General features: G+C 67.2%; 47 protein-coding genes and 2 pseudogenes (2 of these 49 cut by a window edge). 23 read left to right on the top strand and 26 right to left on the bottom strand.

All coding sequences use genetic code 11. The features are described from left to right. A protein-coding gene (locus tag AC3RCC_RS26870; RefSeq protein WP_492257180.1) for a hypothetical protein crosses the window boundary here: on the top strand, positions 1 to 138 show its 3' portion. 132 nt of this gene lie to the left of the window's left edge; the window shows 138 of its 270 coding nt (coding positions 133-270); the start codon falls outside the window, past its left edge; it ends in the stop codon at positions 136 to 138. A 161-nt stretch (positions 139 to 299) separates the two neighbouring features. On the opposite strand, the pseudogene AC3RCC_RS26875 reads toward AC3RCC_RS26870, so the two are convergent. Beyond that, a pseudogene (locus tag AC3RCC_RS26875) lies at positions 300 to 449 on the bottom strand (IS21-like element helper ATPase IstB); the annotation flags it as partial. Next, a pseudogene (gene istA, locus AC3RCC_RS26880) lies at positions 449 to 1948 on the bottom strand (IS21 family transposase). The pseudogenes AC3RCC_RS26875 and istA, both read right to left, overlap by 1 nt. Positions 1949 to 2362: 414 nt before the next feature. Between istA and AC3RCC_RS26885 the strand changes: the two are divergent. The 8 genes from AC3RCC_RS26885 to AC3RCC_RS26920 all read left to right on the top strand — a co-directional run bounded on the left by AC3RCC_RS26885 (position 2363) and on the right by AC3RCC_RS26920 (position 12278). Continuing rightward, positions 2363 to 3334: an ABC transporter substrate-binding protein gene (locus AC3RCC_RS26885; RefSeq protein ID WP_492257181.1), complete on the top strand. Its 972-nt coding sequence runs from the start codon at positions 2363 to 2365 to the stop codon at positions 3332 to 3334. Positions 3335 to 3338: 4 nt separating this feature from the next. Continuing rightward, a complete protein-coding gene (locus AC3RCC_RS26890) occupies positions 3339 to 5003 on the top strand; it encodes an ABC transporter permease (protein WP_492257182.1) in 1665 nt (554 codons plus the stop codon). Between the two features lie 72 nt (positions 5004 to 5075). After that, complete coding sequence (locus tag AC3RCC_RS26895; RefSeq protein ID WP_291642638.1) at positions 5076 to 6173, top strand: ABC transporter ATP-binding protein; 1098 nt, start codon at positions 5076 to 5078, stop codon at positions 6171 to 6173. Positions 6174 to 6197: 24 nt separating this feature from the next. Beyond that, positions 6198 to 7430, top strand: coding sequence for a phosphopentomutase (locus AC3RCC_RS26900; RefSeq protein WP_291642640.1), 1233 nt, complete (start codon positions 6198 to 6200; stop codon positions 7428 to 7430). A gap of 158 nt (positions 7431 to 7588) precedes the next feature. Further along, positions 7589 to 8914 carry an NAD(P)H-dependent oxidoreductase gene (locus tag AC3RCC_RS26905; RefSeq protein WP_492257183.1) on the top strand — a complete coding sequence of 442 codons (1326 nt, stop codon included), beginning with the start codon at positions 7589 to 7591 and terminating at the stop codon, positions 8912 to 8914. Positions 8915 to 8917: 3 nt separating this feature from the next. Continuing rightward, positions 8918 to 9949 (top strand): thiamine pyrophosphate-dependent dehydrogenase E1 component subunit alpha, encoded by a 1032-nt coding sequence (locus AC3RCC_RS26910; protein ID WP_492257184.1) that lies wholly within the window; start codon positions 8918 to 8920, stop codon positions 9947 to 9949. Beyond that, the gene (locus AC3RCC_RS26915; protein WP_291642647.1) at positions 9949 to 10947 is read left to right on the top strand and encodes an alpha-ketoacid dehydrogenase subunit beta; all 999 of its coding nucleotides are present in this window, start codon (positions 9949 to 9951) and stop codon (positions 10945 to 10947) included. The genes AC3RCC_RS26910 and AC3RCC_RS26915 overlap by 1 nt, the downstream gene beginning before the upstream one ends. Positions 10948 to 10949: 2 nt before the next feature. After that, a complete protein-coding gene (locus tag AC3RCC_RS26920; protein WP_492257185.1) occupies positions 10950 to 12278 on the top strand; it encodes a pyruvate dehydrogenase complex dihydrolipoamide acetyltransferase in 1329 nt (442 codons plus the stop codon). A 75-nt stretch (positions 12279 to 12353) separates the two neighbouring features. Here the strand turns inward: AC3RCC_RS26920 and AC3RCC_RS26925 are convergent, their stop codons facing one another. Next, on the bottom strand, positions 12354 to 13334 hold the full coding sequence (locus AC3RCC_RS26925) for a sugar-binding transcriptional regulator (RefSeq protein ID WP_492257186.1): 981 nt from the start codon (positions 13332 to 13334) through the stop codon (positions 12354 to 12356). Positions 13335 to 13738: 404 nt separating this feature from the next. On the opposite strand from AC3RCC_RS26925, the gene AC3RCC_RS26930 reads away from it, so the two are divergent. Further along, positions 13739 to 14683: a carbohydrate kinase family protein gene (locus AC3RCC_RS26930; protein ID WP_492257187.1), complete on the top strand. Its 945-nt coding sequence runs from the start codon at positions 13739 to 13741 to the stop codon at positions 14681 to 14683. Between the two features lie 84 nt (positions 14684 to 14767). On the opposite strand, the gene AC3RCC_RS26935 is transcribed toward AC3RCC_RS26930, so the two are convergent. From AC3RCC_RS26935 to AC3RCC_RS26985, 11 genes are all read right to left on the bottom strand, one after another. Then, positions 14768 to 16294, bottom strand: a complete 1527-nt coding sequence (locus tag AC3RCC_RS26935) for an MBL fold metallo-hydrolase (protein WP_492257188.1) — start codon at positions 16292 to 16294, stop codon at positions 14768 to 14770. Beyond that, positions 16287 to 19928 (bottom strand): S8 family serine peptidase, encoded by a 3642-nt coding sequence (locus tag AC3RCC_RS26940; RefSeq protein ID WP_492257189.1) that lies wholly within the window; start codon positions 19926 to 19928, stop codon positions 16287 to 16289. Before AC3RCC_RS26940 ends, AC3RCC_RS26935 begins: the two co-directional genes overlap by 8 nt. A gap of 398 nt (positions 19929 to 20326) precedes the next feature. Further along, positions 20327 to 21118, bottom strand: a complete 792-nt coding sequence (locus AC3RCC_RS26945) for a putative hydro-lyase (RefSeq protein WP_291639691.1) — start codon at positions 21116 to 21118, stop codon at positions 20327 to 20329. Positions 21119 to 21141: 23 nt separating this feature from the next. Continuing rightward, positions 21142 to 22497 carry an amidase gene (locus AC3RCC_RS26950; protein WP_492257190.1) on the bottom strand — a complete coding sequence of 452 codons (1356 nt, stop codon included), beginning with the start codon at positions 22495 to 22497 and terminating at the stop codon, positions 21142 to 21144. A 4-nt stretch (positions 22498 to 22501) separates the two neighbouring features. Beyond that, positions 22502 to 23188, bottom strand: a complete 687-nt coding sequence (locus AC3RCC_RS26955) for a DUF2848 domain-containing protein (RefSeq protein ID WP_291639694.1) — start codon at positions 23186 to 23188, stop codon at positions 22502 to 22504. 40 nt (positions 23189 to 23228) lie between these two features. Beyond that, on the bottom strand, positions 23229 to 24512 hold the full coding sequence (locus tag AC3RCC_RS26960) for a TRAP transporter large permease (protein ID WP_291639696.1): 1284 nt from the start codon (positions 24510 to 24512) through the stop codon (positions 23229 to 23231). Next, a complete protein-coding gene (locus AC3RCC_RS26965; RefSeq protein ID WP_492257191.1) occupies positions 24509 to 25129 on the bottom strand; it encodes a TRAP transporter small permease subunit in 621 nt (206 codons plus the stop codon). The genes AC3RCC_RS26960 and AC3RCC_RS26965 overlap by 4 nt, the downstream gene beginning before the upstream one ends. Positions 25130 to 25195: 66 nt before the next feature. Continuing rightward, positions 25196 to 26236, bottom strand: coding sequence for a TRAP transporter substrate-binding protein (locus AC3RCC_RS26970; protein ID WP_291639700.1), 1041 nt, complete (start codon positions 26234 to 26236; stop codon positions 25196 to 25198). Positions 26237 to 26282: 46 nt separating this feature from the next. After that, positions 26283 to 27479 carry a M24 family metallopeptidase gene (locus tag AC3RCC_RS26975; RefSeq protein WP_492257192.1) on the bottom strand — a complete coding sequence of 399 codons (1197 nt, stop codon included), beginning with the start codon at positions 27477 to 27479 and terminating at the stop codon, positions 26283 to 26285. Positions 27480 to 27669: 190 nt separating this feature from the next. Continuing rightward, positions 27670 to 28578 (bottom strand): LysR family transcriptional regulator, encoded by a 909-nt coding sequence (locus AC3RCC_RS26980; RefSeq protein ID WP_291639702.1) that lies wholly within the window; start codon positions 28576 to 28578, stop codon positions 27670 to 27672. Between the two features lie 125 nt (positions 28579 to 28703). Continuing rightward, a complete protein-coding gene (locus AC3RCC_RS26985; RefSeq protein WP_492258843.1) occupies positions 28704 to 30053 on the bottom strand; it encodes a sugar porter family MFS transporter in 1350 nt (449 codons plus the stop codon). A gap of 135 nt (positions 30054 to 30188) precedes the next feature. On the opposite strand from AC3RCC_RS26985, the gene AC3RCC_RS26990 reads away from it, so the two are divergent. Genes AC3RCC_RS26990 through AC3RCC_RS27010 form a run of 5 tightly spaced genes read left to right on the top strand, consistent with a single transcriptional unit; the run spans position 30189 to position 36149 of the window. Beyond that, positions 30189 to 31526, top strand: coding sequence for a DegT/DnrJ/EryC1/StrS family aminotransferase (locus tag AC3RCC_RS26990; RefSeq protein WP_492257193.1), 1338 nt, complete (start codon positions 30189 to 30191; stop codon positions 31524 to 31526). Then, entirely contained in the window at positions 31471 to 32934 is a 1464-nt protein-coding gene (locus tag AC3RCC_RS26995) for a sugar porter family MFS transporter (protein ID WP_492257194.1), read from the top strand. The genes AC3RCC_RS26990 and AC3RCC_RS26995 overlap by 56 nt, the downstream gene beginning before the upstream one ends. Then, positions 32931 to 33299 (top strand): hypothetical protein, encoded by a 369-nt coding sequence (locus tag AC3RCC_RS27000; RefSeq protein WP_291646053.1) that lies wholly within the window; start codon positions 32931 to 32933, stop codon positions 33297 to 33299. The genes AC3RCC_RS26995 and AC3RCC_RS27000 overlap by 4 nt, the downstream gene beginning before the upstream one ends. Further along, entirely contained in the window at positions 33286 to 34914 is a 1629-nt protein-coding gene (locus tag AC3RCC_RS27005; protein WP_492257195.1) for a GMC oxidoreductase, read from the top strand. The genes AC3RCC_RS27000 and AC3RCC_RS27005 overlap by 14 nt, the downstream gene beginning before the upstream one ends. Before the next feature lie 50 nt (positions 34915 to 34964). Then, positions 34965 to 36149, top strand: a complete 1185-nt coding sequence (locus AC3RCC_RS27010) for a M23 family metallopeptidase (RefSeq protein WP_492257196.1) — start codon at positions 34965 to 34967, stop codon at positions 36147 to 36149. Between the two features lie 115 nt (positions 36150 to 36264). On the opposite strand, the gene AC3RCC_RS27015 is transcribed toward AC3RCC_RS27010, so the two are convergent. After that, on the bottom strand, positions 36265 to 37332 hold the full coding sequence (locus AC3RCC_RS27015; protein ID WP_492257197.1) for a hypothetical protein: 1068 nt from the start codon (positions 37330 to 37332) through the stop codon (positions 36265 to 36267). 473 nt (positions 37333 to 37805) lie between these two features. On the opposite strand from AC3RCC_RS27015, the gene phnD reads away from it, so the two are divergent. After that, positions 37806 to 38849: a phosphate/phosphite/phosphonate ABC transporter substrate-binding protein gene (gene phnD / locus AC3RCC_RS27020; protein WP_291639710.1), complete on the top strand. Its 1044-nt coding sequence runs from the start codon at positions 37806 to 37808 to the stop codon at positions 38847 to 38849. Between the two features lie 94 nt (positions 38850 to 38943). Here the strand turns inward: phnD and AC3RCC_RS27025 are convergent, their stop codons facing one another. From AC3RCC_RS27025 to AC3RCC_RS27055, 7 genes are all read right to left on the bottom strand, one after another. Beyond that, positions 38944 to 39657, bottom strand: a complete 714-nt coding sequence (locus AC3RCC_RS27025; RefSeq protein ID WP_291639711.1) for a cytochrome c3 family protein — start codon at positions 39655 to 39657, stop codon at positions 38944 to 38946. Positions 39658 to 39669: 12 nt separating this feature from the next. Continuing rightward, positions 39670 to 40173, bottom strand: coding sequence for a nitrate reductase cytochrome c-type subunit (locus AC3RCC_RS27030; RefSeq protein WP_452117391.1), 504 nt, complete (start codon positions 40171 to 40173; stop codon positions 39670 to 39672). Beyond that, positions 40140 to 42641: a periplasmic nitrate reductase subunit alpha gene (gene napA, locus AC3RCC_RS27035; RefSeq protein WP_492257198.1), complete on the bottom strand. Its 2502-nt coding sequence runs from the start codon at positions 42639 to 42641 to the stop codon at positions 40140 to 40142. The genes AC3RCC_RS27030 and napA overlap by 34 nt, the downstream gene beginning before the upstream one ends. Next, positions 42638 to 42916, bottom strand: coding sequence for a chaperone NapD (locus AC3RCC_RS27040; protein ID WP_492257199.1), 279 nt, complete (start codon positions 42914 to 42916; stop codon positions 42638 to 42640). Before AC3RCC_RS27040 ends, napA begins: the two co-directional genes overlap by 4 nt. Continuing rightward, the gene (gene napF / locus AC3RCC_RS27045; protein ID WP_492257200.1) at positions 42909 to 43418 is read right to left on the bottom strand and encodes a ferredoxin-type protein NapF; all 510 of its coding nucleotides are present in this window, start codon (positions 43416 to 43418) and stop codon (positions 42909 to 42911) included. Before napF ends, AC3RCC_RS27040 begins: the two co-directional genes overlap by 8 nt. A gap of 10 nt (positions 43419 to 43428) precedes the next feature. Beyond that, positions 43429 to 43608 (bottom strand): periplasmic nitrate reductase, NapE protein, encoded by a 180-nt coding sequence (gene napE / locus AC3RCC_RS27050; protein ID WP_291639715.1) that lies wholly within the window; start codon positions 43606 to 43608, stop codon positions 43429 to 43431. 297 nt (positions 43609 to 43905) lie between these two features. Continuing rightward, positions 43906 to 44199 carry a hypothetical protein gene (locus AC3RCC_RS27055; RefSeq protein WP_291639716.1) on the bottom strand — a complete coding sequence of 98 codons (294 nt, stop codon included), beginning with the start codon at positions 44197 to 44199 and terminating at the stop codon, positions 43906 to 43908. A gap of 361 nt (positions 44200 to 44560) precedes the next feature. Between AC3RCC_RS27055 and AC3RCC_RS27060 the strand changes: the two genes are divergently transcribed. The 4 genes from AC3RCC_RS27060 to AC3RCC_RS27075 are packed head-to-tail and all read left to right on the top strand — an operon-like array spanning position 44561 to position 48821. After that, positions 44561 to 45565 (top strand): phosphotransferase, encoded by a 1005-nt coding sequence (locus tag AC3RCC_RS27060; protein WP_492257201.1) that lies wholly within the window; start codon positions 44561 to 44563, stop codon positions 45563 to 45565. After that, on the top strand, positions 45562 to 46857 hold the full coding sequence (eno, locus tag AC3RCC_RS27065; protein WP_492257202.1) for a phosphopyruvate hydratase: 1296 nt from the start codon (positions 45562 to 45564) through the stop codon (positions 46855 to 46857). The genes AC3RCC_RS27060 and eno overlap by 4 nt, the downstream gene beginning before the upstream one ends. Before the next feature lie 4 nt (positions 46858 to 46861). Then, the gene (locus AC3RCC_RS27070; RefSeq protein ID WP_492257203.1) at positions 46862 to 47815 is read left to right on the top strand and encodes an NAD(P)-dependent oxidoreductase; all 954 of its coding nucleotides are present in this window, start codon (positions 46862 to 46864) and stop codon (positions 47813 to 47815) included. A 4-nt stretch (positions 47816 to 47819) separates the two neighbouring features. Continuing rightward, on the top strand, positions 47820 to 48821 hold the full coding sequence (locus AC3RCC_RS27075; RefSeq protein WP_492257204.1) for a LacI family DNA-binding transcriptional regulator: 1002 nt from the start codon (positions 47820 to 47822) through the stop codon (positions 48819 to 48821). Positions 48822 to 48922: 101 nt separating this feature from the next. Here AC3RCC_RS27075 and AC3RCC_RS27080 read toward each other — a convergent pair whose 3' ends face one another. The 3 genes from AC3RCC_RS27080 to AC3RCC_RS27090 form a co-directional block, all read right to left on the bottom strand. After that, a complete protein-coding gene (locus tag AC3RCC_RS27080) occupies positions 48923 to 50197 on the bottom strand; it encodes a TRAP transporter large permease (RefSeq protein ID WP_492257205.1) in 1275 nt (424 codons plus the stop codon). Positions 50198 to 50248: 51 nt separating this feature from the next. Next, positions 50249 to 50818 carry a TRAP transporter small permease gene (locus AC3RCC_RS27085; RefSeq protein WP_492257206.1) on the bottom strand — a complete coding sequence of 190 codons (570 nt, stop codon included), beginning with the start codon at positions 50816 to 50818 and terminating at the stop codon, positions 50249 to 50251. Positions 50819 to 50879: 61 nt separating this feature from the next. Further along, entirely contained in the window at positions 50880 to 51860 is a 981-nt protein-coding gene (locus tag AC3RCC_RS27090; protein ID WP_492257207.1) for a TRAP transporter substrate-binding protein, read from the bottom strand. Between the two features lie 326 nt (positions 51861 to 52186). On the opposite strand from AC3RCC_RS27090, the gene AC3RCC_RS27095 reads away from it, so the two are divergent. After that, complete coding sequence (locus AC3RCC_RS27095) at positions 52187 to 52891, top strand: GntR family transcriptional regulator (RefSeq protein WP_492257208.1); 705 nt, start codon at positions 52187 to 52189, stop codon at positions 52889 to 52891. 8 nt (positions 52892 to 52899) lie between these two features. Here AC3RCC_RS27095 and AC3RCC_RS27100 read toward each other — a convergent pair whose 3' ends face one another. Beyond that, positions 52900 to 53781 carry an NAD(P)-dependent oxidoreductase gene (locus AC3RCC_RS27100; protein ID WP_291646072.1) on the bottom strand — a complete coding sequence of 294 codons (882 nt, stop codon included), beginning with the start codon at positions 53779 to 53781 and terminating at the stop codon, positions 52900 to 52902. A 245-nt stretch (positions 53782 to 54026) separates the two neighbouring features. On the opposite strand from AC3RCC_RS27100, the gene AC3RCC_RS27105 reads away from it, so the two are divergent. Beyond that, positions 54027 to 55550, top strand: a complete 1524-nt coding sequence (locus AC3RCC_RS27105) for a serine hydrolase domain-containing protein (RefSeq protein WP_291646073.1) — start codon at positions 54027 to 54029, stop codon at positions 55548 to 55550. Continuing rightward, on the top strand, positions 55547 to 56751 hold the 5' portion of the coding sequence (locus AC3RCC_RS27110) for an ABC transporter substrate-binding protein (RefSeq protein WP_492257209.1). Its footprint extends 376 nt past the window's final position; the window shows 1205 of its 1581 coding nt (coding positions 1-1205); the start codon lies at positions 55547 to 55549; its stop codon lies off the right edge, out of view. The genes AC3RCC_RS27105 and AC3RCC_RS27110 overlap by 4 nt, the downstream gene beginning before the upstream one ends.

The following is a 56751-nucleotide window of genomic DNA, read 5'->3' on the forward strand; positions in this document are numbered from 1 at the left end:
CGACTCAGGGCGAACTTCTGGACCATGCTCGACTTGTCGACCGGCCATCTCCGCAAGGGTGACTGCGATTTGCTCAAGGGCGCGGACTCGGTGCCGACGGCGAACGGGACCGCGATCCCGAACAGTCCCTTTACGTGACGCCCTGTGTCGGTGGCTGGGTCATCAGCACGGGTGGTTGCATCGAACCCGCTCCGGAAGCTGCGCTCTCATCTGAAGACAAGGCGCTCCTGGACGAGGAACACAGCACGGTCATCGGGGACATGAGGGCCGAGGGCTTTTCGGACGAATTCGTCGCGCTATTCATGTATGCCTGTGAGAACCGTGTCGCCGACGACGCGCTGCGGCTCGTGCTGGCGCTTCACCGCCGAGGCGATGATCTCGTCGAAGGCGGCCTTCATGCCATAGAGCTTGAGCTCGCCCATGGTGGCGAGAATCTCGGAGCGTTCCATCACACGGCTCTCCTGAGGCTGTCGTAGCGGGCACAATCGGCGGCGGGCTCATGGCGCAGGCGCAAGGCATCAGGCGTCATGATCGTGATCGCTGCCGCCGGCTCGCGGCGCCGGGCCAGGATGTTGATGATCACGTCGGCGGAGTGGACGCCTTGCCGCAGAGCGTCCGCGCAGGCGGCTTCGACGGCGGACAATCCGTCACTGAGCACCGCCGTGAGGATCTCGACCATCTGCCTGTCGCCGTCTTGAACGGCCGCGAGCTTGCGCCGGACCCGGTCGATCGCACCGGGCAAGACCCAGTCCTTGAAGGGCGCTCCGTTCCGCAGGGCGCCCGGCTTGCGAGCCAGTGCCGGGACATAGTGCCATGGGTCGTAGATGGTCTGGTCGCGGCCATAGCAGCGGGGATGCTCGCCGACGATACGCCCGCCCTGGCGCGGCTCGATCCGATCGGCATAGGCGCGGATCTCGACGGGGCGCCCGACCGCACGCGCGATGACCGAGTACTTGTTGTTGTCGAAGCGCACGAGACAGGTCTTCGACACCGAGGCTGGCAGTGAGTGGAAGCCGTCGAACCGCCCCGCGTAAGGCACCAGGCTCGGGCGCTCGGCTTCGAACATCTCCCAGATCGTGCGGTCACGTTGCTCCGGATGGCGGTGGGCCTTGGCGTAGCGAAGCACCTGATCCAGCAGCCAGGCGTTCAACTCGTCGTAGTTCTTGACCCGCAGGCGCGGGGCGAAGAAGCGCTCGCGCACGAGCCCGGCCTGGTTCTCGACCTGCCCCTTCTCCCAGCCCGAGGCCGGCGTGCAGGCGACGGGATCGACCAGGTAATGGCTGCACATCTGCTGGAAGCGGCGATTATAGGCCCGCTCCTTGCCGACGAAAATCGTCTCTACCGCCGTCTTCATGTTGTCTTAGATGCCTCGCGTGCAAGCGCCCTTGAAGAAGGCGAAGGCCCGGTCATGGGCGTCGAAGACCATCTCCTGGCTCTCGCGCGGATAGGCCCGCACGAACAGCATGCGCGAGTGACAAAGCCGGACATGCGCCACCTTCACCTGGGTCGTCGCGCCATTGATGACGACGATCTCGTGGCTCCAGCCGAACTGATAGGCTTCGCCGGGCGCGAAGCTCAAAGGCACATAGGCGTCGGCCGTGACGGCGGATTGCTCGCGGCGCCAGCCTCGCGCATAGCGGCGAACGGCATCGTATTTGCCCTCGTAGCCGAGATCCCGCAGGTCTTCGAAGAGCCGGATCAGCGTCAGGCGCTCGCGCGCCGGCCTGCCGTCGTTCGCCATCAGCAACCGATCCAGCTCAGGGCGCCAGGTCCCGATCTTCGGCTGCGGCTGAACCTTCCGCGCATACTCGAACGACGTCGCGCCCGAGCGCAGCACCTTCCGAACCGTGTTCCGAGAGACGTGCAGCTCGCGGGCGATCTCCTTGATCGTCTTCGCCCGGATCGAGAACTCGCGCCGGATCCGCGCAATCGTATCCACGCCCTTCATCCCCCGCCAGCCCAGCCGAAACCAGGACGGGCAGTCTCACCGAAACCGGCTCAAGGGGGTCAAAGTTGGACGCCGATCCCCCGCCTCACGGGGTCAAACTTGCACGCCGAAACACATCGATTGGCCCTCACGGGGATATCGACACCGCCCGCAAACTTCGGCTTCACAGCGTTGTAAATCGCTGTCGCTTGCGCCTCGATTGCTCTCGCACGCGCGCATTCCGATACCCCCCAGGCAGGCTCCAAAACGCGCGATCAACGCCGAACCGAGACGCGCCACGCCGCGCCGCCACACATTGCTTGACAAGGCGAGGTTTGAACAAATATGCATTTAAAAATAAAAATGTTCATGGGAGGAGCTACGATGAATCTGAATCGCCGACAGTTTGCGAGCGGCCTGCTGGGCGCGTCGCTCATGCCTTCCTTGTCCGCACAGGCGCAGGGCAAGAAGCTGACGGCCTATATGGGGCCCCCTGAGCCGACCTGTGCCGCGCTGGTGAAGGATTTCGAGCAGAAATCGGGGGTCGCGACGACCTTTCTGCGCCTCTCCGCCGGCGAGGCGGTGAACCGGATCCGGGCCGAGCGCGCCCGCCCGCAGGCCAGCGTGCTCTACGGCATCGGCCTGCCCTCGATGATGACCCTGAAGAGCGAAGGGCTGCTGCAGCCCTACAAGCCCAAGGGCATCGAGAACATCCCGGCCAAATATGTCGATCCCGAGGGTTACTGGACCGGCATCGACGTCGACTTCATCGGCATCGCCTCGAACAAGACCTTCCTCAAGGAGAAGGGCCTGAAGGCGCCGACGAGCTGGGAGGACCTGACCAAGCCGGAATTCGCCGGCCAGATCTGCATCGGCAGCCCCGCCACCTCCGGAACCGGCTATGTTTTCCTCGCCACCATCCTGCAGGTGATGGGCGAGGAGAAGGGCTGGGACTGGCTCAAGCGCTTCAACGCCAATGTCTCGCAATACACCCGCTCCGGCATCGGTCCGACGCAGCTCGTCGGGCGCGGCGAAGTCGGCGTCGGCATCCTCTTCGCCCATGACATCCTCGGCAGCATGCACAAGGGCTTCCCGCTCGAAATGACGCTGCCTTCCGAGGGCACGGGCTACGACCTGTTCTGCGCCGTCATGCTCAAGGACGCACCGGAGCCGGAAGCCGCCAAGGCCTTCCTCGACTGGGCGGTGACCCCGGCCTCGCAGGAGACGCTCGCCGCATCGGACTATTTCGACGTGCCGACCAACAAGAACGCCAAGGTCCACGACCTCGTGAAGCCGTTCGCGAACGCGAAGCTGATCGATTTCGACTTCGCCTGGGCCGGTGCTTCCGCCACCCGCCAGAAGATCATCACGCGCTTCCAGAACGAAATTCTGGCCGGAAGAAAGTGAGTCTATGAGCTCCGTTGCGCCCGCGGGCCTGACGGAGGGCAAGCAGGGCCGGGACTGGACCATCTATCTGGTCTATCCCGGCGTTGCCGCCTTCGTCCTGATCTTCACCGCCTATCCGATGCTCGACCTGCTCGCCCGCGCGTTCTCGGTCGATGGTCGGCTCTCGTTCGCGGCGCTGGCCGGCACGGTCGCCGACCCCTACAACCGCGCCGTCTTCTGGAACACATTGCTGCTCGGCGCCACCGTCGCGGTGCTCGGCACCGTGCTCGCGACGCTCTATGCCTATGCGATCGCCCGCGTCGCCATCCCCGGCAAGCGGTTCTGGCACTTCTTCGCCCTGCTGCCGACGATCTCGCCGCCGATCCTGATGGCGCTCGGTCTGATCATGCTCTATGGCCGCCGCGGCCTGATCACGCATGAGCTGCTCGGCCTGCAGAGCACCGGTCTCTACGGCTTCACCGGCCTCGTGGTCGCACAGCTGATCTCCTATTTCCCCTTCGCCTATCTCCTGATGCTGAACCTGTTCCGCGGGCTCGACGCCTCGCTGGAGGAGGCGGCCTCGACCATGGGCGCCAATGGCTGGAACGTGCTGCGCACGATCAGCCTGCCGCTGCTCGTGCCGGGCCTCGCCGGCTCGATGCTGCTGATGTTCAGCTATTCCTTCGCCGATCTCGGCAATCCGCTGCTGCTCGGCGGCGACTTCCCGGTGCTCTCTTCGCAGATCTACCAGACGATCATCGGCATGTACGACATCCCGAAGGGCGCGGCCCTGGCGGTGCTGCTGCTGATCCCGGCGCTCTTGATGTTCTTCGCCCACAAGGCGCTGAGCGCCCGCATGTCCTTCGCCTCGGTCGGCGCCAAGGGTTCGAGCCGGCATCGCGAGGTGCGCCATCGCGGCGTGCAGATCGCGGCGCTGAGCTTCGTCGGCGCGATCACCCTGGTGATCTGCCTGCAATATGCGACGATCCTGGCCGGTGCCTCGACGCAGCTCTTCGGCATCAATTACGGCTTCACCACCAAGCATTTCGTCGCGGCCCTGACCAAGTCGCGCGGCGCGCTGCTCGACACGCTGATCCTCGGCGTCGTCGCCTCCTTCCTCTCGGTGATGCTCGGCGTGCTGATCGCCTGGGTCGTGGCCCGCACAAGGGTGCGCGGCGGCTCGCTGCTCGATTTCACCGCCAACCTGCCGCTCGCCATTCCCGGCACGGTGATCGGCCTCGCCTTCGGCCTCGCCTTCAACAGCCCGCCGCTGCTGCTGACCGGCACGGCTGCGATCATCGTCGCCGCCTTCGTCGTCCGCTCGCTGCCCTACGGCATCCGCTCGGGCGTCGCGGCACTCAACCAGATCAACCGGACGCTCGACGAAGCCTCGACCACCATGGGGGCGACCTCCGGGCAGACGCTCTGGCGCGTGCTGCTGCCGATCATCCAGCCCGCCCTGCTCGCCGGCATGATCTTCTCGTTCACGCGCAGCGTCACGACGCTCAGCGCCGTCATCTTCGTGGTCTCGCCGCACTGGTCCCTCGTCACCCCGACCATCCTTTCGCAGATGGACCGCGGCGATGTCGGCGAGGCGGCGGCCCTCAGCGTCATCGTCGTGGTGATGGTTCTGGCCGTCATCCATGGCGTGCCGCGGCTGCTCGGCGGCGACTGGCGCGAGACCCGCTAGAGCATGTTCGAGCGAAGTGGTCACCGGTTCGCGTCAAGAAAATGCGATAAAGCAAACAAGTAGAGCATCGACATGCAGAAGACATCCGCGAAGGCTCTCGCCATCCGCAATCTCGACAAGTCCTACTCGCTCGGCGGCGGACGCCGCCTGCCGGTGGTGACCGATTTCAACCTCGACCTCGCGCCCGGCGAATTCGTCACCCTGCTCGGCCCCTCCGGCTGCGGCAAGACGACGGTGCTGCGCACCCTCGCCGGCCTCGAGGATTTCGAGACCGGCGAGATCCTGCTCGACCAGCGCTCGATCGCCCGGCTGCCGGCGCATCATCGCCGCATCGGCCTGGTCTTCCAGAACTACGCGCTCTTCCCGCACATGACCGTCTTCGAGAACGTCGCCTATTCGCTGCGGCTGCGGCGGGTGGCGCAGGAGACGGTGCGCAGCGAGGTCGCGACCGCGCTCGCGGCGGTCGGGCTCGAGGATTACGGCCCGCGCCTGCCGGGCCAGCTCTCCGGCGGCCAGCAGCAGCGCGTCGCGGTCGCCCGCGCGCTGGTGATGCATCCGGACCTGCTGCTCTTCGACGAGCCGCTCTCCAATCTCGACGCCAAGCTCAGAGTCCAGGTCCGCTCGGAATTGCGGCGCCTGCAGCGGCGGCTCGGCACCACCGCGCTGTTCGTCACCCATGATCAGGACGAGGCGATGAGCCTCTCCGACCGGATCGCCGTGATGAAGAGCGGCCGGATCGAGCAGATCGGCCCGCCGGAGGAGATTTATGCCCGCCCGGCGACGCTGTTCGTGGCGCAGTTCGTCGGCCGGGTGAACGCCCTGCCGGCGACGATCACCAGCGCTGCGAACGGGCAGGCACAGATCGAGACGCTCGGCATGGCGGCGCGCGTACCCCTGCCCGCGCCCGACCTTCCGAAGGAGGTGCTGGCGCTGGTGCGGCCGGAGGCAGTGACGCTCCAGCAGCCGGGACAGGGCCTCGCCGGCAAGGTCGAGGAGGTCGAATATCTCGGCGACCAGACCGAGTACCGGGTGCGCGTCGGCGATACGCTGGTCACCGCGACGCGCTCCGCCCTCGGCGAGCCCTGGAAGATCCGCGAGGGCGACGCGGTCGGCATCGGCTTCAAGCAAGACACCATCCACCTGCTCGCGCGCAGCGCCGAAGCCGCCTGAACGAAAGCCGGAAAGACAACCGCCATGACGAACAGCCAGGCGCCCTTCGACAGGGTCATCATCCTCGTCCTCGACGCGCTCGGCCTCGGCGCGCTGCCGGACGTGCATCTCGTGCGTCCGAACGATGTCGGCTCGAACACGCTGAAGCATGTCGTGCAGGCGGCGGGCGGGCTCTCCCTCCCCAATCTCGAGCGCCTCGGCCTCGGCACGGTCGCGCCCGATTCGGGGCTGCGCATCGAGCCGAACCCGATCGCCGTCCATGGCGTCTGCAATCTCGGCTACAAGGGCGCAGACACCTATCTCGGCCATCAGGTCATCATGGGCTCGCGCGTGCCGGATGTGCCGGAGGAGCTGTTCGAGGTGGTGCGCGACGACGTCGCCGCTGCCCTGCGCCGGGCCGGACACCATGTCGAGCCGGCGGGCGAAGGCCTCGCCGCGCTGTTCGTCGACGGCAAGATGATCTGCGGCGACAATCTCGAAAGCGATCCGCTGCAGACCTATCACTGCGTCGGCTCGATCGACGACATGCCCTATGAGGAGATCGTCAAGGTCGGCGAGATCCTGCGCTCGGTCGCCCGGGTGCGTCGCATCGTGGCGATGGGCGGCTACGGCTTCGGGGCCGCCGATATCCGGCGCTGCACCGAGCGGCGGTCGACCGGCCAGTGCGGCGTCAACAATGTCGCGCTCGGGCTCTACACCAGCAATTACGTGGTGCGGCATCTGACACGCGGCACCAAGCCCGATGTCCAGGTGCCGACGATCCTGAAGAAAGCCGGCTACGAGGTCGAGCTGCTCGGCAAGGTCGCCGACGTCATCACCTGCGAGGGCGCCCATAAGGAGCCGCATGTCCTGACCCGGCCGGTGCTGGACGCGACCTATGCATCGATGGCGCGCGTCCATTCCGGGCTGATCGCAATCAACATCCAGGAGACCGATCTCGCCGGCCATGACGAGAGCGCCGAGCGCTATGCCGCCTGCCTACGCCTCGCCGACGAGGGCATCGGCAAGATGATGGCGATGATGGGCTCAAGGGACCTGCTGATCGTCACTGGCGATCATGGCAACGACCCGACCATCGGCCATGACAAGCACACGCGCGAGTTCACGCCGCTGCTGGTCTGGACGCCGGGCATCAAGCCGAAGGGCATCTTCATGCGCGACAGCCTGTCCGACATCGCCGCGACGGTGGCCGAGATCTTCTCGGTCGAGCCGACGGAGATCGGGACGAGCTTCCTGGACGACATCGCCGTCGCCTGAGCGGCGGCTGGCGCTGGCAAGCGCGACGCCCGGCCCCGACCGGACCGGCGGGCAAGGCCGGCCCGCTGAACTATGAACATATCGCCTTTAATTTCAACAAATGTGCATTGACCGTTTTGGCCGTTGACCGGCCGGACGCTCGCAACGGGAGAAACTGGATGGGCATCAACGTCGCACCGACCGGCTTGGCACGCGATCTCCTGGCCCGCGCCGATAGCGGCCGCCCGGTCCGCATCGGGCTCATCGGTTCTGGGGAGATGGGCACCGACATCGTCACCCGCGTCGCCCATATGTCGGGCGTGACGGTCGGCGCGATCTGCGACCTCAACTTGCCGGCGGCGCGCAAGGCCGTCGACATCGCCTATCAGGAGGAGGGTCACTATCGCGACGCCTCCGGCCAGTCCGAGCTCAATGCGGCGATGGAAGCCGGCAAGGTCGCGGTCACCGGTGATTCCGGGCTGATCCTCAACAGCGGCCTGATCGACGTCGTGATCGACGCCACCGGCGTGCCGTCCGTCGGCGCCGAGATCGGTCTCGCCGCGATGGAGCACGGCAAGCATCTGGTGATGATGAATGTCGAGGCCGACGTCACCATCGGCGCCTATCTGAAGAGCGAGGCCGATCGCCTCGGCGTGACCTATTCGCTCGGCGCCGGCGACGAGCCCTCCTCCTGCATGGAGCTGATCGAGTTCGTCACCGCGATGGGCCACCCGATCGTCGCGGCCGGCAAGGGCAAGAACAACCCGCTCAATTTCGACGCCGTGCCCGACGACTATGCCGAGGAGGCCGCGCGCCGGAACATGAATGTGCGCATGCTCGTCGAGTTCGTCGACGGCTCGAAGACCATGGTCGAGATGGCGGCGATCGCCAACGCGACCGGCCTCGTTCCGGACAAGCCCGGCATGCACGGCCCTGCGGCGACGCTCGACCAGCTCTCCTCGACCCTGATCCCGCAGAAGGATGGCGGCGTGCTCTCGCGCGTCGGCGTCGTCGATTATTCGATCGGCAAAGGTGTGGCGCCCGGCGTCTTCGTCGTCGCCGACATGTCGCATCCCAGAATCTCGGAGCGCATGGAAGATCTGAAGATGGGCAAGGGCCCGTACTTCACCTTCCACCGGCCCTATCACCTGACCTCGCTGGAAGTGCCGCTGACCTGCGCCCGCGTCGTGCTCTATGGCAAGCCGGACATGGTGCCGCTCGCCCGGCCGGTTGCCGAGGTCTGCGCCGTCGCCAAGAAGGACCTGAAGCCCGGCGACCGGCTCGATGCCATCGGCGAATATTGCTACCGCGCCTGGATCATGACGGCCGAAGAGGCACGCACCGCGCGCGCCATTCCCTGCGGCATGCTGCAGGGCGGCACGGTCACCGCCCCGATCCGCAAGGGCGAGATGCTGACCTATGCGAACGCCGCCGTCGCGCCCGGCTCGAAGCTCGCCATCCTGCGCGCCCGGCAGGACGCCCTCATCCACGGCAAGGAAGCCTGATCCATGACCGCTCCGGCAACCGCCTCCGCGACGGCAGACTCGACCAACCTGCCCTTCCTCTACCGGCATTATCCGCGCGAGGAACTGCTCGGCGCGCTCAAGCGCATGCACCTGATCCGCCGCTTCGAGGAAGCGGCCGAGGAAAGCTATATGCGCGGGCTGATCCACGGCACCATGCATCTCTCGATCGGCCAGGAAGCAAGCGCCGTCGGCATCTGCCTGCCGCTGACGCGCGAAGACCAGATCACCTCGACCCATCGCGGCCATGGCCACTGCATCGCCAAGGGCGCCGATGTCAGCCGGATGTTCGCCGAGTTCTTCGGCAAGACCACCGGCTATTGCGGCGGTCGCGGCGGCTCGATGCATATCGCCGACGTCTCGACCGGCAATCTCGGCGCCAACGGCATCGTCGGCGGCGGCATCCCGATCGCAGTCGGCGCGGCACTGACCGCCAAGCGCCTGCGGACCGGCAAGGTCGCGGTTTCGTTCTTCGGAGACGGCGCCAACAACGAGGGCGCCTTCCACGAGGCGCTGAACATGGCCTCGGTCTGGAAGCTGCCGGTCGTCTTCGTCTGCGAGAACAATGGCTACGGCATGTCGACCTCGACCGAGCGCTCGACCGCGGTTCCGAACATCGCCGACCGTGCCGCCGCCTATGCGATGCCCGGCGTCATCGTCGACGGCAACGATCTCTCCGCCGTGGCCGAGGCTTCGCACGCAGCCGTGGAGCGGGCCCGCCGCGGCGAGGGGCCGAGCCTGATCGAGTGCAAGACCTACCGCCATCGCGGCCACTCGAAGAGCGACCGCAACCGCTATCGCACCAAGGACGAGATCGACGACTGGATGGCCAATCGCGACCCGATCGCACGCTTTGAGGTGCAGCTGACCGATCTCGGCATCGCCGGCCCCGCCGAGATCGAGGCGGTGCGCCAGGCCGTGCGCGCCGAGATCGAGGCGGGAATCGAATTCGCCAAGGCCAGCCCGGCACCCGCAACCGCCGACCTCGCCGACTACGTCTACACGGAACAGCAGTGATGAGCACCGAGGTCAGGGAACTCAGCTATTCGCAGGCGATCCAGGAAGCGATGGCCATCGCGCTGGAAGCCGATGAGCGCGTCGTCCTGATGGGCGAGGATATCGGCGTCTATGGCGGCGCCTTCCAGGTCACCGGCGACCTGATCGAGCGCTTCGGGCCCGAGCGCGTGATGGACACGCCGATCTCGGAGCTCGGCGGCGCCGGTGTCGCGGTCGGCGCAGCCGTCACCGGCCTGCGGCCGATCTTCGAATTCCAGTTCTCGGATTTCGCCACGCTCGCCATGGAGCAGATCGTCAACCAGGCGGCGAAGATGCGCTACATGCTCGGCGGCGCCGTTTCGGTGCCGGTCGTGATGCGCTTCCCGGCCGGTTCGGGGACCGGGGCTGCCGCGCAGCACAGCCAGAGCCTCGAAGCCTGGCTCGGCCATGTGCCGGGGCTCAAGGTCATCCAGCCGGCGACACCGCATGACGCCAAGGGCATGCTGCTCGCGGCCGTCGCCGACCCCGACCCGGTGATGATCTTCGAGCACAAGCTGCTCTACAAGATGAAGGGGCCGGTTCCGGAGGGGCACTACACCGTGCCGATCGGCAAGGCAGCGATCCGCCGCAGCGGCACGGACCTGACCATCGTCGCCACCTCGATCATGGTCCACAAGGCTCTGGAAGCGGCCGAGACCCTGGCCGCCGAGGGCATCGATGTCGAGGTCGTCGATCTGCGCAGCATCCGGCCGATGGACAATGCGACGATCATCGCCAGCGTCATCAAGACCCACCGGCTGCTCTGCGTCTATGAGGGCGTGAAGACCCTCGGCATCGGCGCCGAGATCAGCGCGATGATCGCCGAGAGCGAGGCCTTCGACCGGCTCGACGCGCCGATTGTGCGGCTCGGCGGCGCGGAGACGCCGATCCCCTACAACCCCGAGCTCGAGAAGGCCGCGGTGCCGCAGGTGCCGGGCATTGTCGCCGCGGCGCGCGACCTCGTGCGCGGAGTGCGCTGATCATGCCGGTCGAGGTCATCCTCCCCAAGGTCGACATGGACATGGCGACCGGGCGCATCTCGAAATGGTTCTTCGCGGAGGGGGCGAAGGTCGAGAAGGGCGACGTGCTCTTCGAGATCGAGACCGACAAGGCGGCGATGGAGATCGATGCGCCGGCGAGCGGCGTGCTGCGCGACATCACCGGCAAGGAAGGCGTCGACATTGCGGTCGGCGCCGCCGTCGCCTGGATCTATCGGGAGGGCGAAGCCCATGACGCGGCGGGGGCGCCGGCCTTGGCCGAGATCGCCCAGCCGGCTCAGCCAGCACCGGCGGAGGCGGAGCCTGCGGACGCCTTACCTGGCGCGCCACCGGCGCCGGCTGCGACCCGCCCGGCCTGTTGCGGCGATGTGCGCGCGACCCCGCTCGCGCGCCGTGTCGCGCGCGAAGCCGGTGTCGACCTGGCCTCGATCGCGGGCTCCGGCCCGCATGGCCGCATCCTCGAAAAGGACGTCACGGCAGCGAAGCTCGCCAGTGCACTTGTCCCCCAGACAAGTGTCCCAACGCCGGCCGCGCCCGCTGCGGCGAAGCCCGCTTCCGCGCCGCTCGCCGCCGGCCCCTCGGACGAGCAGGTCAAGAAACTGTTCGCGCCGGGTTCCTATGAGGAGATCCCGCATGACGGCATGCGCAAGACGATCGCGCGCCGTCTGACCGAGGCCAAGCAGACCATCCCGCATTTCTACGTGACCCTCGACTGCGAGCTCGACGCGCTCCTGAAGCTGCGGGCCGAGCTCAATGCGGCGGCGCCGGAGAAGGACGGCAAGCCGGCCTACAAGCTCTCGGTCAACGACCTGGTGATCAAGGCGCTCGCCTTGGCGCTCAGGGCGGTGCCCGATGCCAACGTCTCCTGGACCGATGGCGCGATGCTGAAGCACAAGCATGCCGATGTCGGCGTCGCGGTTTCGATCCCGGGCGGTCTGATCACGCCGATCATCCGAGACGCCTGCCACAAGACGCTCTCCCAGATCTCGAACGAGATGAAGGACATGGCGGCACGGGCCAAGGCACGCAAGCTGAAGCCGGAGGAGTATCAGGGCGGCACGACGGCGGTCTCCAATCTCGGCATGTTCGGCGTCAAGGACTTCGCCGCGGTGGTGAACCCGCCGCATGCGACGATCCTGGCGGTCGGCGCCGGCGAACAGCGCGCCGTGGTCAAGGGCGGCCAGCTCGCGGTCGCGACGATCATGTCGGTGACGCTCTCGACCGATCACCGCGCCGTCGACGGCGCGCTCGGCGCCGAGCTGCTCCAGGCCTTTAAGGGCTATATCGAGAAGCCGATGGCGATGCTGGTGTGAACTCGGAGGGCTCGCGGCCCCTGGCGAGCCGCCGATGCCCGGAGCGATCGGCCCCGGTGAGGCGAGAAGCGCCCGCTACAGGGGCTCGAGATCGAGCAGTGCTGCTGCCGCCGAGGTGTCGGTGATCAGGACCGACGCTTTGGTCGCCGCGATGCCGGCCCGGATCGCCTGCGCCTTGCGCTCCCCTCCGGAGGAGATCACGACGGTGCCGACGCCGTGCAGGTCAGCCGGGCTGACGGCCATGACGCGCCGGTTGACCGGGTGATCGACGAGCCGCCCCTCGGCGTCGACGAAATGACAGAGTACGTCGCCGACCGCCCCGGCCGTCGCCAGACTCTTCAGCTCGGCCTTGTCGAGGATGCCGCGCCGGAAGATCGAGGCTTCCTCGCCGAGGCTGCCGACGCTGATCAGCGCGATATCGCTGCGCTGCGCCCTTTCGCGCAGTTCCTGGAACCCGGCGATCGCCCAGAGCTCTCTGGCAAGCTCGGAGCTCGGCACGAAAACCGGCGCGGCGATTTGATAGAGCTTGGTCTTGTAGAAATCGGCGAGCCGCCAGGACACTGCGGACGGGTTGTCGGCGGTGGCGTTGGTCAGTCCGCCGAGCAGCGACACGACCGTCATCTCCTCGATCTCGCGCCAGGCGAGCGCCTGCATGCAGATTTTCAGCGTCGCGCCCCAGCCGACGCCGACCGTGGCACCGGCGAAGAGCTGCTGCGAGATGTATTGCCCGGTCGCATGACCGACGACGGCGGCGATGCTGGCCTCGCTCTGGGCGCTGGCCGGGACCACCACAACCTGGGTCAGCTTGAGATGGCGTTCGAGCTGACGCTGCAGCGCGAAGATCGATTCGGCCTGCGAATTGATCGAGATATTGACCGTGCCGTCCTCGCGCGCCGCGGCGAGCAGGCGCAGGGCCTTGATCCGGCTCGTGCCGATCTGCTCGGCGACCTGCTCCTGCGTGTGCCCTTCGACGAAATAGAGCCAGGCGGCCTTGAGCTTGAGCTCGTTCTGGTCGGCCTGGAACTTGGTGAGCTTGGGACGCGCGTTCCTGGCCATGGTTTCTCCATTCATGCCGAGCTCGGCTCCTGCCGATTTCGACGGTTGTCACGTCGGCCCCGTTCCGATCCGCGATGCGGCCAAACGGACCTGTCTCATTCTTCCCCCGCAGTGCCGGAGACGGCGCCGCGGTATCAGATCGGACACGTCTCCGGCCTCGCGCCGCAGGCCGGAACGACCTGCTGGAGCAGCACAATTCCGCCTCGTATATATTTGAACATATGATCTTCATATGACATAAAAGTCCGCAACAATCCGCCCGGTGCGTCGGGGCGGCGGGCAGGAACGGCCATGCGGATTTCGACTTCCAATGACGGCATCGCCGCTGCTGTCCTTGCCGAAGGCGCATATGCGGCCCGGCATCGCAGTGGCGCCCCCTCGATCGCGGCAGCGGATGGCGGCCGATGAAGTACGATTACGCCTCGATCGGCTTCTACACTTTCGATTGTCTCGGCTGGCCATTCGATGCGGTCCCCGATGGCGGCGGCACCTTCTTCCTCGACGAGCTGACGCTCGCCGTGTCGGGCGCTGCCGGCACCGCGGCGATCGCGGCCGCCAAGATGGGATTGTCCTGCCTCGCGGTCGGCGGCGTCGGCGATGATCTGATGGGGCATTGGGTGCTCGAGCGCCTGGGCGCGTTCGGCGTCGATATCTCCGGCATGCAGCAGATCGCCGGTGCCAGGACTTCGTCCTCGATCGTCACGACGCGCAGGGACGGCTCGCGCCCCGCTCTGCATATGAAGGGGGCGACGGGCGACTTCTACGTCGCGGACGCAGCGCTCGGGACGGTCTGTGAGGCGCGCATCGTCCATCTCGGCGGCGTCGGCCTGATGGACAAAATGGATCCGGCCCAGAATGCCAGGCTGCTGCAGCGCGCCAAGCAGGCCGGCGCGGTGACCACGGTCGATGTCTTCGCCGGCTCGCCCGAGGATCTGCCGGCGGTCGCACGCGTCCTGCCGCATACCGACTATTTCATGCCTTCGGTCGAGGAAGCCATGGCCCTGACCGGCCGGCAGGATCTGTCCGACATGGCCAGCCAGTTCTTCGATTATGGCACGCGATGCTGCATCTTCACGCTGGGAGCAGAAGGCGCTTCCTATCACCATGTCGATGGGACGAGCTTCCGCGTTCCGGCCTTCGACATCGCGGTCAAATGCACCTGCGGCTGCGGCGATGCGTTCAATGCCGGCATGGCGGTGGCGCTCTGCCGCGAGATGGAGCCGGAGGTCGCGGTGCGCTTCGCCCAGGCGACCTCGGCCCTCAACGCGACCGGGCTCGGCTCGCAGGCGGGCGTCCGTTCCTTCGACCATACCTGGGAGTTCATGAGCACGACGCCTTCGCGCCGATAGCGCGCCTTACGCCCGTTCGCAGCCGGTCGAACGGAGCGACTGCGCGAGCCAGAAGGGCAATTTCGCCGGTTCGCCGCCCCCCGGTCAGGCGATGTCGAATTCGACCCATAGGCCGGGCTTGCAGCGTGCTGTCCGCAGGGAGCCGCTGCCGGCCAATGCCGCGGGGATCGCGCCACTCGCCAGCCAGGGTTCGTCCGCACGCACCACGCGACCGCCCGCGCGCCGCTTGAGCGCGTCGATGATCTCGGCGAACGGCATTTCCGTCCAGCCGATATCCTTGGCATCGGCCTCGTTCACCGGGATGAAGGCCGAGAGGTCGGGATCGTCCATCAGCTCCAGCCCCTTGGCCTTCAAGGTCGCGTTGTGGCTGCCATGGTGCCCGACCTTCAGATAGACGGTGCGCTTCAGCAGGTCCGGCCCAGTGACGGCCCCGTCCTGCCATTCCAGACCCTGCCAGGAAAGCCAGTTGCCGACCTGGGCGTCGCCGACGAACAGCGCGACCCGGCGATCGCCGAACTCGAATGCCAGCACCAGACTGGTATTGTTCACGCCGCGATCCAGCTGCAATGCCAGATCGGCCGAGACGCCGAGCCAGTCGCCGTCGATCCGCCGCCAGGACTGGTCGGCGGCGAGTGCCTGCTTCCCCCGGCCCTGCACCGCCGGACCGGCATAATGCGCGTGGAGCAGATCGACCAGCGCAGCGGCTTTGCGATCCGGCAGCTCGGCGGGTTTCGGCGGCTTGGCGCCTCCCGCCAGCGGCAGGATTTCGGCGAGCGGCCAGCCGATTTCAGGATCGAAAGGCGAGCCATCGTCGTCGGCAACGCCATCGCCACTGGCCGGGCAGCCCAGCAAGGCCTGCGCCATGCCGCTACCGCCGGCCAGACCGTAGAGCTCGCTGGCGCGCTCCTCCACCCGGATCAGGGCAGGCTCGCGCGGCGGCCCCAGAACATAGACCTTGATGCCGGCGACGCCCGGAAGGGCCAGCGGCCCTTCCCCCGGCTGCCGATAGCTGACCTTGCCCTTCGCCAGATCGCGCGCGGCGTTGCGGGCCCTGCGGACATTGTCGCCCGCCGCGCCGAAATAGAAGCCCATGACCTGGGCGAGGCCTTTGCCGAGTGCGTCGAGATGGGCGCTGGGCCGGCTCAGCCCCGCCAATCTTGCGCCCGCGACCTGCAGGGCCGCCATCGCCCGGCCCTTATATCGGTCGAGCTCGCGCGCCATCGGATCGTTCGGATCCTCCGTCCAGGCGAACCAGACATCCTCGACATGGATGCCCTTGAAAGCCTCGGCCGCGCTGACGAATCCCGACACATGATCCATGTGCTCATGGGTCACCACCAGGAGATCGATGCGCCTGGTCGTCCGAGCGATATCGGCGACCACCTCGCGCATTGTGTCGGCGCCGCCCTTGACGAGGAAATGGACGCCGCAATCGATCAGCACGAAATAGCGTCCGCCATCCTCCCGCGGGAAGCTCAGAAGATGGCAATCGCCAATGCCCTGGCAATAATGCCTGACGGTAAAGCCGTGCGCCGCCGAAGCGGCAGCGGCCCCGGAGGCCGAGCCATGGCCCGACTCGCTTGCTGTGGCCTTCCGCTGCGCCCTAGCCATGGTCGTGCTCCCCGCGTTCGGCGTGCATCATGGCGAAGGGCTCGCGGTCCAGGCCGCCGAAATAGAGCGATCGCAGCGATGCCGGCCCGCCCCCGGTCTCCATGCGCATCTGCTCTTCGAGGCGGCGCTGACTGTCGGCGTTCTTGACCACCGCATAGCGAATGACCGGCTTGCCGCCATTGGCATCGAGGATCAGCGTCGCGCCGCTGCGGAACCAGAAGAAGCCGTTCGCCACGTCCTTGCCGTCGAAGGGCTCGGGGCGACGTTGATGCACGACGGCGACGATGGTGCGCTGCAAAGTGCCATCCGGTCCGATCCGTTGCGCGGGGCGAACGCTGAAGACCTCGAACGTGGTCGCGCTCTTGGCCGGGCTCGCGATCTTGCCATGCGCGTCGAAGCGCGGAAGCTTCGGCTCGAGCCCGAGATCACGACAGGCCTCCGGATCGGCGGCGAAGGCCTGATCCAGCATACGCCAGAGCGTCCAGCGATTATCCTCGTTGGCGAGGACGAGCTCGTGATGGATCGCGCGCCGCTCCAGGTCGAAATCGATCCCGGCGAACGCCTTCGCCACCCAGGGCGGATCGTTGATCTCGGGCGTGTTCCAGGTCAGGCTCTCCGTGGACACGGTCCGCACGCTGCGCATCGGGATGCCACGCGCGCGGAAGGCCTCCATGAAGGCGACACGGTATCCGAAGGGATCGTCAGGAACGAGGTCGACATCCGCCGTGATGATCGCGCGCAGATATTCCTCGAAGGTGATGTCGACGGCCGGGCAGTAGTCGAGCGCGCGAATGCACATGCGCAGGACCTGATCGGCCGCCTTGCAGGTCTCGTCGCCGAGCCGGTCGACAAGATCCGGATGCAATGCGCCGGAGGGCAGGATTCCCGAGCCCCCCGTAGCGAGCCGGATGAGATCGGCGGTGCGGCGCTGCACGATCGCGAGGAAGGCGTCGTAGACCGCCAGAACCAGGATCTCGCCGCGGTCGTGCGGCTCCGTCGTCGTGGCGTAGCGCCGTGACCTGGTCTCCTCGCCGAGATAGTTCCGCAAGGCGCCGCCGATGCCGCGCCCCTCGCCGAACTGGGCGGCGAGACCGGCCAGCATGGTCGCCGCATTCAGACGACCGCGCGCCCTTCCGATCTCGAAACGCACGAGCTCGGGAATGGTGAAATGCCGAAAGATCGCGACGATGTCGGCAAAGCCCTCATGGAAGGCCGCGACGTCGGGATTGGAATTCTCCTGGAAGCGGCGATGCAGTCCGTCGAGCAAGGCATGCGACATCTCATGCGAAATGATGTCGCTGGACAGGCAGCTGAAGATCATGCTGCCGGGCGCGGTGGCATCGCCCTGTTTCGACGCGGCCGGGAAATAGCCGAACAGCAGCGCCACCTTGTCCGGGCTGTAATAGGCGTTCGCCGCACGCAGCGCATGGGGATAGATGCGCAGCCGGCGCACCGGCAATTCGCCGACATAGCTGCCATCGGCCTTGCGCCGGCGCAGAGGCGCCCAGAGCGCCCGGCGCCCGAGCGCCTTCTCGAAGGCGCCGATGGTCTTCATGGCAACCGCATAGACCATCTGCTGGTGGAACTTCGGATTGCCCTCGGAAGGGGCCACGCCGTTCTGCGCGAGCAGCCAAGGATGGTTGAGATCGATCGGATCATAGGCCTTGCCGGAAGCCGGATCGATATCGACGACCTCGAGATACTCCCCGACCGGGCCGGGCCGGAGCGGACCGGGCGCATCCGCGCCGGCCTCGGGATGATCGTCCCAGGGCAGCGTGAGCACGGTCTCGTTGACTGGCAGCGTGTCGAGCCGCTTGGCCATGCTGGGGTCGAGCGCGAAGACGCGAAGCCGGCGCGGCGGCGCGCCCGGTTCGACGATCTTGCGGCGAATGCGGTGGACGCGTGCCGGCGCGGCAGCGGGAGCCGCCGCCGCCTGCCGTCCGAGATGCTGCTCCAGCTCGGCCCGCAGGGCCTTGGAGGGATTGCCGGCGTCGAGCGCCGCTTCGAGATAGCGGTTCCTTTCGGCCGGACCGATCGCGTCCACGGGGCGTTCCGGCGAGGGCAGCGCCTGCTCGACCGCCGCGACACGCTGGGCCATCTGCGTCAGCTCCAGAGCAAACATGGCCCGGCGCCTCTGATCCGCCCCGGCCGCGAGTTCGACGCCGCCCTGACCGAAGAGCAGGCTGAGCCAGGGCCAGCTCGGATCGGAGGGCGGCAGCTTGGTCAGATCGCCGGCGCGCGCCGGCGCGATCGCGAGCGCCGCTTCGGCATTCAGTACGCCCTGGCCGATCTTTTCGAAGGTCTCGGCCACGTCCATGCGCGCAGTGCTCTTGGCGGCCGCTTCGAACAGCGCCTTGCGCGTGGCCTCGATCCGCATCCAGGCCTTCGGATAGGCTTTGACGACCGCCCAATGATGCGCCAGCCAGAGGGCCGCTGCCGCCGCGACCTGCGGCGTCGCCGCCGAAGTGCCGGCGCCGTTCATGTCGACGATCCCGCCGCAATGGATCTGGGCCCAGGGGACGTTCGGCGTGTAGGCGCCGATCGCGGTGTCCATCTTCTCGCGCGGCCCGAAATTGCCCTGCATGGTGAAGGGAGAGAGCCCTGTATAGGCGCGCCCGTCCCCCATCACGCCGCAGGCGGCGATGACGCGCTTGTAGCGTGCGGGATAGACGATGGTTTTCGGGCTCGGCGCCCCGGAAATATTGTTGCCGCCGGCAGTGACGAGCAGCAGACCCTCGTCATAGGCGAGATTCACCGCATCGGTCAGCGCCTGGGAGGTCACCCCGCCCATGCTCATCGACAGCACATGCGCGCCGTTGCGGCGGGCATACTCGATGCCCTGCACGATCGTGCCCGTGGTGAAGCGTACGACCCAGTCGGCAATCCGGATCGGGATGATCTCCGCGAGCGGGGCGCCACCGAGAAAATCCTCAAAACCCGGGAAACCCGGCGGCTTGTTGATCCGATTGCCGGCCAGGAGCGAAAGCGTGCCGGTCCCGTGGCCGGGATTGGCGAAGGGCGACCCACCGGGCGGAATCCGGTCGACCGCGTCCTTGGGGTCCTCGCCGGCGACGAAATTCGCCTGCAAGGCCGTCAGCAGATGGCGGGGCAAGGTGACGTGATCGGGATCGTAGCCCGTGTCGAGATGGGCGATGCGGATCTTCTGCTGCGCCGTCCCGACCTTGTCGCGGGCCCGGCGGAGCCGGCTGAAATCATCGTCGAGATTCCAGGCGACGCGGCGCGGGACAACGGCTTTGCCGCCGCCGCCGTCCTGGTCGTCGAATGCGCAGAGATTGGCCGCTGCGCCGCGCAGGGCTCCGGCTCGCGCCGTGTCGTCGGGACTCTCGGCAAGCCATTTCTGCTCGATCTCGGGCTCGACGGCCTCGATCTGCGCCGAGTCCGAGGCGCCGAACCCTGCGGCATTGCCCAATATGGCATGCGCATCGTCCCAGGCGTTTTCCGCCGAAATGCCTGCGCCGATCTTGAACCAGGTCGATTGGCCGCTCGCGGCGACGCCTCGCCCCGTGGCCGCCGCCGGAACCGTCAGGATCGGCTCGACCACAGGCCCGGCGGCGGCGGCCTGTTTCTGGAAAGCCTTTGCGTCGCCGCGCACCTTGACCAGCAAACCAGCCATGTCGCCCCCCGCGCACAGTGGATTGACCGATAGCAAGCCGATACAGCCGGGACGCGTGACGAGCCTGCCATGTCGAGGCAAGGCGTCCCCGAAGTCCGGGCCAAGTCACCGCAGATACAATTTTACGCTTGTTTCGCGCTTTTAATGCAACTCGAAATTGCACACCTTGTCAATCGGCAAAGCGCGTCCCGGCAGGTCGGGATGCAAGCAAGGCGATCGGCCCGCATCGCCGTATGAGGGTCGGGGACCGGGGCCCTGCCGATCGACACTTCGTACGGCAGCGCGGCCTACTGCCGCCGGCGGAACCTGGCCAATGCAAACGGCGCCCTGCTTCGCCAGGCGGCAGATTCTTGGGCGAGGTGCAAGGCGCCCCCGCCCTACTCCAGGTGTGCTCGGCCTCAGCCGATGGCGAGCGAGCCGTTCGGCACGTCGGTGACCAGCATATGGCCCGGCGCATGGGTGATGCAGAAATCCGGGCGGATGCTGGCGATCACCGCCTGGGGAGTGACGCCGCAAGCCCAGAAGACCGGGATCTCGCCCGGCCGGATCTCGACCGCGTCGCCGTAATCGGGCTTGGCGATGTCGGCGATGCCAATCTGGGCGGGATCGCCGAGATGGACCGGCGCACCGTGGACCGAGGGGAAGCGCGAGGTGATCTGGACCGCTCGGATCGCATCGGCCGGCTTCAGCGGCCGCATCGAGACGACCAGCGGCCCGGAGAAGCGCCCCGCCGGATTGGTCGGGATCGAGGTGCGGTACATCGGGACATTGCTGCCCTGCTCGATATGCCGGACCGGCAGGCCCGCCGCCAGCATCGCCTCCTCGAAGGAGAAGGAGCAGCCGATCAGGAAGGAGACGAGATCATCGCGCCAGATGTCGCGGATATCGGCGGGCTCGTCGACGAGCTCGCCCTTCTTCCAGACGCGGTAGCGCGACAGGTCGCTGCGGATGTCGAGGTCGTGCCCGAGCACCGGCAGGAAGGGGTCGCCGACTTCGGAGACGCCGACCAGCGGACAGGGCTTCGGGTTGCGCTGGCAGAACAGCAGGAAATCATAGGCGAGCTCGCGCGGCAGGATGGCGAGATTGGCCTGGACGCAGCCGGGAGCGAGGTTGGCCGTCGGGCCGGTGAAGGCGCCCGAGCGCGCCGCCAGCCTAGCCTGCAAGGAAGCGGAAACAACGGATTGGGTCATCTGAAAAGTCCTTGGGAAAACGCTCAGGTGCGCGCCGCGGCGAGCGCCTGTTCGACGGCCTGTCCAATGGCGAGGACCCGCTGGTCCTGGCCGCCCGCGGCCGCGAGCATCAGCCCGACGGGCGCCTCGCCCCGACGATGGCAGGGCAGCGAGAGGGCGCAGCCGTCGAGGAAGTTGATCAGGGTCGCATTGCGCAGCACGAGCAGGTTGGTCGTGGTGAAGTGGGCATCATCGGCCTCGAGCTCGGCGAGCTTCGGCGCGATCACCGGCACGGTCGGCATGATCAGCGCGTCGAAGGACGCGATCCGGGCCTCGACCGCGGCAATCCAGGCGGCGCGCGCCTCGAGCAGGTCGATATAATCGGCTGCCGAAAGCTCCTTGCCGCGCCGGATGCGAACGGAAACGCGCGGGTCGTAGCGATCCCCTTCGCGTTCGATCAATTCGCGATGCCAGTGCCAGGCCTCGGCGGCGGTGAAGCCGCCTCGGGCGTTGATGCCGGCGAGCGCGGCGAACTCGGGAACCGCGATCTCGCTGATCCGGACACCCGCCTGCGAAAGCCTGGCGAGCGCGGCCTTGAAGGCGGCCGCGACGGTCGCGTCCATGGCGTCGAGCGCCAGCGTCGTCGGCACGGCGAGACGCAGGCCCTCCAGGCTCGCCGATGCGGGGACGTCCGCGCCACTGCCCGACAGGATCGCGTCGAGCATGGCGCAGCAGGCCACGGTGGGCGCGATCGGCCCGACCGAGTCGAGGCTGGTGGAAAGCGGCACGGCGCCCTGGCGCGACACCCGGCGCGCCGTCGGCTTGAAGCCGGTCAGGCCGCAGAAGGCGGCGGGGATGCGGACCGAGCCGCCGGTATCGGTGCCGAGCGCGGCGGCCGCCATGCCATCCGTCACCGAGACGGCGGCGCCCGACGAGGAGCCGCCAGGGATGCGACCGGTCGCACGGTCGAACGGGTTGAGCGGCGTGCCGTAATGCGGGTTGAGACCGAGGCCGGAGAAGGCGAACTCGGTCATGTTGGTGCGGCCGATGAGGATCGCCCCGGCGGCGACGAGACGCTGCACCGCCGGCGCGTCCTGCTGCGCCGGCGCGGCGCCGTCGAGGGCGACGCTGCCGGCGCGCGTCGTCTCGCCCTTGATGTCGAACAGGTCCTTGACCGAGACCGGCAGCCCTTCGATGGACGAGCGCCGATAGCCCGCCTGCCGCAGCACGTCCGAGGCGCGGGCGGCAGCGCGCGCCTGCTCCTCATGGAGCGCGGTGAAGACGCGCGCGCCCTCCCCTTCCGGCGCCTTCGCGCGCGATAGGGCACCCTCGACGAGGGCGAGGGAAGTCGTGCGGCCCTCGTCGAGGGCGGCACGCAGCTCGGCCAGGGACCCGATCATCGGCTCAGGCCACCTCAGGCAGGATTTCGGTGCGGTAGGCGTGCCGGATGGTGCGGCCCAGCACCGGGTCGAACAGTTCCATGCTGAAGCTCGGCGACGGGCGGATGCCGCCGATCGCGCCGACGGTGCCGCAGATCATGCCGACGCCTTCAGGCAGCAGCCGGGCACCGCCGGTGAAGCCGGCGATCAGCTCCAGCGGCGGACGCAGCGCCGCGAGCGGACCTTCCTGATAGAGAACGCGTGCCCCGCCTTCCTCGATGAAGGCGCGGATGATCATCTCGTCCCAATGCCCGGCGACATCGGCGAAGCGCCAGGCATTGCGGGCGATCGGCTTGGCGCAGATCTGCTTGGAAAGCGCGACGCCGATCGTCTCGAGCTTGCGGTCGGTATGGTCAGAAGCGAGGCTGACATACATCTCGCCGCCGGTGCTGAAGACGAAGGTCTCGACCTCGCCGGAGCTCTCGGTCGCGACGACCTGGATACGGTCGGCCTGCGTCATCAGGTTTTCGGCGACGCGGTAGTAGAGCGGCACGGAGCTCGGTCGCGGCACGCCGATGGCGGCGAGCTCCTCGATATGATGCTCGATGGCGGCCTGGTCGCGTCCCGCCCAGCCGGCGACCACGAGCTCGGTCAGATTGACCGTCAGCGGCTGCGAGGCACCGCCGGTTTCGATAGCGAAATTCAGTTCCATGATGACCTGTGGAATGGTTCTCGGGGGAAAATGTCCGCGCCTAGCCGAAGACGCGGGGCAGGAAGAGGGCGAGGTCGGGGAAGACCGCCAGCAGGATCATCAGCACCGCCATGGCAGCGACGAAGGGCAGGCTGCCGACGATGACCGCGCCCATCGAGCCGCTCTTGCGCAGGCTCTGCACGACGAACAGGTTCAGCCCGACCGGAGGCGTGATCAGCGCGGCCTCGACCAGCACGATGATCAGGATGCCGAGCCAGATCGGATCGTAGCCGAGCGCGATCATGATCGGTGCGACGATCGGGATCGTCGTGATCATCATGGAGAGCGTCTCCATGAAGCAGCCCAGGATCAGGTAGAAGACCACGATCACGACAAGCATCTGCACCGGCGAGAAGCCGAGCCCGGAGATCGAGCTGGTGATGGCATCGGTGATTCCGGTCGCCGACATCACGAAATTGAGGAAGGCCGCCGCGACGATGATCAGCATGATCATCGCACTCGCCTTCATCGTGCCCTCGACCGCGTCGCGCAGCATGGTGAGCGTCAGGCGCCGCGACCAGGCCGCGAGGATGAGCGCTCCGAGCACGCCGAGCGCCGCAGCCTCGGTCGGCGTGGCAAGCCCGGCATAGATCGAGCCGACGACAAGGAAGAAGATGCCGAGCGGCGGCGCGAGATGGACGAGGCTGGCGAAGCGCTCGCCCCAGGTCGCGGTGATCCGGCGCCCGCCCCATTCCGGCTTCGCCACGCAACCTATGACCACGGTCAGCATGAACAGCCCGGCCAGGAGCAGGCCCGGGATGATGCCCGCGAGATAGAGCTTGGGCACCGAAGAGTTGGTCAGCACGCCATAGATGACGAGGTTGATCGAAGGCGGGATCAGGATACCGAGCGTACCGCCCGCGGCCAGGCTGCCGAGGAAGAGCGGCTCGTTGTAGCCGTAGCGCTTGATCTGCGGCAGCGCCACCGTGCCGACCGTCGCGGCGGTCGCGACGCTCGAACCGGAGGTGGCCGCGAACAGAGCCGAGGCGCCGATATTGGCGTGCATCAGCCCGCCCGGCAGCCAGGAGAGCCAGAGGCTCATGGCGCCGTACATGCGCTCGGCGAAACCGGCGCGCAACAGCACCTCGCCGAGGAGGATGAAGAGCGGGATCGCGACGAGCAGGAACTCGTTGTTGGTGCTCCAGGCGATCTCGCCGATACCGCGCGTCAGCGGCAGCATCGAGAAGGCGGGATCGAGGATCAGGCCGAGCAGACCGAGCGCCGCACCGACCGGAATGGAAAGGCCGATCAGGACGAGCAGCAGGATGAGGGTGATCGAGATCATGCCGCGTCCCCCTTGACCATGCGCTCGCCGGCAGCCGCCTCTTCGTCGGCTTCCTCCTGGGCTGAACGCACTCCGCCTATGGCCTTGACCGTGGCGATGTCGCCGGTAACGAGCGCGACCGAGGAGCGCAGCAGCATCAGAGCGAGCACCACGCACATCGCGACGAGGCCCAGGAACCAGAGCCCCTGCGGAATGGCGAGCGGGGTCGCCAGCGGGGTGTTCGCCCGCGAGCCCTGCGCCAGCGAGGCGCCGACCACGTCATAGGCGTAGAAGGTGAGCACGGCCATGAAGACGCCGAGCGCGACCAGCGAAAGCCAGTCGAGCACCGCGGAAAGCCGGACGGGCAGGTACTGGTAGAGAACGTCGACCCGGACATTCGCACGCTGCAGCGTCGCGAAGGCGAAGGACCAGGAGGTCGCGATGGCGAAGGCGTAGCTCGAGAGCTCGTCCGCACCGCCCACGGTCCAGCCGAGGAATTTGCGGATCAGCACATCCACCGAGATCAGGAGAACGCTGGCGATGGTGAGCGCGCCGCCGAACCATACCGCAACGCGCGATATGGTCTCGGCATAGCCGCTCAGACGCGCCAGTAGGCCAATTGTGGGGGATTGGGTCATGATCTTGCGTTCCACTGGACCTGATCGGATGGAGGCCGGCAGAACGCCGGCCTCCCCGGATCGGCGTTACTTCTTGGCGGCGGTCAGGCCGAGTTCCTTGCCGACGGTGGCATTGAAGCTCGTCACGCAGTCGGCCGAGCAGCGCGCGGCCCATTTGGGCAGGACCTGATCCGCAAGGACCTTCTTGAGCAGCGCCTTGTCGGCATCGCTCGGCGTGACCAGCACCATCTTGCCCTTGACCGGCAGGGTGCAGGCGGCGGCACCGGTGTTGCAGTCATAGCCGAGCTGGGTCTGCTTGGCCGCGGCATCCCAGATGTCGTTCACCAGCGTGTCGATATTGGTAGTGATGAAAGCCTGGACCTTGGGGTCGAGCTTTTCCCAGGCCTTCTGGTTCACCGCATGGATCTGCTGGTTCCAGTTGATCGGCAGGGCCAGCAGATGCGTGGCGACCTCGTACCACTTGGCCGAGTAGCCGGAGAGCGAGCCGGTGATGGCGCAATCCACGACCTTGTTCTGCAGGGCCGGGACGACCTCGCCGAAGGCCATGGTGACGCTGGAGCCGCCGAAGGCCTCGACGAACTCGGCCTGGGTACGGCTGGAAGTGCGGACCTTCTTGCCCTTGAGGTCGGCGAGACCCTTCATATCGGCGTTGCAGAACAGCACCTGCGCCGGATAGGGCGAGATGCCGAGCAGGCGGACCTTGGAGCCCTCGCCATAGAACTTGGCATAGGCGGGCTCGAAGGCCTTGGTGATGGCGCGGGCGGTCTTCACGTCGGGAGCGAGACCGGCGAGGTCGATCGCCTCGTTGATCGGGTTATCGCTGGCGAAATAGGACAGCGTCGCGGTGCCGAATTCGACGACGCCCTGCGACATCAGGCGCAGGAGCTCCGGCCCCTTCAGGCCCATCTCGTTGAAGCCCTTGATCTCGGCCGTCACCTGGCCCTTGGACTTTTCGGGGATCGTCTTGGTCCAGAAGGGCTGCTCATAATCCTGATAGGCGGTCAGGTTGCTGAGACCGCCGACGATCTTGAGATTGGTCTTCGGCAGGTCCTGGGCGCTGGCGGCCGTGGCGGCGAGCAGAGCCGCGGCAATCATGACTGGTTTCATCGGTCGTTCCCCTTGCTTAGGTTGGTGGACGGGTGAAGCGTGAAATTCACGGCCAGACCGCGCAAGCGCGCGGAAAACGCAGCAGGCATTCGGGCCCTTCGGGCGTGACGAGAACCATCTCGCCGAGCGCCGCTCCGCCCAGGCCGGGCAGGAAGATGTTCGGATGGAGTTCGAACAGCATGCCGCCGGCGAGCTCGATCCCATGATCCGTCGCCGGGGGAGCCGCGCGGTCGAAATGCTGGCGGAAGGCCTCGGTCAGGAGCGGTTCCTCATAGGAGAAGCCGAGACCGTGGCCGCCGCGGAAGCGGACCATGTCCGGATGGGCCGCCAGCAGAGTGCCGTCGCGCAGGCGCGCTTCCATGGCGGCCTCGACACCGGCCAGCGGCAGGCCGGGGCGCAGCGCCGCCATCCCGGCGACGAGCATCGCCTCGACCTGCGCCGCGAGAGCGGCGTGCTCCGGCTTCTGCGGGCCGATGCTGCCCATCCTGATGCCGTGCCCCCAATGTCCGTCGAGGGTCAGCGCGACCCCGAGCAGAACCTGGTCGCCGGGCTCGGGAATGCGCTCGGTCTCCTCGCGCCAGTAGCGACAATAATCCGCTTCCGGCGCGATGGTGAGCCAGGTGCGGCAGTATTCGGCGCCATTGCGGCGCGCCTGTGTCTCGAGGTCGAGCTGGATCTGCCAAGCCGGACGGCGATTGGAAAGCTCCTTGCTGAGCGCCGCGAAGAGCTCGTCGCAGAGCGCGGCGGCGGCCCGGTGCCGGCGCAGTTGCACCTCGTCCTTGACCAGCCGCAGGCGCGCAAGCTCCAGATCGAGCGAAGGATCGCGCCCGGGACGCACGCCGACCATCGCGTCATGGATACGCAGCGGCATTTCGGCGAAGCCGATCGTGCCCACAGCCTCGCCCGACGGTAGCAGCGTCGCCAGCACGGCCCCCCAGCCATCGGGGCGGACATCGTGGATGACGAGATCCCGCCGAAGCTGACGGGCGAGCGGCAGCATGAACGGGCTACCGACGAGGAGATGCGTCCGGTCCGGGGTTATAACGAGAAGTGATGGGCTCTCGCGGCTATCCCAGCCGCTGAGGAAGCGCAGCGCGCCATGCGAGGCCGTTCCCGCCCCGAGAGCGCTGCCATGGCCGAAAACCACGACCGCCCCGAGGGTGCGCTGCCGCGCCAGGGCAAATAACGCGTTGCGTCGCGCGGCAAACAGCTCAGCGCCTGTCGTTGGGGAAGGAACGATCATTGGATGAATGTCAAACCGGCATCGCAGGCAGGGCCCGCGCATAATGCGTCGCCGGCCGCAATCTGGCCTTTCGATGGATCATGACGACTTCCCCTCTGCCGCGGCTTTACAGCCGTCTTGCCGCATCATTGCAGGACATCGGGGCCGTTTCTGTCCAATTGTATGTTTGGAAGGGGGGTATAAGGCAGATTTATGCCTGACTGCGCGCAACGCGGTCGCGCGCTGCGACCTGCTGCGCCATCCGGGCGATGATGCGGGCCGGGTAGCTGTCGGGACCGTCGATCCAGCTCGCCATGAAGATCAGGTCGGGCAGCGGATCGGCCTCGACGTCGAGCAGGCGCAGCTCGCCGCTTTCCAGCTCCTTGCCGAGGAAGACCGGTGTGATCACGGCGGAGCCGATACCGTCGAGCACCATGCGCACCACCATCGAGAGCGAGGCGCTGCCATACATGCGCGGCGTCGAGATGCCGACGCGCATCAGCATGTCGCGCACCTGCCGATAAGGCGCGCTGTTCGAGGCATAGGTGATGATCGGCAGGGTCGCGACTTCGGCGAGCGGCACCGGGCCGGGACCAAGATCGACCGAGGATTTCACCACCCAGGCGAGCGGATAGGTGCAGAGCGGCAAATTCTCCACCCGCGCCTCGAGCACGGGCCCGAGCAGGAAGGCGAGGTCGATCTGCCGCGCCATTAGATGGGATTGCAGGATATGCGAGCTGTCGACCTCGATCTCGAGCACGATCGCGGGATAGGCGACATGCACCTCCTCGATCAGCTTCGGTAGCCAGGTCTGGACGATCGTCTCGGCGACGCCGATGCGCAGCATGCCGCTCATCGTGGTCTGGTCACGTGCGGCCTGCATCATGTCGCGCCGGACCTGCATCATCCGCTCGGCATGGGTGAGCAGTTCATGCCCCTTGGCCGTCAACGTCACCCCGCGCGCATCGCGCTCGAACAGGCGCACACCGAGCGCCGCCTCCAGCGACGCTATGCGCTGCGAGACGGCGGGCTGGGTGGTGCCGAGCTTTTCCGAGGCGGCGCGCAAGCTGCCAAGCGCCGCCGCCCAGAAGAAGGTCTCGATATTGCGCAGGTCGATCATGCCGCGATGATGGACGCGGCGCCGCCGCAATCCAACCGAAAACCCGGGCTTTTCCGCGCCGAAGAGCCCGCGGTTGCAGCCTTGGCTTCGGAGCCGGCGCCGTCCGGGCCGGCAAGGCTACGACCTCAGCCCCCGATCTGCCGCAGGGGCCGGCCGGCGAGCACCGCCGCCTCGATCTCCTCGAGCCGGACCCCGCGCGTCTCCGGCGTGAAGGCGAGGCAGAAGCCGAGCGAGAGCAGGCAGACCACCAGGAACAGCCCGATCGCCCCCGAGAGGCCGATCGCGGCCACGAGCGACAGGAAGGTGAAGGCGATCAGCGCGTTGAACAGCCAGCTCGTCGCCGAGGCCATGGCGATGCCGGCTTCGCGGATCGCCGTCGGGAACAGCTCCGACATCAACACATAGGGCAGCGGGCCGAGGCTGAGGGCGAAGGCCGCGATGAAGACGGCGAGTCCGGCCAGGCCGATCCAGGGCCAGCCGAGCTGGGAGGCGACGATGACCGCGGCGAGTCCGATCGACATCGCGGCCGAGCCGAAGATCAGCAGCGGCCGGCGGCCCAATCTGTCGACCATGGCGATGGCGGCGATCGTCGCCAGCACGTTGACCAGGCCAAGGCCGAAGGTCGCGGCCAGGGCAGCGGTTCCGGCCGAGAAGCCGAGCTCCTGGAAAATGCGAGGCGCATAATAGAGGATGCCGTCGATGCCGCTCAGATTCTGCAGCACGAAGAGGGTGCTGCAGAGCACGAGCACCGCAGCGGTGCTGCCGCGCCGGAACGGGGCACCGCCGCCGGCCCCGGCAGTGGCGACCGGCATCTCCTGCCACTCATCGGAGAGGCCGAGCGTATGCGTCGCCCGCTGCACCGCAGCCGGATCGCCGCGCGCCGCCAGCCAGCGCGGACTTTCCGGCAGGGCCAGGATCGCCAGCAGAACGAGGCCCAGGGGGAGGATACCGGCGCCGAGCAGGAGCTGCCAGGGCACGGACGCGGCAAAGGCGAGCGTGGCCCCGTAGGCGCCGAGGATGCCGAGCGTGATGGCGAGCTGGAACATCGAGACCACGGCGCCGCGCCGCTGCGCCGGCGTCGTCTCGGCCGCGTACATCGGCACCACCATCGAGATCAGGCCGATGCAAAGCCCGGCAAGGCTGCGCCCGAGCAGCAATCCGGCGAGTCCGAGCCCGGCCAGGATCAGCGTATAGCCGAGCCCGCCGAGCGCGGCCGCCAGCATGATCGTCCGCTTCCGGCCCCAGCCTGCCGAGATCGGGCCGGCACCGGCGGCACCCAGAAAGCAGCCCAGCACCAGGACACCAACGACGAATTGCTCTCCGCTTTCGGAAAGTTCAAATTTACTCTTTATAATATCCAGAACACCCGCAACAGACGCTATTCCGAATCCGAACGTGAATCCGCCCGATACAATTAGAGTCAAAATCAATACAATTGGCTCAATAGACCTATCGGTCCAAAATTTTCTAATCATTTCCGATTTTTTCCAAACATAAATGACAGCCTTGCCGATCCAATTCATGTTACAAACTGTATCGGCCAGATCAACATTTGCGGAACGCAATGCTCAGGCCACCCGAAGCTGATGAGTTTCTGACAGGAGAACCGCATGACCGATCTGGCCGAAACGGGATCGCGGATTGGTCAGGAGCGGGCCAATCGGCTCGCCATCGACGGCGGTGCCCCGGTCCGACGCGAGCCGCTCCCCTGGGAGCTGCCGGGCGTGCACTGGATCGGCGAAGAAGAGCGCGAGCTGGTCGACCGCGTCGTACGGGCGCGCAGCCCGTTCCGCTTCTACGGCCCCGACCCGCAGCACATGGTCGAGACGCTGGAACGGGAATGGTGCGAGGCCTTCGGGCATCGCAACGCCCTCGGCGTGTCGTCGGGTACGGCTGCCCTGACGATCGCGCTGTCGGCGCTCGGAGTCGGCCCCGGCGACGAAGTCTTCGTCCCCGGCTATCTTTGGGTGAGCTGCCTCTCGGCGGTGGTGCGGACCGGCGCCATTCCCCGCCTGGTCGACATCGATGAGACCTTCTGCATCGATCCCGAAGATCTCAAGCGCAAGATCGGGCCCCATAGCCGCGCCGTGCTGTGCGTCCATATGAGCGGCGCGCCGGGCCGGATCGCCGAGATCGCCGAGATCTGCCGCGCCCATGGGCTCGGCCTGGTCGAGGATTGCGCCCAGGCGGCGGGGGCCTCGGTCGGCGGGCGAGCGGTGGGACGCTTCGGCGATATCGGCATCTTCAGCTTCCAGCTGAACAAGAACATGACCTCGGGCGATGGCGGAATGCTCGTCGCCGAGGATGACGCGCTGTTCCGGCGCATCGTGGCGCTGCACGATCTCGGCTATCCCCGCAACGAGAAGGGGCGGCTCGACTCCTCCGATGAGAACTGCCAGCTCTGGGGCATGGGCGCGCGCATGTCGGAGCTCGCCGGCGCGATGGCGCTGGCACAGATGCGCAAGCTGCCGCGGATCACCGGCGCGATGCGGGCCTCGAAATGGCGCATCCGCGCGCAGCTGGCCGACCTGCCCGGCCTCGACTTCCGCCATATCCCGGATCCGGCCGGCGATACCGGGCCGTTCCTGCTGATGCTGCTGCCCGATGCCGCCCTGGCGCGGCGCTTCGTCGAGGCGCTGCGCGCCGAGGGTATCGCCGGGCCGCCGGGCAGCCTCGCCTGCATCACCATGCAGGAATGGGGCATGCACTGGTACTTCAACGTTCCGAGCTTGGTGCAGCGCCGCTCCAACAGCCGCGACGGCTTCCCCTGGACGCATCCCGCCAACGCCTTCGCGAAGGATTATAACTACGGCATGGGGGCCTTGCCGCGCTGCGACGAGTTCCAGGCGCGCGGCGCCCTGCTCGCTATCGGCTCGACCCTGACCGAGGCCGATGAAAGCGACATCGTCACCGCCTTCCGCAAGGTGGCAAACGGCCTGCTGCGCTGAGGCGCGCCAACTCACGTCACGCAAGGCGCAGATGATGATCTACTTCATAGCCGCTATCGCCGGCATCGCAGGGTTCCTGTTCGGCTTCGACGAGGGTGTCATCGCCGGCGCGCTGCATCTGCTGCGCGGGGAATTCACCATCAACCCGTTCGACGAGGGGTTGATGACGGCCGCCGTCCCGCTCGGGGCCCTGGGTGGGGCGCTTTTGGCGGGCCGGACCACCGAAACCTATGGCCGCCGCGCCCTGCTGCTGGTCGCCGGCGTGCTTTTCGCGGCAGGAGCGCTGCTCTCGGCCGCAGCCGGTGCGGTCTGGATCCTGACGGCCTCGCGCCTGCTGCTGGGTCTTGCTGTCGGCATCGCCGCGATGGTGGCGCCGCTCTACATTTCCGAAAGCGCGCCTGCCGAGAAGCGCGGCATGCTGGTCTCGATCTATCAGCTGGCGATCACGCTCGGCATTCTCGGCGCCTATCTCGTCGGCTTCGCGTTTTCCGAGTCCTGGCGGCTGATGTTCGTGATGGGCGTATTGCCGGCCCTCGCCTTGCTCGTCGGGATGTATCGCATGGGCGATACGCCGCGCTGGCTCGCCTTGCAGGGCCGCACCGAGGAGGCGCGCCTGGCAATCGCGCGGATTCGCGAGCTCGCGCCGCATGATCCGGCGGTCGATGCGGAGCTCGCGAGCATACGCCAGGCGGCGCAGCAACGGACCCGGCCCGGCACCTGGGGCGACCTGCTCAGCCCGACGGTACGGCCGGCGCTGGTGGTCGGCATGGGGCTGTTCTTCCTGCAGCAGCTCAGCGGCATCAACGCCGTGATCTACTACGCGCCGACGGTGTTCAAGGAGGCCGGCTTCAACTCGACCTCGACCCAGATCCTGGCGACCGTCGGCATCGGCGTGGTCAATGTCGGGATGACCTTCGTCGGCATGTATCTGATCGACCGGATCGGCCGGCGGCGCCTGCTCTTCATCGGCTTCGCCGGAACCGCCCTCAGCCTCGGCATGATCGCGCTCGCTGCGGCCACCGCCTCGGAATCGCTGGATATCCTCGCGACCATCGGGATGGTGCTCTATATCGCCGCCTTCGCCGCCAGCATCGGCCCCCTGCCCTGGGTGATGATGTCAGAGATCTTCCCGCTCAAGGTGCGCAGCCTCGGCATGAGCGTGACCTCACTCGCCAATTGGGGCTTCAACTTCCTGGTCGTGTTCTCCTTCCCGATATTGGTCAGCAGCATCGGGCTCGGCGGCGTCTTCGCGGTCTATGCGCTGGTCTGCGCCGCAGGGCTGGTCTTCACCTATCTGCTCGTGCCTGAAACCAGCGGTGTCTCGCTCGAGGAGATCGAGCGGCATCTGGAATCGGGGCAGCCGTTCCGGACGCTCGACGCCGCGCCGGTCCGGGTCGCGACGGCATGACCCAGATGCAACCCATTCTCGAAGCCGAACCGTCGGGAGCTCCGTCCGCCGGCGCCACGGCCATTCCACAGGACTGCGAGCGACTTGTCGCGGCGCTGATCGAACTCAGCCCCTATCGCACGGTGCTGCGGCCACTCCTGAGCGATATCGCGCGGATCGGCCGGGCCAACCGGCAGATCAGCGCAGCACTGACCATCGTCGAACTGCGCGCCGACTTCGCCCATACGGGCCGACTGCGCCGCGCCGATCTCGGCCCCGAGCGGACCGCGCTGCTCGGCTTCCTCGAATATATCCGCTTCGCCTCGCCGGATTTCTTGCGCTCAGTCGGGGAATGGCCCGTGGGAGGCATGCGTGACCGAGGCTGAATTCTGCGATGTCGTGGTTGTCGGCACCGGGGCCGGCGGCGGCATTCTCGCCCACAAACTCGCCAGATCAGGCCTGCGCACCATCTCGCTAGAACATGGCGCGATGCTGCCGGAAGACCATTTCCGGACGACGATACCGCCCGGCGTGACCCGGGATTTCGGCATTGACCCGAGCACGACCTGGCCCAGCGATCCGCATGACAGCCTGTTCGTCCATCCGCTCTTCGCCGATGGCAAGGTCGGCTCGACGGCGCGCCCCAAGGACGGTTTCCGCCATTTCCAAGTGCTCGCCGTCAACGGATTGCAGAACCTCTGGAACGGCGTCAGCGTCCGCTTCTCGGCGGAGGATTTCAGATCCTGGCCGTTCTCCTATGCCGATCTGGCACCGCATTACGGCGCGGTCGAGCGCCTGATCGCCGTCTGCGGCACGAAAGAGGGGCTGCCGAACCTGCCGGACGGCGATTATCTGCCGCCGAAGCCGCTGCGCCCAGCCGACCGGTTGATCGTCGACGCCGTGAATTCGCTGAAGGACGGGCACTCGCACGCGATCCCGAACCGCAAGGCGATCAACACCAAGGCGGGAACACCGACATCCTGCATCTCGACGGGGATGTGCACCTCGGGCTGCCCGGTCGGTGCGGTCTACAAATTCTCGACACGGCTGCTGCCGCAGATCGCCGATCTGCCGAATTACGAATTGCGGACGCAGGCGAAGGTGGTCCGCCTGCTTCGCGACGGCGACAGCCGGCGGATCGCGGGGGTCGAGTATATCGATCTCGCGACCGGAGACCGGAGACGTTTGCGCGCCGGCATCGTCGTGCTGGCTGCCGGAGCGCTCGAGACGCCGCGCATCCTGTTCAACTCAGCCGACGAGGCGGATCCCTCCGGCCTCGGCAACCGGCATGAGCGGGTCGGGGCGGGCCTGCAGGACAATCCCAAGGTCGTGCTCTCGACCTCGCTGCTGAAGCTCTGGGGCAAGCGGCGCGACTACGATCTCGGCTATGGCGACCTGCTGATCCTCTTGTCGCAGGGCAGGCTGTCCGATGGCGCGCCCTTCCCCTTCATCGGCCACGCCATCCACAGCGCGCCCGACGTGCCGCATTACCTGACCGGCATGCGCCACTTCCCGCCCTTCCTGAAGGAGCGGTTCGCCCGGATGATGTTCCACAGCTATGTCACGCTCGGCCTGTTCTGCCAGGGCGAGGCGACGCCGGGGAACCGGGTGCGCCCCGGCCGGAGCTTCGATGCCTATGGCGTCCGGCAGGTCGAGGTCGATTTCACGATTCCCGCCACGAGCCACCAGATGATGGACGCGATGACGGTCTGGGGCCGGCGCGTGCTCCGGCGGGCTTCCGCCACGATCATCTATGCCAGCCGCGACAACAGCGGCACCGGCATCCACTATGCCGGCACCACCGCCATCTCGCAGGACCCCCGCCAGGGCGTCGTCGATGCCGACCTGAAATGCCACGAGTTCGACAATCTCTATGTCTGCGATGGCGGCGTCATTCCCGAGCTGCCCGACAAGCATCTGACCCTAACCATCATGGCGCTGGCCGACCGGCTCGGCGGTCATCTCGTCGAGACCGTGCGGCAGCAGGCGGTTGCGGCCTGACGGCGCGGCGACGTGGCAATTCAGAACGGGGGCGTGCGATGAGCGGGTTGATGAAAACGCTGCTCGCCCTGGCCGTTGGCTTCGCGCTCGGCTCGCCGCTGGGGCACGCACCACGCGCCGAGACACCGGCAGCCCCTGCCGCCGTAAAGCCGACGGCGCTGGTCGGCGAGGTCCTGTTCCCGCCGAAGCCCGTGCTCGGCTCGGATGGTCTCCAGCACCTGGTCTACGAGTTGCAGCTCTCGAATGTGACGGCCGAGCGGGTGCAGCTGAAGCGGATCGGCATTTTCGGCGATGACGACAAGGAGCCGCTCGCGGTCCTCGACGGCGCGGAGATCGCGCAGCGTTTCTCGCCGGCGGGCCGGCGGGGCAACGAGTCGGCGGAGCTCGGCGGCTACCAATACGGCATCGGCTTCCTACATGTCGCGCTGCCGGTCGGACGCACTGTTCCACAGCGCCTGCGGCACGAGGTCGAGGCATGGTTCGACCAGTTCAAGGCCGATGCCACGATGCAGTTCGGCCCGGTCGCCCTGGCCAGTTCGGCACCGCCAGTCCTCGGACCGCCGCTGCGCGGCGACGGCTATATCGCCGGGGATGGCTGCTGCGACTCGACACGGCATGTTCGCGCCCTGCTGCCGCTCAATGGCGGCTTTCGCCTGGCGCAGCGCTTCGCCATCGACTGGGAGAAGCTCGGCGCCGACGGCCGCCTGGTCAAAGGCGACCGGAAGCAGGTCGGTAATTATCACATCTATGGTGAGCCCATTCTGGCGGTGGCCGACGGCACCATCGTCGATACGCGAAACGATCTTCCCGACCAGGTTCCCGGAGCGCTGCCCGACGGGCTGCCGATCAGCGAGGCCGACGGGAATTTCGCCGTGCTCGACATCGGCGGCGGCGCCTTCGTGCTCTACGCCCATATGAAGCCGGGCAGCGTCCGGGTCAGAACCGGCGACAAGGTCAAGCGCGGCAATGTGATCGGCGAGGTCGGCAACACCGGCAACAGCTCGGAGCCGCATCTGCACCTGCATGTCATGGACGGACCGTCTCCGCTGCTCGCCGACGGCCTGCCCTATGTCTTCGACGCCTTCACGGTGAAGGCGATCGATCGCGCCGGCACCGCCGATTTCGACCGGGCCGCCGAGACGGGTTCGCCGGTCAGCCTGACACCGCTCGTCCCGCCGCTCGCGATCCGGAACGCGCTGCCGCTCGACCTCAGCGTCGTCGAATGGGGACAGTGAGGCAGCGCCGGCACTTTTGTCGGCCGCCCGCCTTGCCTGCGACCTATCGCATCGGCAACCGGCATCGCCTGAAAGGCAAGGACGGCCGGGCAACCCGGCGCATCCCGCGCGCCCCTCAATGCCAGGACGGCAGCGTCTGCAGAGCCTCGTCCGGAGCGAGCCTGTCGAGCATCAGCTCGAGGGGCCCGAGGTCCTTGTGGCTCGCCTCGCAGAGGCTGGCGGAAGAGGAACTGCCGAGAAAGTCGACGATGCCGCTCCCGAGCACCGCCCTTTCGGCTTCGTCACGATAGCCAAGTGCCGCCAGTTCGTTTTCGACCTGCCCACCCTCGGCGGCGATGTAGCCGGTGCGCGCGACCAGATCCGCGGCCCGGCTCGCCGGCGCCCGCAGCAGAAGGATGCGGGAGGCGGTGGCCCGGGCATCGGGATCGTGCACGGCCGCGCCGCTGAGAACACCGCCGATGAGATTGGCCGGCGGGGTCGGCACGTTCAGGGCCAGAAAGAACAGCCGATGTGTGTAGGAGCAGGTCAGCGCGCTCTGTGCGGCGCGGCCATCGCTGAGCAATTGCCCGCTCATCAGAACCTGGCGGTTGAACAAGTTCTCGCTGTAATTGATCTGCAGTTGCCGCATTGAATCGGCGTGAACCGTCACCTGACCGACGATCAGCCGGCCGGCCTGAACACGTGACCAGGCCGGCGAGATCGCGAGATAGGCGCCCTCCAGCCAATGCCCGCCGGGCTGCCGCCCGCTTCGCCGGGCCGAGGGCACCGCGCCGGCGGCCTGTACCGGCGCGGCTGGCAACCCGGCCTCGGCCCGCAGTTCCGTGAGCACGGTTTCCGGAACCGCGAAATGGGCGCTGAGCGCGTCCTGAAACTCGTCGAAAGAGGATGAGGCGAGAAATGGCGCGGCCAGCATGCCGCCGAGCACGCGCGCCCAATCCTCATAGACGCTGGAGGCGCGCGGCATCGCCTTGCCACCGAGCCATTTATAGGCGTTCTGCGGCACGAACAATGTCGCCCGGTTGCTCGCGGCGAAGCGGGCGCAGAGCTCCTTGCTGGTCGAGCAGCCCAGCACCACCGAGGTCAGCCGCAGCTTCAGCGCGAGGTGCAGCGAAGCCTCGGCGAGCGGCGGCTGGCGATCATTGTCGGCCGGCAGCGGCACGCCATCCAGTCTCGATTGTTTCACCGCGCCCGCCCCCTGACATTGCTCTCCTGAAAGACCGCTGTGGCGGCCCCGGCCAGCACTGCGATGCCTGAGCGGATCTCGCCAGGAAATCCTTCGCGGCGATGCCGGTGGCGCTACGATGCGGCACGACGTGCTCCTTTTCCACCAGGAATTCGCAGGGAGCATCCTTCTTTTGAACCAGGCGCCTTGCGATCCGCCCTGGAGATCACCGAAACCGGCCGCCAGCCGGAAGCGTTCGCCGCCCGCGACCAGGGCAGAAGGCCCGTCCAGGCGCTTCGTGACCGTCGACAAACGGCAGAGCGTCGACGCGAGCCCGATAAAGCGGCCTGGACAGGGCGGGCCGCAATAATTCGGCACATAAGTATTGACCGAAGGACATTTGTCCGAGAATCCTGATTCTGACGCCGGCAAAGAATCCGGCCAGAAGCCGCGGCGACAGAATGGTCGCGCCGCATTGTCTCGGGAGGTTCAAGATGAAATTCGCCAATCCAGCCAGAGCCGCCATTCTCGGCTCCGTCGCCGCCATCGCCTTGACCTCGTTCGGCGCCCAGGCCCAGGACGCCTGTCCCAACCGTGGACAGCTCGACGACCAGTATTGCGACGCCAACAATGATCTCGTCGCCGACACCCCGACCGACCCTGCCAAGCAGAAGGACCCTTCGACCCTGGTCTTCGCCTATACGCCGGTCGAGGATCCCGCGATCTATGCCAACCTGCTCAAGCCGTTCGTGACGCATCTCAACACCTGCATCGGCCGCAAGGTGGTGTATTTCTCGGTCCAGTCGAACACCTCGCAGATCGAGGCCATGCGTTCAGGCCGGCTGCATGTCGCCGGCTTCTCGACCGGTCCGACCGCCTTCGCCGTCAACATGGCGGGCGCGGTGCCCTTCGCCGCCGGCGGCTCGGAAGCCGGGCCGCGCGGCTACAAGCTGGTCGCGCTGGTCAAGGCGAGCAGCCCCTACAAGTCGATGGCGGATCTCAAGGGCAAGAAGGTCGCGCATACCTCGCCCTCCTCGAATTCGGGCAATCTCGCGCCACGCGTGCTGTTCCCGCCGCTCGGCCTGACCCCGGACAATGACTACAAGCCGCTGATGTCGGGCGGGCACGACAAGTCGATCCTCGGCGTCAACCATGGCGACTACGACATGGCGGCAGTCGCCGACGACGTCTTCGAGCGGATGGTGGCGCGCGGCACGATCAAGCGCGATGATTTCCGCGTGCTCTACACCAGCGAGGTCTTCCCGACGAATGGTTATGTCCACGCCCACGACCTGAAGCCGGAACTGGCGGCGAAGATCCGCGAATGCTTCTTCAGCTACAAGTTCACCGACGAGGAGAAGAAGGAGTTCAACGGCGAGGATCGCTACGTCCCGATCACCTACAAAGAGAAATGGGGCGTGGTGCGCGAGGTCGCCGAGAAGTCCGGCACGCCGTTCAACAAGCGCAGCTACGAGGCCGAGGCCAAGCGCGAGGCCGAGGCGCTGGAACGCAAGAAGGCCCAGCAGCCCAAGAACTGATCGCTGGCTCAGCGCTGAAATAAAGGAAGAGGGCCCCGGCACATACCGGGGCCCTCTTCGCGTTCAGGCCGACATGGCCGAAAGTGCGCCGCCCTTACTTTGCGGGCAGATCTGCGAGATAGGCCCGCATCTCGCGCTCGGGCCCATGATAGGAGCTCGTGGTCTTGCCCTGGAGCTCCGGCTTGTCCTTCCAGCCGGGCTCGATGCCCGTCATGTCGGGAAGCAGATGCGCGATGCCCTTGTGGCAGTCGATGCAGGTCTTCTCGCCCGTGGTCAGGAAGCGGCCATGGATCTCGGCTGCGCGGCGCGTCTGCTTGGTGAAGTCCATCGCCACCGAGGAATGGCAGTTGCGGCATTCCAAGGAGTCGTTGGCCTTGAGGCGCGACCATTCGTGCTTGGCGAGCTCGAGGCGCATGCCCAGGAACTTCTCGCGCGTCGAGATCGTACCGAAGATCTTGCCCCAGACCTCCTTCGAGGCCTGCATCTTGCGGGCGATCTTATCGGTCCAGTTATGCGGGACATGGCAGTCCGGGCAGCTGGCGCGCACGCCCGAGCGGTTGGAGAAGTGCACCGTCTGGGTCAGCTCCTGATAGACGTTGTCGCGCATCTCGTGACAGGAGATGCAGAACTTCTCGGTATTGGTGACCTCGAGCGCGGTGTTGAAGCCGCCCCAGAACAGCACCCCGCAGATGAAGCCGCCGACCGTCAGGAAGCCGAGGCTGAGATAGGCGCTGGGCCGGCTGATGATGCGCCAGAACCAGAGCACCCGGTTCCAGCACCAGAGAAACAGAGCCTTGAGCTTTGCCATCATGCCGCCCCGTTATCGCTTGCGGCCAATGTCTTTGGCGTCCTGGAAGGTATTCTGGACCAAAGGCGGCACATCGGTCTGCTGGACATGGCAGGCGGTACAGAAATAGCGCCGCGGCGTCACGTCGGAGAGCACCTGGCCATCGCGGTCCTGGAAATGCGTGACGCTGATCATCGGGGCGCCGGAGCCCTCGGTGAACTCGCGCTTATGGCAATCCATGCAGCGATTGGTGTTGAGCGTCAGCTGATAGCCGTCGATCGCGTGCGGAATCACCGGCGGCTGCTCCGGATAGTTCCGCATCCGCCTGACGTCGTCGACGACCGGGCGCCCCAGCGCCGGAACCTTGTCCAGCTCCATGGGCTGGGCCGTGCCGGTCAGCCGCGGAACGATCTTCACCGGCGCCCCCTCCTGCGAGAAGGCTGCCCCGAAGACCAGGACGATGCAGGCCGCCAGCGCGGCCCCGAGAACGGTCCGCGCGCGCATCAGGCGGTGACCGGAACGATCTTGACCGCGCATTTCTTGAAATCCGTCTGCTTGGAGATGGGATCGGTGGCGTCCAGCGTCGTCTTGTTGATCAGCTGGCTGGCGTCGAACCAGGGCACGAAGACGACGCCGGGCGGCATGCGGTTGCGCCCGCGCGTCTCGACGCGGGTGCGCATCTCGCCGCGCCGCGAGATCAGCCTGATCTCGGCGCCCTGGTTGAGCCCGCGCTTGCGGGCGTCCTCGGGATGCATGAAGCAGCGGGCCCCGGGGAAAGCCTTGTAGAGTTCGGGCACGCGCATGGTCATCGAGCCGGAATGCCAGTGCTCGAGCACGCGGCCGGTGACCAGCCAGAGATCGTATTCGCCATCCGGCGATTCCGCAGGCGGCTCGTAGGGCACCGCGATGATGCGGGCCTTGCCGTCCTTGTTCCCGTAGAATTCGAAGCCCTTGCCCGGCTTCACATAGGGGTCGAGCCCCTCGCGATAGCGCCAGAGCGTCTCCTTGCCGTCGACCACCGGCCAGCGCAGGCCGCGGACCTCGTGATAGAGCTCATAGGGCCCGAGATCATGGCCATGGCCGCGGCCGAAGGCGGCGTACTCCTCGAACAGGCCCTTATGGACGTAGAAGCCGAAAGCCTTGGATTCCTGGTTCTCGTAGTCGGGGCTGGTCTCGGAGAGCGGGAACTTGTCGACATTGCCGTTTCGGAACAGCACGTCGAACAGCGTCTTGCCGCGATAATTCGGATTGGCATCGAGGATCTCCGACGGCCAGACCTCGTCGGTGGTGAAGCGCTTGGAAAACTCCATCAGCTGCCAGAGATCGGATCGGGCCTGGCCCGGCGCGTTGACGAGCTGGTGCCAGACATGGGTTCGCCGCTCGGCATTCCCGTAGGCGCCCTCCTTCTCGACCCACATCGCCGCCGGCAGGATCAGGTCGGCCGCCAGCGCGGTCACGGTCGGATAGGCGTCGGAGACGACGATGAAGTTATCGGGATTGCGATAGCCCGGATAGGTCTCGCCGGAGCTGTTCGGCGCCGCCTGGAGGTTGTTGTTGACCTGGATCCAGTAGAAATTCAGCTTGCCGTCCTTGAGCATCCGGTCCTGCTCGACGGCGTGGTAGCCCGGCTTCTCCGGGATGATGCCGGGCGGGACGCGCCAGATCTCCTCGGTGTGCTTGCGATGCTCGGGATTGGTCACCGTCATGTCCGCCGGCAGGCGGTGGGCGAAGGTGCCGACCTCGCGCGCCGTACCGCAGGCCGAGGGCTGGCCGGTCAGCGAGAACGGGCTGTTGCCGGGCTCGGAGATCTTGCCGGTCAAAAGATGCAGGTTATAGACGAGCTGATTGGCCCAGACGCCGCGCACATGCTGGTTGAAGCCCATGGTCCAGAGCGAGACGACCTTGCGCTTGGGGTCGGCATAGAGCTCGGCGAGCTGCTGCAGGAAGCCGGGCTCGACGCCGGTGAGCGCCGAGACCTTCTCCAGCGTGTAGTCCTTGACGAAGTCGGCATAGGCCTGGAAGTCGCTCGGCGTCGTCGCGGCCGGATCGGCCGCCTTCCTGGCCTTGACCTCGCGCGGATCGTCCGGCCGCAGACCATAGCCGATCTCCGTCGCGCCCTTCACGAAGGTGGTGTGCTTCTCGACGAACTCCTTGTTCACCCGGCCGGTCGAGATGATGTGGTTGGCGATGTAATTCAGGATCGCCAGGTCGGTGCCCGGCTTGAACACGATCGGGATGTCGGCGAGGTCGGAGCTGCGATGGGTGAAGGTCGAGAGCACCGCGACCTTGACATGCGGCTGGCCGAGCCGGCGATCCGTCACCCTGGTCCAGAGGATCGGGTGCATCTCCGCCATGTTCGAGCCCCAGAGCACGAAGGCGTCGGCATGCTCGAAATCATCATAGCAGCCCATCGGCTCGTCCATGCCGAAGGTGCGCATGAAGGCATAGGCGGCCGAGGCCATGCAGTGGCGGGCATTGGGGTCGAGGTTGTTGGAGCGGAAGCCGGCCCGCATCAGCTTGGTCGCGGCATAGCCCTCGAAGATCGTCCACTGGCCCGAGCCGAACATGCCGAGCGCCGTCGGCCCCTTGGCCTTGAGTGTCGCCTTGGCCTTGGCGGCCATGGTGTCGAAGGCCTCCTCCCAGGAAACCGGGGTGAACTCGCCATCCTTGGCGTAGACGCCGTTCTTCTTGCGCAGCAGCGGCTGGGTCAGCCGGTCGCTGCCATACATGATCTTGGAGAGGAAATAGCCCTTGATGCAGTTGAGGCCGCGATTGACGTCGGCCTTCATGTCGCCATGGGTGGCGATGACCTTGCCTTCCTTGACGCCGACCATGACGCCGCAGCCGGTACCGCAGAAGCGGCAGGGCGCCTTGGACCATTTGATCTGGAGGCTGTCGACGCCGCCGGTGACCGGCTGCGCTTCGGCCGGAACGCTCATATTGGCAGCGAGAGCGGCGACGCCGGCCGCCTGCGCCTTCAGCATCTCGCGACGGGACAGGGTCATGAGTTCACTCCGATGTCGTCGAGTTCTTCGATCTGTTCGAAGACCATGTTTGCTGACAGAACGCCGTCGAAAAGCGCGATCTCGGTAAGGCGCCCACCGATCTCGCCGGTGCTCGCGCCTTCCATCACGATCACGATCTTGCCGCCCTCGACCCGATGCACCTCGGTGTCGGGCATGGCTTCGATCCGGGCGACCACCTCGGCGCAGCGTTCCGGAAAGGACGAGACGACAGCGCTCGATATGTGGACGAGGCGGGGCTGAGCACGATCAGACATGGACGGCCTCCGCAATCGGCGCGGCGACGGCGATCGCGTCCGCGGGGCAGGTCGAGATGCAGGCGCCGCAACTGGTGCAGCGATCGGCCGCGAGCTCCGGCAAGGCCGGGCCGCCGAGCCGGGGACGAAAACGAATCGCGCCTTCCGGGCAGGCATCGCCGCAGCTCTGGCAGACGACGCCGCGCGCGGCGAAGCAGGCCTCGCCGATCGCGACGACATGCGGGAAGGCCGGCAAGGTACGGTCGAACACCGGCTCGGGGCAGGCTTCGGCGCATTTGCCACAGAAGGTGCACTCGTTGCGGCTGAAATCGATCTGCGGCCAGCGCCCCGGCCCCATCCGGACGATCGCCTGCGGGCACGCGTCGATGCAGGCGCCGCAGCCGGTGCAGGCGGCGACGAGCTTCTCGAAGCGGGTCCAGGGTGGTTGGACAGCGTCGCGCGCTGGGGCAAGGCGGCCCGTCAGGAAGCCGCGCCTGCCGAGATCCGGAGTTCCCGTAGCCATGACCCGCACCTCACGCCGGAGGCCCGGGCGGCCCAAGGACCAGTTGCGACATCCAGATGAGAAAGCCATAGCCGCCGACGATACCGACGGCGATGAGCGGCCAGATCACGACGGCAAGGATGATGAAGGCCAGGATTTCATCACGCCGAGTGCGGGCCTCACCGGTTCCGGTACTGACATTCTCGGACATCGCCATAGCTCCCCGATCGCAGGCCATACGCCTCGCTAACTGGGTCTCAAACTATATCTTTTCTAATGAGACTATGTGATCGGCAGGCGACGCTGTCTAGCCTCCCCGGCACAAATTTCCCACGGAAAAACCCGGATCGAAGCGGCAAGCGGACGGCGAACCAAGCCAGTCGACAAATTATACATCGACAATACTTGTTTTTGGCCCTTCACGCTTCGGCCGCGGCGCGGCGCGCGCCGCGCCCTTGATCGTCCGGCGAAAGCCGAAACGGCAATCGAGGCGGCGGATCTCCTGCCGTCAGGGGCAGAGATAGCCGCTGCGGCCCTGCGGCACGCAGCGCGCGCCGTTAGGCAAATTCAAGGCACCCGAGGCGTCACGCCGGACATAGGCGCCGTTGGGCAGGGTGAACCCGCCGGCAGGGTCGACCTCGACGCGCGTGCCGTCAGGCAGGACATAGCCGCCGGCACCATCGTTGATGATGCGCTTGGCTTGCGGAGAAACCTGCGGAGCGACCTGCCGCGACTGCGAAACGCAGCCCGCAACCAGCGTGACCAGGGCCGCTGCGGCGGCAAATCGGATAGCGCGTGTCATCATCACCTCTCGAACGGTTGTCGTCTCCAACCGGCCTGCGGTCTGCATGTTCCGCGGGCCTCGTGCGGCGCGGCCAGGGCGCCCCCAGGCAAATCCGCCCGGCGCGCAGCGACATCCCGCTGCGCCCTGCCGAATCGGCGAAACACCACTGCCGAGGCGCCAATCTGGCGCCTGCTCCGGCAATCCGCAAACCAGCCCGCGTAGTTGCGCCGCAATCCGCGGCTGAGACCTGTTGCCGCCTGGCGGCGAAAGCCGGCAGGCGCTTGACAGGAGCATCGACGATGAGGCCTTTGCGCTATCGTTAGCATTGAACATGCGGCGTCAAGGCAGTGCCCTTGACTGCAAGCAAGCGAGGCTCGACTTGGCGCAGGCTCCAGCAGAGATCAGCCGCTTCCTGAGCGATGCGGGACTGGTCGAAGACGTCGCGAAGGCGCGGATGACACCGCTCACCGGCGGTGTCGCCTCCGACATCTGGAAGGTTGAGAGCGACGGGCGGGTCTTCGTCGTCAAGAAGGCGCTGGCACAGTTGCGCGTCGCCCAGACCTGGCTGGCGCCGGTCTCGCGCAATGCCAGCGAGGTCGACTGGCTGCGCGAAGCCGGCCGGGTCGCTCCGGGCGCAGTTCCCGGGATCCTCGCCAGCGACGCTAAGGCCGGCATCTTCGCGATGAATTATCTCGACCCCGCCGACCATCCGGTCTGGAAGCAGGAATTGCGCGCCGGCCGCGCCGACCCGGCCTTCGCGGCCAGGCTCGGAGCGGTGATCGCGGCGATCCATGCCGGCACGCAGGGCTCGGCAGAAATCGCCCGGCGCTTCGCCAATGACGCAACCTTCCACTCGATCAGGATCGAGCCCTATCTGGAGGCGACGGCGCGCGTCCATACCGACCTCGCCGCTCCTCTGCTCGCCCTGGCCGCCGAGACGCTCGCCGCCAAGGTGGCGCTGGTCCATGGCGACGTCAGTCCAAAAAACATCCTGGTCGGCCCGCATGGCCCCGTGATCCTCGATGCCGAATGCGCCTGGTATGGTGAGCCGGCTTTCGATCTCGCCTTCTGCCTCAATCACCTCCTGCTGAAATGCCTATGGACGCCAGCCGCAAGCGCCGGATTCCTCGCCTGCTTCGACGCTCTGGCCGAGAGCTATCTCGCGGGGGTCGACTGGGAGCCGCGCGCGTCGATCGAGGCACGCGTCGCGCGACTGCTCCCCGCCCTGTTCCTGGCCCGTGTCGATGGCAAATCACCGGCCGAGTACATCAGCGCCGACGCCGACAAGGACCGTATCCGGCGCGTCGCCCGCCCGCTGATCGCGACGCCGGCGGCGCGCCTTTCGACCATTCGCCAGCTCTGGAGCGAGGAGATTTCCCGATGACCGATACGAGGATCGCTGCCGTCCGTGGCCGCCGGGTCTGGGATTCCAGGGGACGGCCGACCGTCGAGGCCGATGTCGTGCTGAAGAGCGGCGTTCGCGGGCGGGCCATCGCCCCGGCCGGCGCCTCGACCGGCAGTGGCGAGGCGCTCGACCGGCGCGATGGCGGCGCGGCCTTTGGCGGGCTCGACGTCACCGGCGCGGTCGCCGCGGTCAATGACGAGATCGCCGCTGCCCTGACCGGCCGGGATGCCGGCGATCAGGCCGGCATCGACGCCGCCCTGATCGCGCTCGACGGCTCGGTGAATCTCGGCCGGCTCGGCGGCAACGCCGTGGTCGCGACCTCGATGGCAGTGCTCCACGCCGCGGCAAATGCGAGTGGCCAGCCGCTCTGGCGCCATTTGTCGAGCGGCCGGCCGGTACGCATCCCGCTGCCCGAGATCCAGATCTTTGGCGGCGGCGCCCATGCGGCGCGGCGCGTCGACGTCCAGGACTTCATGGTGATGTGCCCGGCGGCGAATTCCTTCGCCCAGGCGCTGGACTGGACCGCCGAGGTCTACCGCGCCGCCGGCGCGCTGATGAAACAGGCCGGCAAGCTGCAGGGCGTCGCCGACGAGGGCGGCTTCTGGCCGGCCTTCGCCTCGAATGAGGAGGCGCTGGACACGCTGGTGCGGGCGATCGAGAACGCCGGCTTCAAGGCGGGCACAGAGGTCGCAATCTCGCTCGACATCGCCGCCTCGGAATTCGGCCGCAACGGCGCCTACAAGCTGGCGCTGGAGCAGCGCGAGCTCGATTCCGCCGGGATGATCGCGCTGCTCGGACGCTGGCTCGAGAGCTATCCGATCGTCTCGATCGAGGATCCACTGGCCGAGGACGATGCCGAGGGCTTCAAGGCCTTCACCGCGCTTTACGGCGAGCGCTGCCAGATCATCGGCGACGATTTCCTGGTCACCAATGCGGACCGAGTCGAGGCTGCGGCGGCGAGCAAGGCGCTGAACGCCGTGCTGATCAAGCCGAACCAGTCCGGCACCGTGACCGGCACCCGCGCGGCGCTCGACGCCGGCAAGGCGGCCGGCTTCGGCACCATCGTCTCGGCCCGTTCCGGCGAGACCGAGGACGTCACCATCGCGCATCTTGCCGTCGGCTGGGATGCCGGCCAGTTCAAGGTCGGCTCCTTCACCCGCTCCGAGCGCATGGCGAAATGGAACGAGGTGCTGCGCATCGAGGAGGAACTCGGCAGCGAGGCCCGCTTTGCCGGCTGGGACGCCCTGCCCTTCGCCCACGGCCGGAACTGAGCCGATGAAGGCGCTGTTCCACTTCTCGCCCGGCGCGGCCCTGCAAGCGCGGCTCGCTGCGATCGCCTCGCCGCGGATCGCCGTCGTCGACCAGCGCGACGAGGCCGGCTTCGCCTGCGAGATCGCCGATTGCGAGGTGCTGCTGCATGTCCTGACGCCGGTGACGGCGGCGATGATCGCGATGGCGCCGAAACTGCGGCTGATCCAGAAGGTCGGCGTCGGCGTCAACACGATCGACCGCGCTGCCGCGGCGAAGGCTGGCATCGCAGTCGCCAACATGCCGGGAACCAACACTGCGGCCGTCGCCGAGCACACGCTGGCTTTGATGCTCGCGACCTTACGCCGGGTCGCGAGCTTCGACGCGGCGACCCGTGCCGGACGGGGCTGGCAGATCGGTGTCGAGGACGCGATCGGCCTCGGCGAGATCGGTGGCAGCCGGATCGGCTTCGTCGGCTATGGCGGCGTGCCGCAGCGCCTGACGCCAGCGTTGCAGGCGCTCGGCGCCGAAGTCTGCTTCTGGAACCGCAGCCCCAGACCAGACGCCATCGCCACCGCCCTGCCATTCGACGAATTGCTGGCGACCAGCGACATCCTCTCGCTGCATCTGCCGCTGACCGCCGAGACGAGACAGATGTTCGATCGGGCGCGCATCGCCCAGCTGAAGAAGGGCGCGATCCTGATCAACACCGCCCGCGGCGAGCTGATCGACCAGGCCGCCCTCGCCGAGGCGCTGCTGAGCGGCCACCTCGCCGGCGCCGGGCTCGACGTGTTCGCGCGCGAGCCGATGACCGAGCCCGGCACCCTCGCCGCCTGCCCGACCCTGGTCGCGACGCCGCATGTCGCCTGGCTGACGCCACAGACCTTCGAGCGCAGCCTCGCCGTAGCGCTGGAGAACTGCCGGCGTCTCGAAGCCGGCGAGCCCCTGCTGCACCAGATCGCACCCGAAGCCGCGGCCTGAGCCGATGGCGGCGCGCGGGACCGGCATGGTGACGGCCCGACAGGTGGCGGAGAGCCTCGGCGTCGCCGTCTCGACGGTCGGCCGGGCGCTCGCCGATGATCCGCGCATCAGCCAGCGCATGAAGCTCTTGGTGCGCGAAGCGGCGCAGCGCCTGGGCTATGTCGAGAACCTGCCGGCGCAGATGATGCGCGGCGGATCGAGCCGACTGATCGGGCTGATGCTGCCGGACATCCGCAACAGCTTCTATGCCACCATCGCCGACGCCCTGTCGGCCTGCTGCGATGCGGCCGGCTACCAGCTCGTCGTCTCGATCGCCGACAGCGCCGAGGCGGAAGGCCGCCATGTCCGGCAGCTGGCAAGCGCGCGGGCGGCCGGCATCGTCATCGTTCCCACCCCTGCCCCGCAGCCTGAGACCTGCGCGATGCTGGCGCGCATCCCGCATGTCCAGCTGCTGCGGCGCATCCCCGTCCTCTCGCCGGCCTGGTTCGGCATCGACGACGAGGAGTGCCTGCGCGCCGGGACGGCCCATCTCATCGCGCACGGTCATCGCCGTATCGCCTATATCGGCGGGACCGGCGATTACTCGACCGGCGCCGCCCGGCTCGCCGGCTTCCGCCGCGCTTTCGAGGAGGCCGGGCTCGATCCGGCTTTGGGAAGCGAGCATCTCGGGCCGCCCGCCGATCCGGGGTTCGGCGCCGCAGCCACCGCCGCCGTGTTCGCGGAGACCGAGCCGCCGAGCGCGATCATCACCGGCGCTGTGCAGCTGACGGGAGCGGTGCTGCAAGCCATTGCCCGCCGCGAGGGTCGCGGGCCCGCGATCATCGGCTTCGGCGACGAACCCGCCTTCTCGTGGTGGCAGGGCGAACTGACCGCGATCGCCATGCCGATCCAGGAACTGGCGCAGGCCTGCGGCGGCTTCCTGATCGAGCGCCTGCGGACGGGCGCTGCGATCGAAGCGCATGCCAGCATCGCCAGCGCGCGGCTCGTCGAATATCGGCGTGGCTAGTCGGTCTCGTCGCGTTCCTCATATTGGAGCGTCATCCCGGGCCTGCCCCCGGGACGACGGAAACCCGTCCGCCGAGAAATTATCCGGCTTCAAGGCTCGTCTCAGCGCAGCATCTTCGGCAGCCAGAGCGTCAGCTCGGGGAAAAGCGTGATGATGACGAGCGTGCCGACCAGCGGGATGTAGAACGGGATCATCTCCTTCAGCACGGCCCGCATCGAAACCTTGGCGATGTCCGAGATCAGGAAAAGCGCGAGCCCCATGGGCGGAGTCAGCAGCCCGAGCATCAGGTTGAAGATCGCGACGATGCCGAGATGGACGGGATCGACGCCCGCCATGTGCAGCGGCCCGGCGATGATCGGGATCACCAGCAGCGTCGCCGTCGTCGAGTCCAGGAACATGCCGACGACCAGCAGCAGGAGGTTGACGATCAAGAGCAGCATCAGCGGGTCGCGGCTGAGCGAGAGCAGTTCGCGCGCCACGGTCTGGGGGATCTGTTCGATCGCCATGATCCAGCCGAACAGGGCCGCGGCCGAGACGATGATCAGGATCGCCGCGGTGCTTTTCAGCGTTTCATAGGCGGAGACGAGCAGATGATGCCAGGTCAGCGTCCGGTAGATCACCGCGCTGATGAAGATCACATAGGCGACGGTGACCGAGGCCGCCTCGGTGGGCGTGAACCAGCCGACCAGCATGCCGCAGATCAGCAGCACCGGCGTCAGCAGCGCCGGCAGGGCCGGCAGGAAGCTGTCCCAGAGCTCGCGGAAGCTCGGCCAGCGCTCGGCCCGCGGAAAATTGCGGAACCAGGCCAGGATGGCGACGGTGATCATCAACATGGCGACACAGATCAGGGCCGGGACGATGCCGGCGATCAGCAATTGCACGATCGAGACATTGGTGACCGAGCCATAGATGATCAGCGGGATGCTGGGTGGGAAGATCGGTCCGACGATCGCCGAGGCGCAGGTCAGCGCGCCCGCGAACTCGCGCTTGAAGCCATGGCTGGTCATCGCCTTGACCTCGATGCGGCCGAGCCCGCCGACATCGGCGAGCGCCGCCCCGCTCATCCCGGAGAAGACGAGGCTGGCGAAGATGTTGACCTGCGCCAGCCCGCCATGGATGCGCGCCACCAGCGTCGAGGAGAAACGGTAGATGCGTTCGGTGATGCCGGCCTGGTTCATCAGATTGCCGACGAAGATGAAGATCGGCACCGCGACCAGCGGGAAGGAATCGAGCGCATAGACCATGCGCTGGCCGACGAGTTCGAGCGGGAAGCCGTTCCAGAGCACATAGGCGATCGCCGGCAGCATGACCGCGAGCACCACCGGCCAGCCGAACAGGAAAAGCAGCGTGAAGGAGCCGAGGAGAAGGAGCGTCATCGTCCCGTCGCGTTCCTGCGTGGCTGAAAGGGGGAGGCGGCCGGCCTGGACTCAGGCGATATGCGGCTCGGGCTCGTCGCTGATCTCGTCGGAGAAGCGGACATAGGGCGGGTGGCCCTTCAGCGCTTTCCAGAGCTGCACGGCGGATTCGACGGCCGCGAGGACGAAGCCGAACAGGGCTGCCGAGAAGAAGATCCAGTAGGGAATGCCGAGCGTCGGCGTCGCATTGTCGAGATTGGCGAGAGTCGCGACCATCACCGCCAAGCCGGCGATGCCGAAGCCAAGCACGGCGGTGAGCGAGATCACCGCGGCAAAAAGGGAGCGCGTCCGCTCCGACAACATGATCAGAACCTCCTCCATGCGGATATTGGTGCCGGAGGCGACGACATAGGGCAGCGCGGTGAAGACGACGCCGATCAGCATGAAGCGGGTCAGTTCCTCCGAGCCGATGAATGGCGCCTGGAAGATCTGCCGCAGCACCACCTGAAGCGCCGGCAGGGCGAGCATCAGGACCAGCATGGCGACGGCGGTATAGCGGAAGACGTTGCGGATGGGCCGCAGGAGCCGGTCGATCGCGAGGGGCGCGCCGACATCCTGCGGCTGGACATGCTGATCGGTCATGGAACTCGCCGGCTGGAGCAGGGAGGCCGAGCGGCTTGCCGCCCGGCGGCATGGCGAAGCGTCACTTCACCGCGGCGATGCGCTCGATATAGGGCTTCCAGCTCGGGAAGTCCTTGTTGACCTCGGCAATCACCCGCTCGCGGAACTCGGCCAGCTTGAGCCCGTCCTGCTCGGTGACGAAGGTCATGCCCTTCTTTTTGAGCTCGCCGATCAGATCCTGCTCGGCCTTGTTGGCCTGCTGCAACGTGTCCTGCGCCAGCGCCTCGAACTGTGCGTAGATCACCTTGCGGTCATCGGCACCGATGCTCTGCCAGACCCGCTCGTTGATGAAGACCGGCAGCACGTTCTGCATGTGGCCCGTCAGCATCACATGGGTCTGCACCTCGTAGAGCTTGTTGGCATTGATCATGGTCAGGGGGTTTTCCTGGCCGACGACCATGCCGGTCATCAGCGCGGTCGGCAGCTCGGCGACCTCGACCGGCGTCGGGATCGCGCCGAAGCCCTTGATCATCGTCGTCCAGAGCTGCAGCGGCACGCCGCGAAAGGGCTTGCCCTGCAGATCGGCCGGTGAGCGCACGGCCATCTTCGCGGTCATCTGGCGGGCGCCGCGGAAGAGGCGTCCGACGATGCGCATGCCGCCATCCTTGGCGAGCTTGTCGTTGAACTCGATCAGCACTTCCGACTTCTGCGGGTCGGTCGCCGCCAGCGCATGGGCGCCGTCACGATAGATGAAAGGCGCGTTGAAGACGGCGATGTCCTTGGAGAGACGGGCCAGCGAGGCGAATTCGTGATGGCCCATCGAGATCGCGCCCGAGCGCACGCCGTCGATCAGCTCCTGCACGCCGCCGAGCTGCGAATTCGGGAAGACCTGGACCTGGACGCGGTCGCCGGTCGCCTTGGGAATGCGCTTGCCGGCCTCGTCCCCATACCAGTACTGGATGTCGCCTTCCGAACCGACATGGGCATAGCGCAGCTTGACCTGCTGCGCCGACGCGCCACCGAGGCCTACGAAATGGGCACTTGCGAGCGCTCCCGCGCCCACTAAGACTTCGCGCCGACGCAGCATGACAACTCCTCCCGTTCTCGCCTGGCTTTTGCCGTTATGATTGTCGCGATATCCGGTCGTCGTTCCGGCAGAGATCTCCGTCGCTGGCGGCCGGGATCGGCGCGCGAGCGGGCGCATGACCCGATGTGGCGCGAAGCGACGGCGTGCGATGGCGGATCTGCTGCGGCATGGCGGCCCGGACGCTTCTCTCCCCTGCGCCGCTTTGCGCGGTCCTTGTTGAGCCCGGTCATTTTGCATACAAGCCTGACCAAGCGTCAAGCGGGAGCGGCGATCGGGATCCGTTCCGCCGGAGGAGCGCGCAGATGAGCGTCACGGTCACCGAAGGCGCGGAAGGGGCGGGCGAGGCCCCGCGCCGCAAGGGCCGGCTGCATGTCGCAACCGTAGAGGCCTTGCGCCGGATGATCGTCAGCGGCGCGCTGCCGCCCGGGCAGAAGCTGCGCGAGCAGGAGCTCTGCGACCGGCTCGGCGTATCCCGCACGCCCCTGCGCGAAGCGTTGCGGACACTGGCGGCGCAGGGCCTGGTCGCGCTCTCGCAGAATCGCGGGGCCGAGGTCTCGGCCTTGAGCCTCGACGACATCACCGCGCTGTTCGACGTCGTCTCGACTCTGGAGGCGCTTGCCGCGCGCCTCGCCTGCAGGGCGCTCACCGATGAGGAAATCGCCGGGATCGGCCTGCTGCACGCGCAGATGGGACAGCATCATGCGCGCGGCGAGCTGCCCGAATATTTCGCGCTGAACCAGCAGATCCACCGGGCGATCATCGAGGCGGCACGCAATACCGTCCTGCTCGACATCTGGGAGCGGATGGCGCCGCGGGTCGAGCGGGCGAAATATCTGCCCAACCTCCAAAGCGGGCGTTGGCACGCCGCCATGCGCGAGCATGACGCGATGTTCGCGGCGCTCGGCGCCCGCGATGGCGAGCGCCTCGCCGCCCTGATGCGCCAGCATTTCGCCAATGGGCTGGCCGTCGTGCAGTCGGCGGAAGCAGATCGCGGCTCCGCCGACTGAGACGCGCTTCAGGCAGCCGGCGGAGCCACCTCCGGCAGGACCTTGACCACGGCGATGCCGTCGAGCTCGCTATGCCCCTGGCCGATCAGCATGCGGAAGAGCGTCGTCGCCTGCGCCACCATCGGCATGGCGAGATGGTGCTCGCGGCCGGCCTCGGTCAGCATTTCCAGATCCTTGAGCACCTGGCGGGCATAGCCGCGCGGCGCGAAATCCTGGGCGATCATGCGCGGCATCATCACCTGCAGCACCGCCGAATTGCCGAGGCCGGGCGCCAGGGCGGCCGGGATCCGGCTGGCATCGACGCCATAGGCCTCGGCGAGGCGCAAGCCCTCGGCGACGATGCAGTAATTGGTCAGGCACAGCGCCTGGTTGACCAGTTTGGTCGCCTGGCCGGCACCGACATCGCCCATATGGGTGAAGAGCCCGAGGCACTCGGCCAGCGGGCGCGCCGCCTCGATGGCCTCTTTGGTTCCACCGGCCATGATGGCGAGCGTGCCCGCCTCCGCTGCCGGCGGCCCGCCGGAGACCGGCGCATCGATGAAGGCGACGCCCTTCGCCGCCAGCGCGGCGGCGAGCTTCTTGGTGACGGCGATCTCGGTGGTCGAGAAATCGATGACGATCGTGCCCGCCGAAGCGGCGCCGAGCACGCCATCGACGCCCGAAACCACCGCATCGACGGCCTTGGTCGTGGTGACGGCGATGCCGATCAGCCGGGTCCGACGCGCGACCTCGGCCGGCGAGGCGACGATCTCCACGCCCAGTGCCTGCGCCTCGCTGCGCCTTGCCGGGTCGAGATCAAAGCCCACAACCTTCCGGCCGCTCGCGAGGAGACGCTTGCAGAAGCCCGCCCCCATCAATCCCAGCCCGATGAAACCGACCGCTTCGCTCATCCCGATGTCTCCGATCCCTTGCGGCAAGCGCCGCCTCTTGTTCTTGCGCTGCACGACCGGCGCGGCCAGGCCGCAGCTGGAAGCAACGCTGCATTCTTGCATACAAAGATGTCAGACGCGAAGCGCCACGACCCAATGAGATCGTCTGGCCCTGCCGCTGACGCATGACTGCGCGATTGCGCCCGGGCTGTCGTTGCGCTGAAAATCCGGGCGGGCTTCGCTCCGGAGCCGGCAGGAGGAACGGGATGCTCGACTGGAGCGGCGCGCGCAGCGAGGCGACGACCATCGCCGAAGCCTGGACGCGCGAGGGCGGGCCGGGCGGCGCGATCGTGCTGTTCGACCGCGACGGCATCCGCGAGGTCGCGAGCGGCGGCTTCGCCGCAATCGAGCACCGTTTGCCCTTCACGCCGGACACGCCGAACCGGCTCGCCTCGATCAGCAAGCATATCTGCGCTGCATTGCTGCTGCGCGCCGGCGTGCCGTTGGAGGAGCCGCTCGGCAGGCTGCTGACTGGGGCGCCGCCGGCGCTCGCCGCCGTGCCGCTGGCACGGGCGCTCGACATGACCGGCGCCCTGCCCGACACGATGGAAGCCTTCTGGCAACAGGGCGTGCCATTCACCGCCAGCCTCGGCTCTGACGAGATCCTGGCGCGGGCTCGGGCCTTTCCGGCGCTCAACGCCGAGCCCGGCACCGAGATGGCCTATTCCAACACCGGCTGGCGCCTCGCCCAGGCGGTGCTCGAGCAGCACAGCGGCGAAAGCTATGCCCGGCTGGTCGAAAGCCTGATGGCGCCGCTCGGCCTGCCCATCCGCTTCGTTCGCGACGAGAGCGAGGTCGTCGACGGGCTGGCGACCGGCTATTGGCGCGAAGGCGATGCCTGGCGGCGCGGGCGCTACGGCTTCAACTTCTCGGCCTCGGGCGGCATGGCGGGCAGCGCCGCCGCGCTGGCGCGCTGGGCTTCGGCCCTTCTCGCCGGCCGCGAAGCCTTCGCCGGCCTGCTCGATCGGCTGGCGGCGCCGCGCACCTTCGCCGATGGCAGCGCCAGCCTCTACCGGCTCGGCCTCGTCGCGAGCTCGCTCGGCGATGTCCACCTGCTCGGCCATGGCGGCTCGCTGCCGGGCTATCGCAACCATGTCCTGATGGCCCCCGAACAAGGGGTCGGCGTCGTCCTGCTCGGCAATCGCGAGGAGGAGGCGCTGTGGCCGACGCTGCGCGTGCTGGCCGCCCTGCTCGGGCAGTCCCTGCCGGAACCGGCAGAGCAGATGCCGAACGGGCTGTTCGCGGCGGAGGATGGGCCGTTCTGGGCTGAGTTCGGCGCGGATGCGATCAGCTTCATGGGTGGTTACGAGAAGCTCGTCTGCGACGGCTCCGGCGGAATGCGCAGCCTGCCGGCCTATCTCGACGTCCGGCTGACGCGCAGCGGCGCGGATGCGATCGAGGGCCTGATCGGCGGCATGCCGCGCCGGCTCCAGCGCGTGCCGGGTGCAACCCCGCTCGATCCGCGCCTCCCAGGGCATTGGCGCGACAAGAATCTCGGTACCGAGATCCTGATCCGCGGCGATGGCAGCGCTCGCCTGCCCTGGGCGGGTTCCAGCATCGAGACGGTGCTGACGCCGCTGCCCGGTGGGCGGGCGCTCGCCGACCTCGCGCACGGCCCCTGGCGGCATCGGCCTTGCTTCTGGCTGCAGCCGGACGGAAGCTTGCGCCTCGCCGGCCACCGTTCGCGCATCCTGCATTTCGACCGCCTCATTGACGGAGCCACGCCATGATCGCTTCCCGCTTCGCCGCCATGATCGGCACGGCCGCGCTGCTCCTAGCTGCGCCGGCCCTGGCCCAGCCGGCGCCGAAGAACGTGCTGCGCGTCGCGCCGCATGCCGATCTTAAGACGCTCGACCCCGTCGCCGCCTCGATCGTGATCACCCGCATGCATGGGCTGATGATCTACGAGACCCTGTTCGCCTGGGACGCCAGCCTCCAGCCGAAGCCGCAAATGGTCGAGAGCTTCTCGACCGCGCCGGACGGGCTGTCCTGGACCTTTACGCTGCGCCCCGGCCTGAAGTTCCATGACGGCCAGCCGGTGACGACGCGCGACGTCATCGCCTCGCTGAGCCGCTGGATGAAACGCGACACGATCGGCGGCAAGCTCGGCGAGTATACCGAAGGCATGGAAGCGAAGGACGACAAGACCTTCGTGCTCAAGCTGAAGAAGCCGATGGCGCTGGTGCCCTTCGCGCTCGGCTCGGCGGTCGGCCAGATCCCGGTGATCATGCGCGAGGCCGATGCCGCGACCGATCCGATGAAGCCGGTGACCGAGACGATCGGCTCCGGCCCGTTCAAGTTCAACCGCGCCGAATGGCGCAGCGGCGCCAAGGTCGTCTACGACAAGAACCCCGATTATGTGCCGCGTTCCGAGCCGGCCGACGGGCTCGCCGGCGGGCGGGTCGTCAAGGTCGACCGGGTCGAATGGGTGATCATGCCGGATGCGGCGACGGCGTCGGCTGCCCTGCAGACCGGTGAGATCGACATCTGGGAGCAGCCGAGCCAGGACCTGATCCCGGTCGTCGCCGGCGCGAAGGACGTCAAGGTCGAGCGCTATTCCAACCTCGCCAACCAGGTGATGCTGCGCCCGAACAGCCTGCACCCGCCCTTTGACAATCCGAAGGCGCGCCTCGCCCTCGCCTACGCCACCGACCAGGCCGAGTTCCTGGCCGGCGGCTTCGGCGATGAGGAATGGTGGAAGCGCTGCAACGCCTATTTCATCTGCGGTGGCCCGAACGGCACGCAGGCCGGCACGGAAGGCTACGCCAAGCCCGACCTCGACAAGGCGAAGCAGCTCCTGGCGGAGGCCGGCTACAAGGGCGAGAAGCTGGTGCTGACCACCAGCAACGACATCGCCGCCATCGGCCGGATGGCCGAGGTCGCGGCGTCCCAGCTGAAGAAGGCCGGGGTCAATGTCGAGGTGCAGTTCTC

Source organism: Allobosea sp. GW823-FHT01F03 (assembly GCF_058798075.1).

Excerpts from the sequence above, each read along its gene's own strand:
- AC3RCC_RS27100 (WP_291646072.1), bottom strand. The coding sequence starts at position 53,781 with ATGAGCGAAGCGGTCGGTTTCATCGGGCTGGGATTGATGGGGGCGGGC.
- AC3RCC_RS27075 (WP_492257204.1), top strand. The coding sequence starts at position 47,820 with ATGGCGGCGCGCGGGACCGGCATGGTGACGGCCCGACAGGTGGCGGAG.
- AC3RCC_RS26955 (WP_291639694.1), bottom strand. The coding sequence starts at position 23,188 with ATGGAACTGAATTTCGCTATCGAAACCGGCGGTGCCTCGCAGCCGCTG.
- AC3RCC_RS26970 (WP_291639700.1), bottom strand. The coding sequence starts at position 26,236 with ATGAAACCAGTCATGATTGCCGCGGCTCTGCTCGCCGCCACGGCCGCC.
- AC3RCC_RS27055 (WP_291639716.1), bottom strand. The coding sequence starts at position 44,199 with ATGACACGCGCTATCCGATTTGCCGCCGCAGCGGCCCTGGTCACGCTG.
- AC3RCC_RS26990 (WP_492257193.1), top strand. The coding sequence starts at position 30,189 with ATGACCGATCTGGCCGAAACGGGATCGCGGATTGGTCAGGAGCGGGCC.
- AC3RCC_RS26890 (WP_492257182.1), top strand. The coding sequence starts at position 3,339 with ATGAGCTCCGTTGCGCCCGCGGGCCTGACGGAGGGCAAGCAGGGCCGG.
- AC3RCC_RS26910 (WP_492257184.1), top strand. The coding sequence starts at position 8,918 with ATGACCGCTCCGGCAACCGCCTCCGCGACGGCAGACTCGACCAACCTG.
- AC3RCC_RS27105 (WP_291646073.1), top strand. The coding sequence starts at position 54,027 with ATGCTCGACTGGAGCGGCGCGCGCAGCGAGGCGACGACCATCGCCGAA.
- AC3RCC_RS27025 (WP_291639711.1), bottom strand. The coding sequence starts at position 39,657 with ATGGCAAAGCTCAAGGCTCTGTTTCTCTGGTGCTGGAACCGGGTGCTC.
- AC3RCC_RS26980 (WP_291639702.1), bottom strand. The coding sequence starts at position 28,578 with ATGATCGACCTGCGCAATATCGAGACCTTCTTCTGGGCGGCGGCGCTT.
- AC3RCC_RS26960 (WP_291639696.1), bottom strand. The coding sequence starts at position 24,512 with ATGATCTCGATCACCCTCATCCTGCTGCTCGTCCTGATCGGCCTTTCC.
- eno (WP_492257202.1), top strand. The coding sequence starts at position 45,562 with ATGACCGATACGAGGATCGCTGCCGTCCGTGGCCGCCGGGTCTGGGAT.
- AC3RCC_RS26950 (WP_492257190.1), bottom strand. The coding sequence starts at position 22,497 with ATGATCGGGTCCCTGGCCGAGCTGCGTGCCGCCCTCGACGAGGGCCGC.
- AC3RCC_RS26965 (WP_492257191.1), bottom strand. The coding sequence starts at position 25,129 with ATGACCCAATCCCCCACAATTGGCCTACTGGCGCGTCTGAGCGGCTAT.
- AC3RCC_RS26935 (WP_492257188.1), bottom strand. The coding sequence starts at position 16,294 with ATGGCTAGGGCGCAGCGGAAGGCCACAGCAAGCGAGTCGGGCCATGGC.
- napE (WP_291639715.1), bottom strand. The coding sequence starts at position 43,608 with ATGTCCGAGAATGTCAGTACCGGAACCGGTGAGGCCCGCACTCGGCGT.
- AC3RCC_RS27010 (WP_492257196.1), top strand. The coding sequence starts at position 34,965 with ATGAAAACGCTGCTCGCCCTGGCCGTTGGCTTCGCGCTCGGCTCGCCG.
- AC3RCC_RS26885 (WP_492257181.1), top strand. The coding sequence starts at position 2,363 with ATGCCTTCCTTGTCCGCACAGGCGCAGGGCAAGAAGCTGACGGCCTAT.
- AC3RCC_RS26925 (WP_492257186.1), bottom strand. The coding sequence starts at position 13,334 with ATGGCCAGGAACGCGCGTCCCAAGCTCACCAAGTTCCAGGCCGACCAG.
- AC3RCC_RS27085 (WP_492257206.1), bottom strand. The coding sequence starts at position 50,818 with ATGACCGATCAGCATGTCCAGCCGCAGGATGTCGGCGCGCCCCTCGCG.
- AC3RCC_RS26920 (WP_492257185.1), top strand. The coding sequence starts at position 10,950 with ATGCCGGTCGAGGTCATCCTCCCCAAGGTCGACATGGACATGGCGACC.
- AC3RCC_RS27040 (WP_492257199.1), bottom strand. The coding sequence starts at position 42,916 with ATGTCTGATCGTGCTCAGCCCCGCCTCGTCCACATATCGAGCGCTGTC.
- phnD (WP_291639710.1), top strand. The coding sequence starts at position 37,806 with ATGAAATTCGCCAATCCAGCCAGAGCCGCCATTCTCGGCTCCGTCGCC.
- AC3RCC_RS26930 (WP_492257187.1), top strand. The coding sequence starts at position 13,739 with ATGAAGTACGATTACGCCTCGATCGGCTTCTACACTTTCGATTGTCTC.
- AC3RCC_RS26940 (WP_492257189.1), bottom strand. The coding sequence starts at position 19,928 with ATGGCTGGTTTGCTGGTCAAGGTGCGCGGCGACGCAAAGGCTTTCCAG.
- AC3RCC_RS26945 (WP_291639691.1), bottom strand. The coding sequence starts at position 21,118 with ATGACCCAATCCGTTGTTTCCGCTTCCTTGCAGGCTAGGCTGGCGGCG.
- AC3RCC_RS26900 (WP_291642640.1), top strand. The coding sequence starts at position 6,198 with ATGACGAACAGCCAGGCGCCCTTCGACAGGGTCATCATCCTCGTCCTC.
- AC3RCC_RS26985 (WP_492258843.1), bottom strand. The coding sequence starts at position 30,053 with ATGATTAGAAAATTTTGGACCGATAGGTCTATTGAGCCAATTGTATTG.
- AC3RCC_RS26975 (WP_492257192.1), bottom strand. The coding sequence starts at position 27,479 with ATGATCGTTCCTTCCCCAACGACAGGCGCTGAGCTGTTTGCCGCGCGA.
- napA (WP_492257198.1), bottom strand. The coding sequence starts at position 42,641 with ATGACCCTGTCCCGTCGCGAGATGCTGAAGGCGCAGGCGGCCGGCGTC.
- AC3RCC_RS26895 (WP_291642638.1), top strand. The coding sequence starts at position 5,076 with ATGCAGAAGACATCCGCGAAGGCTCTCGCCATCCGCAATCTCGACAAG.
- AC3RCC_RS26905 (WP_492257183.1), top strand. The coding sequence starts at position 7,589 with ATGGGCATCAACGTCGCACCGACCGGCTTGGCACGCGATCTCCTGGCC.
- AC3RCC_RS27070 (WP_492257203.1), top strand. The coding sequence starts at position 46,862 with ATGAAGGCGCTGTTCCACTTCTCGCCCGGCGCGGCCCTGCAAGCGCGG.
- AC3RCC_RS26995 (WP_492257194.1), top strand. The coding sequence starts at position 31,471 with ATGAAAGCGACATCGTCACCGCCTTCCGCAAGGTGGCAAACGGCCTGC.
- AC3RCC_RS27000 (WP_291646053.1), top strand. The coding sequence starts at position 32,931 with ATGACCCAGATGCAACCCATTCTCGAAGCCGAACCGTCGGGAGCTCCG.
- AC3RCC_RS26915 (WP_291642647.1), top strand. The coding sequence starts at position 9,949 with ATGAGCACCGAGGTCAGGGAACTCAGCTATTCGCAGGCGATCCAGGAA.
- AC3RCC_RS27080 (WP_492257205.1), bottom strand. The coding sequence starts at position 50,197 with ATGACGCTCCTTCTCCTCGGCTCCTTCACGCTGCTTTTCCTGTTCGGC.
- napF (WP_492257200.1), bottom strand. The coding sequence starts at position 43,418 with ATGGCTACGGGAACTCCGGATCTCGGCAGGCGCGGCTTCCTGACGGGC.
- AC3RCC_RS27030 (WP_452117391.1), bottom strand. The coding sequence starts at position 40,173 with ATGCGCGGTCAAGATCGTTCCGGTCACCGCCTGATGCGCGCGCGGACC.
- AC3RCC_RS27095 (WP_492257208.1), top strand. The coding sequence starts at position 52,187 with ATGAGCGTCACGGTCACCGAAGGCGCGGAAGGGGCGGGCGAGGCCCCG.